This window comes from Deltaproteobacteria bacterium (assembly GCA_016931625.1).
GTDB lineage: Bacteria > Myxococcota > XYA12-FULL-58-9 > XYA12-FULL-58-9 > JAFGEK01 > JAFGEK01.
Genome location: JAFGEK010000094.1, coordinates 1 through 45,003, shown reverse-complemented (window position 1 = coordinate 45,003; position 45,003 = coordinate 1). Strand labels below are relative to the sequence as shown.

36 protein-coding genes are annotated in these 45,003 nt (G+C 40.1%); 27 read left to right on the top strand and 9 right to left on the bottom strand.

Annotated elements, in window-relative coordinates:
- Positions 1–264 precede the first annotated feature (264 nt).
- On the top strand, positions 265–726 hold the full coding sequence (locus JW841_08685) for a hypothetical protein (GenBank protein ID MBN1961010.1): 462 nt from the start codon (positions 265–267) through the stop codon (positions 724–726).
- A gap of 74 nt (positions 727–800) precedes the next feature.
- Entirely contained in the window at positions 801–1,091 is a 291-nt protein-coding gene (locus JW841_08680; GenBank protein ID MBN1961009.1) for a hypothetical protein, read from the top strand.
- 129 nt (positions 1,092–1,220) lie between these two features.
- On the opposite strand, the gene JW841_08675 is transcribed toward JW841_08680, so the two are convergent.
- The 4 genes from JW841_08675 to JW841_08660 form a co-directional block, all read right to left on the bottom strand.
- Complete coding sequence (locus JW841_08675; protein MBN1961008.1) at positions 1,221–1,823, bottom strand: phospholipase; 603 nt, start codon at positions 1,821–1,823, stop codon at positions 1,221–1,223.
- 5 nt (positions 1,824–1,828) lie between these two features.
- Positions 1,829–4,369, bottom strand: coding sequence for a TIGR02266 family protein (locus JW841_08670; GenBank protein MBN1961007.1), 2,541 nt, complete (start codon positions 4,367–4,369; stop codon positions 1,829–1,831).
- 138 nt (positions 4,370–4,507) lie between these two features.
- Entirely contained in the window at positions 4,508–5,179 is a 672-nt protein-coding gene (locus tag JW841_08665; protein MBN1961006.1) for a hypothetical protein, read from the bottom strand.
- A 202-nt stretch (positions 5,180–5,381) separates the two neighbouring features.
- Positions 5,382–7,997, bottom strand: coding sequence for a VWA domain-containing protein (locus tag JW841_08660; GenBank protein MBN1961005.1), 2,616 nt, complete (start codon positions 7,995–7,997; stop codon positions 5,382–5,384).
- Between the two features lie 263 nt (positions 7,998–8,260).
- On the opposite strand from JW841_08660, the gene JW841_08655 reads away from it, so the two are divergent.
- Together JW841_08655 and JW841_08650 are read left to right on the top strand one after the other, a co-directional pair.
- Complete coding sequence (locus tag JW841_08655; protein ID MBN1961004.1) at positions 8,261–8,797, top strand: sigma-70 family RNA polymerase sigma factor; 537 nt, start codon at positions 8,261–8,263, stop codon at positions 8,795–8,797.
- The gene (locus tag JW841_08650) at positions 8,794–10,227 is read left to right on the top strand and encodes a hypothetical protein (protein MBN1961003.1); all 1,434 of its coding nucleotides are present in this window, start codon (positions 8,794–8,796) and stop codon (positions 10,225–10,227) included. Before JW841_08655 ends, JW841_08650 begins: the two co-directional genes overlap by 4 nt.
- 25 nt (positions 10,228–10,252) lie before the next feature.
- On the opposite strand, the gene JW841_08645 is transcribed toward JW841_08650, so the two are convergent.
- On the bottom strand, positions 10,253–15,229 hold the full coding sequence (locus tag JW841_08645; protein ID MBN1961002.1) for a hypothetical protein: 4,977 nt from the start codon (positions 15,227–15,229) through the stop codon (positions 10,253–10,255).
- A gap of 336 nt (positions 15,230–15,565) precedes the next feature.
- Here JW841_08645 and JW841_08640 point away from each other — a divergent pair, with 336 nt between their 5' ends.
- Both JW841_08640 and JW841_08635 read left to right on the top strand, forming a co-directional pair.
- On the top strand, positions 15,566–16,978 hold the full coding sequence (locus tag JW841_08640; protein MBN1961001.1) for a trypsin-like peptidase domain-containing protein: 1,413 nt from the start codon (positions 15,566–15,568) through the stop codon (positions 16,976–16,978).
- 80 nt (positions 16,979–17,058) lie between these two features.
- A complete protein-coding gene (locus tag JW841_08635; protein ID MBN1961000.1) occupies positions 17,059–17,844 on the top strand; it encodes a hypothetical protein in 786 nt (261 codons plus the stop codon).
- 23 nt (positions 17,845–17,867) lie between these two features.
- Here JW841_08635 and JW841_08630 read toward each other — a convergent pair whose 3' ends face one another.
- Together JW841_08630 and JW841_08625 are read right to left on the bottom strand one after the other, a co-directional pair.
- On the bottom strand, positions 17,868–18,236 hold the full coding sequence (locus JW841_08630; protein MBN1960999.1) for a PilZ domain-containing protein: 369 nt from the start codon (positions 18,234–18,236) through the stop codon (positions 17,868–17,870).
- 74 nt (positions 18,237–18,310) lie between these two features.
- A complete protein-coding gene (locus JW841_08625; protein MBN1960998.1) occupies positions 18,311–19,135 on the bottom strand; it encodes a hypothetical protein in 825 nt (274 codons plus the stop codon).
- 210 nt (positions 19,136–19,345) lie between these two features.
- On the opposite strand from JW841_08625, the gene JW841_08620 reads away from it, so the two are divergent.
- The 15 genes from JW841_08620 (at position 19,346) to JW841_08550 (ending at position 34,154) form a co-directional block, all read left to right on the top strand.
- Positions 19,346–20,017, top strand: coding sequence for an ABC transporter ATP-binding protein (locus tag JW841_08620; GenBank protein MBN1960997.1), 672 nt, complete (start codon positions 19,346–19,348; stop codon positions 20,015–20,017).
- Between the two features lie 20 nt (positions 20,018–20,037).
- Positions 20,038–21,270 carry an ABC transporter permease gene (locus JW841_08615; GenBank protein MBN1960996.1) on the top strand — a complete coding sequence of 411 codons (1,233 nt, stop codon included), beginning with the start codon at positions 20,038–20,040 and terminating at the stop codon, positions 21,268–21,270.
- Positions 21,270–22,517 carry an ABC transporter permease gene (locus JW841_08610; GenBank protein MBN1960995.1) on the top strand — a complete coding sequence of 416 codons (1,248 nt, stop codon included), beginning with the start codon at positions 21,270–21,272 and terminating at the stop codon, positions 22,515–22,517. The genes JW841_08615 and JW841_08610 overlap by 1 nt, the downstream gene beginning before the upstream one ends.
- The gene (locus JW841_08605) at positions 22,514–23,620 is read left to right on the top strand and encodes an efflux RND transporter periplasmic adaptor subunit (protein MBN1960994.1); all 1,107 of its coding nucleotides are present in this window, start codon (positions 22,514–22,516) and stop codon (positions 23,618–23,620) included. Before JW841_08610 ends, JW841_08605 begins: the two co-directional genes overlap by 4 nt.
- Positions 23,621–23,765: 145 nt before the next feature.
- Positions 23,766–24,749 (top strand): hypothetical protein, encoded by a 984-nt coding sequence (locus JW841_08600; GenBank protein MBN1960993.1) that lies wholly within the window; start codon positions 23,766–23,768, stop codon positions 24,747–24,749.
- Positions 24,750–25,062: 313 nt separating this feature from the next.
- Positions 25,063–26,403 carry a FliI/YscN family ATPase gene (locus JW841_08595; GenBank protein MBN1960992.1) on the top strand — a complete coding sequence of 447 codons (1,341 nt, stop codon included), beginning with the start codon at positions 25,063–25,065 and terminating at the stop codon, positions 26,401–26,403.
- A gap of 50 nt (positions 26,404–26,453) precedes the next feature.
- On the top strand, positions 26,454–26,951 hold the full coding sequence (gene fliJ / locus JW841_08590) for a flagellar export protein FliJ (protein ID MBN1960991.1): 498 nt from the start codon (positions 26,454–26,456) through the stop codon (positions 26,949–26,951).
- A 53-nt stretch (positions 26,952–27,004) separates the two neighbouring features.
- Complete coding sequence (locus JW841_08585; GenBank protein ID MBN1960990.1) at positions 27,005–27,862, top strand: hypothetical protein; 858 nt, start codon at positions 27,005–27,007, stop codon at positions 27,860–27,862.
- Between the two features lie 35 nt (positions 27,863–27,897).
- Complete coding sequence (locus tag JW841_08580; protein ID MBN1960989.1) at positions 27,898–29,163, top strand: FliM/FliN family flagellar motor switch protein; 1,266 nt, start codon at positions 27,898–27,900, stop codon at positions 29,161–29,163.
- 10 nt (positions 29,164–29,173) lie between these two features.
- Positions 29,174–29,785 (top strand): flagellar biosynthetic protein FliO, encoded by a 612-nt coding sequence (locus JW841_08575; protein ID MBN1960988.1) that lies wholly within the window; start codon positions 29,174–29,176, stop codon positions 29,783–29,785.
- A 2-nt stretch (positions 29,786–29,787) separates the two neighbouring features.
- Entirely contained in the window at positions 29,788–30,594 is an 807-nt protein-coding gene (gene sctR, locus JW841_08570; protein MBN1960987.1) for a type III secretion system export apparatus subunit SctR, read from the top strand.
- A gap of 19 nt (positions 30,595–30,613) precedes the next feature.
- The gene (locus JW841_08565) at positions 30,614–30,892 is read left to right on the top strand and encodes a flagellar biosynthetic protein FliQ (GenBank protein MBN1960986.1); all 279 of its coding nucleotides are present in this window, start codon (positions 30,614–30,616) and stop codon (positions 30,890–30,892) included.
- A 33-nt stretch (positions 30,893–30,925) separates the two neighbouring features.
- Positions 30,926–31,744 carry a flagellar biosynthetic protein FliR gene (locus JW841_08560; GenBank protein MBN1960985.1) on the top strand — a complete coding sequence of 273 codons (819 nt, stop codon included), beginning with the start codon at positions 30,926–30,928 and terminating at the stop codon, positions 31,742–31,744.
- A 274-nt stretch (positions 31,745–32,018) separates the two neighbouring features.
- Entirely contained in the window at positions 32,019–32,501 is a 483-nt protein-coding gene (locus JW841_08555) for an RNA-binding protein (protein ID MBN1960984.1), read from the top strand.
- 30 nt (positions 32,502–32,531) lie between these two features.
- On the top strand, positions 32,532–34,154 hold the full coding sequence (locus JW841_08550; protein ID MBN1960983.1) for a hypothetical protein: 1,623 nt from the start codon (positions 32,532–32,534) through the stop codon (positions 34,152–34,154).
- A 5-nt stretch (positions 34,155–34,159) separates the two neighbouring features.
- Here the strand turns inward: JW841_08550 and JW841_08545 are convergent, their stop codons facing one another.
- Complete coding sequence (locus tag JW841_08545; protein ID MBN1960982.1) at positions 34,160–34,783, bottom strand: lytic transglycosylase domain-containing protein; 624 nt, start codon at positions 34,781–34,783, stop codon at positions 34,160–34,162.
- A 661-nt stretch (positions 34,784–35,444) separates the two neighbouring features.
- On the opposite strand from JW841_08545, the gene tssI reads away from it, so the two are divergent.
- The 5 genes from tssI (at position 35,445) to alaS (ending at position 43,104) form a co-directional block, all read left to right on the top strand.
- A complete protein-coding gene (gene tssI / locus JW841_08540; GenBank protein MBN1960981.1) occupies positions 35,445–37,700 on the top strand; it encodes a type VI secretion system tip protein VgrG in 2,256 nt (751 codons plus the stop codon).
- 10 nt (positions 37,701–37,710) lie between these two features.
- Complete coding sequence (locus JW841_08535; protein ID MBN1960980.1) at positions 37,711–38,574, top strand: PAAR domain-containing protein; 864 nt, start codon at positions 37,711–37,713, stop codon at positions 38,572–38,574.
- Positions 38,575–38,605: 31 nt separating this feature from the next.
- The gene (locus tag JW841_08530; GenBank protein ID MBN1960979.1) at positions 38,606–38,860 is read left to right on the top strand and encodes a hypothetical protein; all 255 of its coding nucleotides are present in this window, start codon (positions 38,606–38,608) and stop codon (positions 38,858–38,860) included.
- Between the two features lie 99 nt (positions 38,861–38,959).
- Positions 38,960–39,913, top strand: coding sequence for a hypothetical protein (locus tag JW841_08525; GenBank protein MBN1960978.1), 954 nt, complete (start codon positions 38,960–38,962; stop codon positions 39,911–39,913).
- A 197-nt stretch (positions 39,914–40,110) separates the two neighbouring features.
- Positions 40,111–43,104 (top strand): alanine--tRNA ligase, encoded by a 2,994-nt coding sequence (gene alaS, locus JW841_08520; GenBank protein ID MBN1960977.1) that lies wholly within the window; start codon positions 40,111–40,113, stop codon positions 43,102–43,104.
- A 59-nt stretch (positions 43,105–43,163) separates the two neighbouring features.
- Here alaS and JW841_08515 read toward each other — a convergent pair whose 3' ends face one another.
- Entirely contained in the window at positions 43,164–43,385 is a 222-nt protein-coding gene (locus JW841_08515) for a hypothetical protein (protein ID MBN1960976.1), read from the bottom strand.
- A gap of 184 nt (positions 43,386–43,569) precedes the next feature.
- Here JW841_08515 and JW841_08510 point away from each other — a divergent pair, with 184 nt between their 5' ends.
- Positions 43,570–44,865, top strand: coding sequence for a hypothetical protein (locus JW841_08510; GenBank protein ID MBN1960975.1), 1,296 nt, complete (start codon positions 43,570–43,572; stop codon positions 44,863–44,865).
- Positions 44,866–45,003 lie beyond the last annotated feature (138 nt).

The following is a 45,003-nucleotide window of genomic DNA, read 5'->3' as shown; positions in this document are numbered from 1 at the left end:
TAGGGAATAGGGAATTTTAAGTGAGAGCTTATTCGAAATCGTCTCTATCATTCTCTCAAGAAAAGCAATTTTTGATCTTGCACCCTTTCGTAAACAATAAAAAAAAGTTGCGTCAATTTTAAACTGTTTTCAGATAAATTGCCTTTTTTAAGGATATAACTTTTTGCTTTAGGATCTTTTTTTACTTACCAATAGAGCAAAATACCGATAAACAATTAAATCATTATTTGAATGCATGAATAGTACTGATTTTAGAGGGTCAAAATGACTGAACCAAAGGTAACGCAATTTAAAGTATGCCAAGACATTGATATAGCGATTGATGGTGATTTTAAGTTCATAGAGGGTAAGGTTAAAGCCAAAGCAGGAACAGAAAAAAAAGAAATAACTAATGATGAAGCGGGATATCTATTGGATTTGGTTGTGGCAAAATGCCCTCATCCTGGCGTAAAAGTCGACAATAAAGGTACCGAAATTCCAGCAAAAGTTGAAAAGGCACAATCATGCTGCGGCGATAATGATACAAACAAAGCTTGCCAACTAATTACCGCCCTGGTTGAACGAGGATATTATAAAGCAGCTTTAAAAATTAGAAATCAATTTTTGCTACAAGGCAACAAGTTACCTCTTAATGCAATAACTGAAAGCATTCTAACAAGTCATTATGAATCTACCATGGCATTGCTTTTTGAAAAAAACCTGAAGAAATTTCTCAGTCGCTGCTAGCAATTTCTGTTTTATGCCAAAATAGTGCCATCACCATAAGAAAAGCTGCAAAAAATCGTCAAGAGCAAATAAAAATGCTCAATCCCCAAGACGAGGCTGCTGCAACTAACTTAATGATATGTATTATGGGCTTAGCAGAAATTGCTCAACAATGCATTGATTATCAAGCACAGCAAAATATTGGCAAAATATACAAAACTCAACAATCTCTAAAACTAGCCAAAGCAAATGTTGAAAAATTTAAGCAAGAGATATCGCAATACCAAGAAGCATTACCTAATCCAGCGGCATTAATTAATGAGGTAGAAGCAACTCTGCAATTAATTGAAACAGCAATTGCATTGTCAATACCTCCTCCAAAATAATACTTCACCAACGCTAACATGTAACTTTAGAGTTTAAGCTTTTATGGCACGCTTTTGGCCATGGTTATTCACCATGGCTTCATTAGCTTTTCATGAAGGATTGTCTGTCTACCAAAAACGACGTTCGTTCTAGCTTTTCCATATCGCCACAACGCTGTGCCGACGTCTTTTTTGCTTTCTTGTTCTTAGTTTTGTGTAAGCTTCTGGTTTACCAATAGGATCTGGACAAACATTGCGCCGCTGGCAATCGGCACACTTTTTACCGGTCCAAATTTCATTAAACATAGCGCAAACGTTATCGATGACGGTAAAATCCTCTGATGTCGTCCCGATTTCAAAATTTCGTCGGTTGTCACTTTTTGCGCCAAGACCTGCACCAGTAAGGTTAGCACTGCCGAGATATAAAAAACCGCCATCAACAATTACACATTTAAAATGAACCCTTGGGCACACTTTAAGCTGTAGTCCTCCTTGCACCAAACCTTGTTGTTTATCAAAAGCAGCTCGAAATGGGCGCGAAGGTAACTCAGCATGCAACAAACGTAACTCAACTTTATTTTGAGCTAACTTAGTAAACACCTCAACAATAGGGACAAATCTATCACTGCCCTTCTCCATTTTTACCATCATTGCTTTTACATTGGCTGTAGCTATCCATACTGACTCGCGAGCATGTAATAATTTATCTTGGATAACTTCAGTATAAAGTTCGTTACCCATTAATAATTTCATGTTAATTACTTTGCTTTCAAGCCTCGCAAACGCAACCAAGGATCAGCATCAAGCACTATTGGTTCATGACCAAATACATCATTAAAAGTATCAGACAGTCCCATCCACAGTGGTTCTTCTGGAGCTACAATTACTGTTAATTCACTACTGTCTACACCGTAGGCGCTTGTGACTAACTCACAGGTTAAAGCTAAGTTCTCACTTAATGTCGCATAAGCTTTATTTGCTAATGATGATGCAATTATTATTGATTGTGCACCAGTGTTTAAACGCCATGGTCCCTGAGGTTTAAAGTGACGCGCTTTACGAGCACTTGTAATTAAAGTGCTTTGCCATGATTCGGCTTTTTCTAGTACTACCGGTGGTAATAATGATGCCCAACTAGAGGCAAGTGCTGCATCGGCACAAACATAGCTAGCCGCTACTGAAGTGGCATTAGCAATGCTTTTAGCATCTGCATCTAACAAAGTTAGACGAGTTTCAAAAGCAAGCACCTCAACCACTAATACCTTGGAAGTTTTAATGGTTGAAACACAATTTAAGATGGTATTAGGCGCAGCAATAACCTCGCAACGACTTAATCCTAAACCGGCTAATCGCCGTAACACTAAACGTTTGGCTGCTGCGCTAGTTGAGCTTGGCATAATTAATCGCGCTTGTTGTGGCATTACTTTAAAAGCACAGGCACTAAGCACTTGCTCGAGTGCGTTATGTATTATTACCCCGCTCGATAAGATAAAATCATGCCAGCGCACCGCCGGAAAGCCACTATCATCGTCTATCAGTTGCAGTCCCAATCGACGAGCTAACACTCGTGCTCGCGAAGCTGGCCACGGTGCCACCAGCCAACTTAGGGGCGATGGCAATTCTATTGCTTTATCACCTGCTCCGGCAAGCACCGCAATACTATCACCATAGTTTGCAAAATCAGCGCCTTTTTGAACCAAAGCGCAACGCCAGCGACTTGAAGCCAAATCACAAATAAGTTCGGCGTCTGCTGCTGATATTGATTCTGTAGCTAGTCGCTCTGCTGTGGTAGGTAGAGTTTGTAGAACTTCACCAACGGGTTGTTCATTTTCATCAACTAAAACAAGCTGCGTGCAGTAATTAATCTGATTTGAAACTGCTTGTAATATAGGCCTATCAATCACTTGGCTTTCAGGTTGTTGTTCTGCATCACCCTCAAAAGATGTTTCTGCTGCTTCTGATCCTATTTCTGATTGTGGTGGTTCTAGTTCCGATTGTGACTCTAGTGCTGGTTCTGGTTGTGATTCGAGTTCTGGTTCTAGTTCTGATTCTGGCTGTGATGCGCTGTCAGTTAATGCACTTGCTGCAGCCTCTGGTTCAAATGAAGTATCATCTATAGCAGTCGATTCTGGTTCTAACTCGGGTTCTTTTTTTAAATCTACTGTTGCTGCATCTTGAGATTCAATAGCTTCTTCATGTTCCGCTGCTGAAGGTAAATTCGATGTGGCTTCAGATTCAGTTATATCTTTTGCTGTGGTTTCTTGTCCTTTTTCTTCTTGTGCGGTTAGTTCAACAACAGATTCTGAGTCAGGTGTTGCTTCGACTACTGATTCGGGTTTTGATTCTAGTTTTAAGTTTGATTCTGGCTCTGGTTTTGGCTCTGGTTCGGACTCTAACTCTAGATTCAAAACTTGCTCTGGCTCTAACTCTGGCTCCGACTCTGATTCGGGTTCTGTTTCTAACTCTGTTTCGGATTCTATTTCTGACCCTGATTCCGGCTCTGTTTCTGGCTCAGGTTTTAAGTCTGGCTCTAGTTCCTGCCCTAATTCTTGATTAAAAACTGTTTCTGCTTTGGTTGCTTCTCTTGTTTCTGTCTCAATATCTTCACCTAATTCTACTTCTATTCCTGGCTCTGATATCTCTTGTTCTTGTTCTACTTCTTCTACTTCTTCTTCTTCTTCTTCTTCTTTAGCTTCTAATTGCGGTGCTTGTGTTTCTGATTCTATATCTAGCTGAGTTTCTGGTTTTGTTTCTAACTCAAATTTAAATTCGGCTGCGCTCTGAATTTCATCTGCTTTTTTGATTTCCTCGCCAAAGCTGCTGCCAAGTAAAGCATCAAGCGCATTAGCTTCATCGTGTTCAAGTTCTGCGGCGCTATGATCAAACGGCGTCGCTGTATAATTGCTGTGCTTTTGAACTGAAGATGATTGACGTTGAGCAGGCTTAGCCCGTTTGGGTGCTAATTTGCCTTCACCATAAATAGTTACTATCAGATTTATTAATTGCTCACTATCAGCATCGAGATCGACAAAATCAACCCCCATACCAGGAGTAGTACCAATCTGCTTAGCTTCTGCTGCTGTACGAACCCAACGAACAATCCCCAAACCACGTAAAATACGCGTACCATTAGCAAGGCGACAATCAAAATGTATACGACTACCAATCGCTGCTGGAACATCTGCGCGAATAAAAATGCCGGTACTAGAAATATTAGGGGCGAAGCGATCAATAAAGGTATCGCGATCAGGGTACTTCATATCGATCTTGATATTTAGATCGACGCGATGTTGTCGCACCGTGGACTTCTGCTCGTCAACCATCGCTATATTTTTTCTTATCGCGTAGTCTGTTTAAATACATCCACTATACACCAAAGTAGTATCATTTAACGTATTGTCCATCTCAAAAAAACTTTAAAACTGAAAATTACCACTTTAATCAACTAAAATATACTGCTGCTGCAATTCTTTTCCTTTACGTTTGATCTTAATCACCACTGGCGATTGAGTTTGTTTTAATGCGTCCATTATTTCTTGTACACTTGAGGTATTCTGCCCGCCAATAGCCATAATAACATCATTATTTTTTGCGCCTAACATAGTAAAAAGGCTTTTTGGCTTAACTCCTCGTAAAGCCACCCCTTGATTTTTGCGGTCAAATGTTAGTTTAGGCACCTGCTTTTTAGCTAAAGCAAAACGCAACTCTTCAATTAGCCACTGACGATTAACGCTATAATTATCACCTTCAACATTTACATTGCCATTGGGTTTTAAACCTAACACTAGAGCAGTTAAAGCCCATGAATTTGTCGTGGGGGCTGGTTTTGCTTTAGCTTTAGGCTCATTTTTCTGGGCTACGACTTTTGCCAATTCACGACTTATTGTTTCAAGTGTTGCTTCGAGATTTTTTTGGCTCTCTTGAACCGAACTAATCTGTTTAGTGACATCTTCGCGCACCTGAGTGCTGCCATCGGCATTTGTTGATTGTTGTTGTTTTAGCGCTGCAAGTTGTTCTTCAAGTGCTGCTACACGCTCTTCTGATACACCACTACAGCTAAGTAACATCCCTGCTAGTAGGCATAATGACCAATGCTGGTTTGCGATCACGATGTCACTCCTTTCTTTAATAGTATTTTACTTGAATCAAAAATCGTAGCAACAAGTTCGTCTATGTTAGATCCACTAGCGGCTAAGAAGCAAAAACTCGGACAAATTCTAGATAAAAAAATCGAGAAGCTGATTATTTAACTCAGCTTCTCGATAAATATATTGTTATTTACGGTTAACCGCTATAACGCATAGCGCTAAATTATTTTGCAGGTTCAACCTCCATCAGCAAATGCCCAATATTTGACCCTTGAGCTTTAGCACCTGTAGCTTTGCCCATAAGAATTTTGCGTAAGCATGCTGCAAACTCTTGGCCGTGTGACTCTTTTATTTGTACCGCAACAATCACGCCATTAGCATCAACCATAATTACGATAGTTAACCGAGTTTTCAGGGTGCACTTACTGTGTTCAAGGGTAATCAGCAGCATACTCTTTAACTCTGCGGCATTCGCTAATGTTTGAACTTTACTACTAACTACTCGCACCGTATGGTTGGCAGATTCTCGTTTATTCTTATCGCGATCAACACTACTACCACTGCCACCTGCTTGTCTTGATTTCACCATATCCATCGTTGAATCATCTGATAAATCAGTGCTTGCTTCCATTTCCATTGGTGCAGATGCAGTTGCTGGTGCCGAAAGTGCCGGTGGTGGAGTGCTCGGCATTGGTGCTTCTGGTCTTTTAGCCGCAAATTTAACTTTTCTGTCTACCCGCTCTTCAGATTTAAGCTTTGTAATATGGCCCCCTCTACCACCGGATAATGCGGCACCCTTGCCTATTGAACCCATACCACCCACTGCTGAATTGCTTACCCCTTCAGGTAATGGCAGTGGTTGGTTAACCTTTTCGGTTATGCCACTTCTATTGACCACTTCTGAATCGATCGCTATAAAAGAAGTAAAACTTGTTAATAAGTTGTAGGATAAGCCCAAATCAGTAATTGCCGCTTCAATTTCGGGGGCGGGATTCATCGCCATTTGATCATCAAGCATTTCTACCCATTTGCGTGCCCAAAGATAACGCAAGGCTGAATTTTCTGGCTTATTTGCTGAACTTGAAACTGCTATATGTTGACGTAAACGTTTACCATTACCGCTAATACCGCGCACTTCAAGCGAGCCACTGCTGCTGCCTGCAAGTTTTCCAAATACAATCAATGGACGGCGGGCAAATAAATCTGGTATTTTCATTGGCGCCATTTCACGCGCATCAATGCCGTTAGCCTGCACCGAAATCGAAGTTAACACCGGAAATTGTATATACTCTTGCAACTTGGCGGCTTGTTCGGCAGCTGCGTCAGGTCGCAGTACAACAAATGGTTCACCCAGACCCGCACGTGCCATTGTTTCGATTAAACCGCGATTAACTGACGAGCCAATCCCAAAAGCAAACAAATTGGCTTCATTAAGACGATCATGCACAATTTTAAAAGCTTTACCTTCAACCCCAACATAGCCATCGGTAACCACCACGACGCTTCGGGCAATATCTGAGCGTCGCTTGGGCACCCCATAGGCAGCTTGCAAACCTGCCAAGAGCTGGGTACCTCCTCCGCCACGCTGACGGTCAATCATAGTCATTGCTTGATTAATATTGTTGCGTGTTGCCGCTAATGAACCTTGTGGATTCATAACCGCTGAGGCACCTGCAAATAATACCACATTGAAATAATCGCTTGGTCGCAAAGCCCCTAATAAATGACGCATTAATTCTTTGGTGGTATTTAGCGGAAAGCCACGCATAGAACCTGAGACATCAAGTAAGAAAATATATTCTCGTGATGGTATCTGCGAATTTGTCGGTCGTACCGGGGGTTCAAGCATCAGCAAGAAAAAACGCTCGTCATCATTTTCGTAAATCAACACCCCGGTTTCAATCTTGTTACCAGCCAAGCGATAGCGCAATACAAAATCTTTATTACCACCGCCAGCCTCAGCTAAGCCAACATCGGCACTAGCTGGTGAGCGATAATCCACGTTAAGCTTATGTGAAGGCGAGTTTATTTCTTTTAATGGGATCCCGGTTTCAAGATGAACTTTTAATGAAAATTTATAAGGCTCTTTTTGGCCTTCAGTTAAGTAGGGGTTTGCAATCCATTTATCTTTTTGGGGGTCTGCACCACCACCAAACCGAGGACCAACCACGGTTGGATAAACAAATTCATAAATAGCATTATCCGGCACTAGCAATTCAGAATAATCAAGTTCAACTTCAATAAGGTCGCGTGGCATAATATTGGCAACATTCATAGTAAACACGTTGGGCCTCTCTTGCTCTAACAGCGAAGCACGTTTGCCTTGACGTTTTGCTTGTTCGTATTCAGCCCTAGCTTTTACTTTTTGCTCAATTTTGGCTTCAATGGTGCGCTCACCAATGCGCATGCGCATGCCGTGTACAGCGGCTCGCGTTGAACCCGGAAATACATAAATTGCTTCAATTGGTCGATCGCCAGCATTCTCAAAAACTTGTCGAACTTTTACCTGGGCAATAACACCAGCAATATTTACTGCAGCGCTTGTTTCTTTTAGGGGCAAACGCTCGGTTTCATCACCATCACTCTTCACCACAAAATATGGCGATAGCGTTTTATCTTCGCCTTTTAGTACACCTTTGGGTTGCGGCAGTGTGATCCGCCGTAGTGTACCTAGTTTTTCTTGGGCATTATTGTAAACCGTAGCTGGGCTAATAGGTTGTTTAACAACTGCTTTTTTTACCTGGGCTTTAGTTGTTACAGGCGCAACACCTCCAACAACCAAAATAAGCAGACTACAAGCAAACAATAAAATGCCAAAAAAATAAGGACGGCGCTGCATGTAACAACCTCCGTTGTTAAAGCTGCCATGTTTAATTCAAAATCATAACAGCACAAATGGTTAACAGCTACTTTGGTCGCATCAGCTGCAAAAAACGGGAACTTTTTAGCTAGAAATCTTCTGTTTATTAAACATAAGAGAAAATCTCAATTTTCTCATTCTGGTTAAGCCAAGTTAAGCCAATATGATTGTTGCTGGCAATTTTGCACTGTTATTGTCTTTTCGCCTAATATAATGATGTATGCTACCATACTAGAACTTACATGCTAGACGAATCTGAAATTGCAGAGCTTTATAAACGTTACGGCCACGCTCTATATCGTCGTGCACTTACACTACTTGGCGATCCCGAAGATGCTCGCGAAATTATGCAAGAAACTTTCTGCCAATTTGTCAATGGGCGCAGCCGTTTTGCTGGTCGCTCAAGCGCGTTCACATATTTATACCGTATTGCGACTAACTTATCGATAGACGCTTTGCGGCGTCGTAAGACCAGAGGTGAACCAGTGCAGGTAGATGAACGCCAAATGCCCAACACCGCGCTAGCATCTCGCTTGGGAGAAAGCACTTTGGCTGCAAGCGAAATAGCCTCGCTAACCCTTGGTCTTGATAGCGAAACTTTGACCATTGCCGTTATGGCCCATGTTGATGGGCTTACCCAAGATGAAATAGCTAGTAGCCTTGATTTATCACGGCGCACTATTGGTAAAAAATTGAAACGATTCTCGTTACATACACAAGATCGTGCTGGCATAACTAAAACTGTTATGGTGCCCGAGCGCCAAGGAGGTCAGCAATGACGGCGCCTAATGAGCACATTCCTGATATACTTTTAGAACGCTATCTGGCTAATGACCTCTCGCCAGCGCGCGCTAAGGTGATCGAACAACAACTAACAGCATCTAAAGTTTTACAAGAGCGTTTAGGCATACTTAAGCAAGAACGCGATGCTTTTCTTATTAATGACCCGCCAGAGTTATTTGCACATCGGGTTGCTGTTAGTGTCGCCACACGCAAACTTAAAAAACAATTATTACTTCGTCTTGGTTATTTTCTTGCACCTGTTGGTGCTGGGGCTTTAGTATTATTTCTTGTTACTTCTCGGCCTGAAACCTTAAAAACACCACAACCAACTACTTTTAATGAAGAAAATGTGCAAATAGCTAAGCCAGTTGTCGAATCAAAAACCCAATCTGATATTATTGAAGTAATCAATGATAAAGTAAAAGAAGGTGATCACAAACTAGCTATTGCTGATGAACAAGAAGCACCGATAACCCAACAAAAACGAAGTCTTGACAAAAGTAAACCCTCGCTCAAACATTCACAACTACAAAAGTCACCCCCAACAGCTACTACGTCTGAAGTATTTAAAGATACGGCTAAGCGCCGAATTTCAGTAGTTGGCAGAAAAACCCAACCATCACGCAATTACGCGCAACCACCAAAAGTATCTATTAAAAATAAAGATAAGGCAGCTGATAGCCGTGTTGTAATAGGTTGGGCCGAGATAGACGATGCTAAGGAGCCAGCACCACTTGCAAAAAATATTGATCGCGAAATGAATAATAAGGCTCTTACAGGAGGGGGCGTGGGCCAAGGCACCTCGACTCATTTAGGTGAATTGCCTTATGAGCGAGCTGATAAGCATAAAAAAGGCGTTTATGCTAAAGCACCTGCAGCAAAACCAGCGCCGCAACCTCAAACTCCGACAGCACCTGTGTCTAAGTGGGCTGAAGAAAAAGCAGACCGTATCGCCTCTAAAAAAGAAGCTCCGCCACTTAAAGAAGCTCAATTAGAAGCTGCACCTGATTTGGATAGTATTAATTCTGAATCGGTAGCAGATATCACTTTAGCGACACCGGCAACCTCTGCCTCTCGTGCTAAAGCACAAGAAAATTTAAAAGAAAACGCAAAAGACAAATACCAAGCAACTATAACTATTGAAGGTGATATCGATAAAGCTAAAGTCAAAAAAATTATTAATACCCATAAAAAAACGCTAATGGAACTTTGGTATGCTGAAATTGCCGAGGAACGACCATTAAACTTTAGCATAACAATTAATACTAATGGGCAAGTTACTGGTGTAAATATTATTAATAAAAATGTATCCAAAAAATTAAAGTCAAAAATTATAGCTAAAATTTTAACCTGGCAGTTCCCATACACTAATGATAACAATCTATCTACTATAAATGTTAAGCTGCAGCCTTCTACAAATTACTAGCTGCCTCTTCTCCTTTTTTTGTATACTATGGCCCTATTTGTATACCGATTTTATTTAACGCCCCCTGCATTGATGTATATTTTTCGTACAATACCATCGACATATGATTGTATTTTTCACGTGCGCCCATAACGCCATAATTTTCCATTGCGTCTTTAATATTTTCGAGTTTCTTTCGACCTTGTTTGAGATATTCGCGCTTGGCGTTTTCTGATTCTACATAATTGGCTTTATCGCATAGTAGTTGACAGTCATGCAGCATATCTTCAATTACTTCCTTAACCATATAAGGAGCACGCCAAACCTCTGACAATCTGCTTACTTTATTAGGCATTAGCTGTTTATCTACAATATACTCATCAAGTGCGCCTAACAATTGCTCATTCTCAATAAATGTTTGATTAGAAGCGTCAATCAATTCTTTATAAGTATCAATATACCTACTATCTAAGTTTTGCAACTCTCGTTTAACTATTAAAACTTGGCTGCTTATTTCAAAGCGTCGTCTCTGTAAATTATACAATACTTCTGTTGGCAGAAGACCTGGCTCTAATAAACTAAAATCTATGTCCTTATTAAAATGACCGTTTGTATTGTGAAAGATTTCTCCAATATCTTCTTGAATATTTAAGAGCTGTTGACGAAGGCCGACAACATTCATCATCGTCATTATGCTTTCTGAATATTTTAAAACAATATTAAATTCTTTATATAGTAGACCATTTTCGTGGCCTTCGGTGATTTCAGGCAATTCATTCTGATAGTATTTTTTAATTTCGCTTAATCTTCCATAATAAGCTAAAACGTTAATTTTGTATCGCTCAAACCCTTCTCTACTTAAAATATCTACCTTTCCGTCGACAACATTCTGTAGATAGTTTCGCATTCGGTCGCGTAAAAATCTGGCTTCTTCTGTACCCTTTTTTACTAACATTAAATGCTCATCAATTGGTTGCGCTAGCGAGACGGAGCGAAGATCATCATTTTGTACCGCGGCAAATAATTGATCGATATCACCGAAGCTATTATCATATTCTTGATCCGGCGCGATACGGTTGCGACTCAATACATTTTGTATATTATCGATCTGTGATTTTGCGGTCTTTATTCTATTTTTTACGATCGGCAGTAAGCTAGAAGCTGCCGGTGATGAATTATCATAGTCTCCGATCCATACTTCTAAGTGTGAAACATCTTCTTCTAACTGTTGCTGAGTCGATTCAAGAATTGAACGCATGCTTTGCCATACAACTTCTTTATCTTGTGGATACTCCCCCCATCTTTCAGTAACTATTTTTAAATATCCACAATAGCGTCTACCAACACGAACATTGAGTGCAACATTAACACTGCGCTGTTGTGCCCGTGCAGTACTAAGAGTATTTTTAAATTTGGCTTCGGCTATATCAAAACCAACTGGTATTTCGACATCTACTGCCTGAGCAGAGCCTGCCATTTTATAAGAATCACTTGATTCTTGATATAATTCTGTAACAATTGCAAAATCTTCTTCAGCTTTATCATACACTTCTTCTTCTAAATATTCAAAATCACTTCGCTGTGCTAATTCAGTAACCTGTTTGTCAAGATAATCGTTAGCGTTATTTGCTTGCTTAATCGCAATTTCAACAGTTTTTCTATATTCTGCTAAACTTTTTTCTGGTATGCTTGCGGTTACCGCATTTTCTTTGGTGGACACTGTATTTTTAATATCTATTACATCTGAGTTTTCTACCGCAATAGTTTGCGATTTTCGTAAACCTTGTGCCATGCCAATAAAATCTAAAATTGGATCATCGACTAATTCACCAAAATCAGACAGGCAGCGCCTAATTAGATTACTGGTTTGTTCAGTACCTGTATTTGCATCAAAAGCATCGATTTGATTCAATATTCTTACACGAGCAGCTATCGTAGAATTATAAATTTTATCTAATTCCATTACGGTATTTTCAGTATTCTCTTCACAGCTTTGTTGCAATTTCTCGACAAGCATATTGCCGATATCTACATCCACGAGTAATTCCATGATCTCATGCTGCAATCGCACCAGACGTTCAGCTCGTGCCATATTTTCTGTCGCTACATCATAATCTAGTAATAAATTCTGCATTTCAGTAATATTTTTTGCGTTGTTATTGGTCCTTAATAATTTGACAGTATCAGCAAGCTCTCTTAATTCTTGCTGGCGCTCTGTTAGTAATGTTAATAAACTATTAATCGATTCTCTTGGCACAAATACATCTTTTTGCCACATTTGTAAGGTTATTTCTAATGTATCATCTAATAGTTCTCGTATGTGCCTATTAACCTCATCAAGATTATAATGTGTCTCTTCTATCCGTTGTTCTATAGGTATTAGCGACACTTCTGGTTCAACAACCGGTGGTGTTTGTGCTTTCTTACTCGCCGCTGTTTTAGTTTCTGGCTGAGTTGGCACTTGCTCCCACTCAAGAGTATTAAAATAAGCACGTAGTCGCGATAGGACTCTCCCAAAACCATCACTAGTTGGATCAACTCGCCAGTTATTAATTGCAATAAATAAATCTTCTAGAGCTGTCACTTCATCTGGTCGTGGTTTATAGCGCTGCACGTTGCGTTTTTGCTGCACTTGCAATCCCGTAACCCGCTGCACTCCATGTGCAAGCCGCATCGCTAACAAAAATTGCATAGTCTGCTCTAAAGCTAAACTAAGACTACTGACATCTTGGTCTTTACCTAGCATCTCAATCGTCTCAACTGCACTTAAACACAGTGCTTCTTCGCTAAAATAGCGCCCCGCTTCTATGGTATTACTTGCCGCATCATCAACGAAATTACCAATTTTAACCCATCTAGATGGCTCGGCTTTAATTAAATGCGCTGGCACTGAGTTTGTTGCTGGTACTAGTATATTTTTATTTTGTTCTGCAGCGCGCATTTGGCGTTTAATCGCATTATTTTGGACACGGCTAAAATGCGCACTAGTTGCAAGCTGTATTGCCCCCATCATTAAGATAGTTTTAATATAACTCCATTCACTATTGTTAATTTGCTCATATTCACCAATAACTTCGTTAAATATATTCATACCTGCATGAAAAGCTATACCGTCTATGCTTACCGTTGCCGCGCACATACCAATGGCTTCAACACTTAATGAGCCGGTACGCGCATAATTAATTAATTCGCCTACCGTTACCGCTCTTGAGCCAAGAACTAAACCACTAGCTACCCCACTGGTTAAAGTGCCAACCCCAACCATGCCCCATAGTTGCGGTGAATCAATAAATGACAATACGCCATCACCAAATTTTTTGATATATGAAGGCTCAGCATCTTTAATATTTGCAAATATTGCATTTATTGTTTGGTTATTTAATATATCATGTAGTTTGGTATGACTTGCACTCTCCTCTATGTCTTTAAGGCGCCCTATTTCTTTGCTATATAACTCTGTATCAAAGGCAACAAATTTTTCTGCTTTACGTTCTGGCTCACCCGTAATTTGGGACTGATATACCGCTTTAATTTCACCCCAATAGTCGATTATTAAACAACGAACTTGCGGCGAGACTAAATCAGTTATTGATAATGCAACCTTATGGCCATTTAAATCATGACGGCGCAAGACGGTATTAATTGCAAGCGTTAATGAACCTTTACCATCTTTAGTATAATTAAAACTTTCTTTATTAGCGCTTGGCAAATTTAAATACGCTTGCGCTAATGATTGATATGCCAATAACGCATCACCCACTCTACCGGCTTTTGCTGTTTGTTGCAGAAAAACTACACGGTTAGCATATATCTTTTCGTTCGCCAGATATTTATCATTGCTTACTGAGAACTCTGCCAGGCTCGCTAAAATTGGATCTGCAGTAATGTCAACATTCTTCGGGGTAATTGATCTGCCACTCAGTATAATTATACAGGCATCCTCAATGGCTTTTATCGCTTGCTCCGTATGGGCAATTACCTCATGCTCGCTAGCTGTTGTATATAATTCAGGATTATCAGCGGTCTCGTTAAATGCAGCCAGAGGATCACCCGCATATTTGTCAAATTCTGCCGCGCTAGCGTCTATTATATTTGCTTGCGTGGGGCTGTAGCCATTTCGCCATGATTGCCATTCATATATATCACGTGCCTGACTAACCCCCGCGCTTAATACCCCTAAACCTGCACGCACCATGCTTTTTTTATCTGCATGCCGCTCACGCCAATCTTTCAATTTACTGCTTGTAGCATTAAGGTCCTCTGATAAAGCTAATTTCTGTTGCATCAATGCTTGGTAAATTATGTATTGCTTTTCACCCAAACTTTCGCGCAGTTGCAGGTCACTAAGCGCAGCAAACGCCCCTATAAACTGCACGTTTGCTTGGTATCCTGGTGTTTTGATTATATCATCAACTAGAAAGTTTGTTTTATTGACAGTAGAATCAGGAGATATTGATGTATCACTACCTGCTTGTTTTACATTAGGTGTATTTTGTAAAAATGTGGCTGTCGGTGAAACCCATGTATTTTCAGCATCAAATATATACGAGTTTTTTATTTCACTAAGACTTCCATTGTTATAAATTTTTTCTTGCACTATATCATTTATATATCGTGCCACACTTTCTTCAATTCTAATTTTCGCAGTATTATTCATGATTGCGCGTAATTCGGTTTTAGCGCGTTGTATACGCAAATATACCGCCGGCGAATTTGCATCTTCATTTTTCTGATAAGCTTCATCAAGAGTTTTGGCTGTAGTGGCTGCTATATCGCCAACACTCATTGGATTTATTGTAACTATTGGACAATCTATGGTTTCGTAATTATCAGATGCGGCCTTTTTTAAAGTGACTTTAATGGTATTATTATTATTATTATTGGTTGTATTCGCAAAAGCAACGGATCGCCTCTTACTCTTGACTGGCTCTTTTTTAGTCAAAGTTGCTTTTGCTTCAGCATCATTATCATGAGAGCCTGCAGCTCTTGATGATGCTTTTTTATTAGTTATCGGCAATATCACCGTTAATTAGCTTTCAAATTTTATATTTTTGCACTTAGTGCCAGTATGATTCTTTTATATTATCGTTATTCACTAAAAAAAATTGTGTATTTTTTTATTTTTTACATTTAAACACACGCGACGGAGTTTAGCGCAATCAATAAAATCAACGCGTTATAGTTATAAAATTTCTCGTTACTCAAGGCGAAAGCGAGCGTCTATAACATATTGTTTTTGCATGGCTTTATTGAGCCTAAGCTTGCTTGCTAGCCAAATCATTCGTTCTCTGGAATAAGTTGCTAATGAAATCAATTCATAGGATTCAATAATTATTTCAAATCGTTTGGAGATCTATGCATGCCTTACCGCATTTGTATTATGAGCCTTTTGCTTATTCCGCAATTATCCTTTGCTGCTCCACAACATCTCTGGTCAGAACGCCCTACCGGTTCGAAATATTTAGGCAGTAAACCACCTCCTGATTTTGCTGCTTTGGCCGACCAACTTGTACCTGCCGTGGTAAGCATTCAAGTCGAACATAAAGTCATGGCACGCACGCAAAAGCTGCCTTATGAATTTTTCTTTGGTCCTGATGTTCCCCGCGAATATCGTAATAAAGGCATCGGCAGCGGTTTTTTCATTTCTCAAGATGGATTAATTCTCACCAACTATCATGTAGTTGAAAATGCTGATCTTATTGAAGTTACCTACGCAAGCAAAGATGGCATTGAAAAAACTTTAACCGGTAAAGTCCTTGGTACGGCCCCTGCGTATGATGTTGCTTTAATACAAGCTGCAAAGATCAAAAATGCACCTGTAGCTTTTTTAGGTAATTCAGATTCTGTGCGTATCGGGCAATGGGTTGTTGCTATTGGTAATCCCTTTGGACTCTCACATTCAGTCTCCGTAGGTATTATTTCAGCCAAAGAACGCCGGGATATTGCTCCATCAGGTCGTGTTGGCCTTTATGACTTTTTACAAACCGATGCTTCGATCAATCCTGGCAATTCTGGTGGTCCGCTTATCAATGCTCAAGGCGAAGTCATTGGCATTAATTCTGCCGTTAATTCAGCAGGTGCGGGCATTGGTTTTGCCATACCAATTAACATGGTAAAAGCCATGCTACCTGATCTAAAAAATAAAGGTAAATTCGTCCGTAGTTGGATGGGTATTCGCATTCAACCGCTCAGCACCGAGTTAGCCGAAAGTTATGGCCTTACTCAAACTATGGGCGCCTTAGTTGCTGATGTAAAACCAAATGGTCCGGCCGGCAACGCTGGCATAAAAGTTGGTGATATCATTTTAGCTTTTGCTGACGAACAAGTAAAAACTGCTAGTGATTTACCACTATTAGCCAGTATGGCCGGAATAGATAAGCCCATTAGCATAAAAATTTGGCGCAATAAACAAGAAATAACATTAACCATGAAATTATCTGAATTTCCTACTAACGAAGAAAGAATTGCCGAAGGTTCATCAGAAGCTGGCGATGGTTTAGGCTTAATAGTGTCAGATATCACCGCAGAACTTAGACGAGAATTTCATCTCGAGCAGGTATCTGGAGTAGTTGTCAAAACAGTAGATGCCGCAAGCCCAGCAGAACGCGCTGGTCTCATGGCTGGCGACATTATTAATGGTATAAATGGACAAAACATTAGCCGAGCCCGTGAGTTAAAAAATTATGTGGATAATACTAAATCTGGGGATTTACTACGCTTTTTAATCCAACGAAAAGAATTGCAACAATTTATTGCGATCCATAAACCTTAAAAGTAGATAACCCAAAGTTAAATTAAGGTGTATGGTTTAACAACACTTATAATTTAGCGATTTTCGAAAGGCAAAGACCCATGGCCGTCAATACCATTAACAAAGTCGACAAAGTTCAGACCACTACCAGCGTTGACGCTTATAAGATAGAAAAACAGCGTCTTGATATCGACAAAATAACTACTTCTTATGATGTCACATCCACTGATTTAAGTGGCTTTACCTCTTCGCTTGATCCTGACACCCAGGCTCAAATCAATGCCTATTACGCTTCGCTACCTGAAGAAATGCAAGAAGCGGCTATTGCTGGCAGCCTTAAATTGGGCGAAGATATATTAAATGGCAACTTCGTAGTTACTAATTTATCGTCACTTACAGCTTCTGAGCAGACTAAATATGTTTTAGGCCCAGTTTCTGATGCTCAAACTGTTGGTACCCAAAACGCTATTTTGTGTGCTTTAGGCGGTATGGAAAGCTGGTTGCGTGGTTTTGCCGAAGACGTCTCCGCTAACACCGAACTCTCTCGCGAATTGCGTAACTGCTACACTGAATTAGCAGACATGATAGCCAATTGGGGCGATGATCCTGAAGCTGAACAAGAATTCACTTGGACTGAAGTCACTTATGATGAAGATGGCAATCGCCAAGTTACTACCCGCACTGAAATGCTCAATAAAGCCGGTGCCGAGGCACTACTGGCCGAGCTTGATACCATGAAACAAAACGTCAGTGATATGACTGAACTCAAAAAATTCGATCTGCAAGCTAAATATCAAGATTATTCGTTAGCAGTTAACACCATCACTAACATGATGAAGCAAGACAACGATGACAAGATGAAGTTGATTTCTAATATTAAAGCTTAATGCTTATTGAATTTTTTTGCTTATTAGTGTAGCTGCGGCTGCTCTTTGGTTTGACCCTTAAGCCGCATATTTACAAAACGTAAAATTTCTAATTGTGCCTTAGGGGCTAACGCCAAAAACTGCAACGACAAACCTATACCTTTTGGCACTTCAACTAAATCTAATACACGACAAGTAGCACGAATCGCACGACCACCGGTTGGCAAATTAAAACGCACTCGTATGTGTTGCCCCGGCCAACGCGGATGCATAGTCGACACTAACATGCCGCCTATGCCAATATCATGAGCCAGCAAATCAGGACCATTATCAAGGGCTTCAATGTTAAGTTCTACGGGTACGCGCGGACGACGGCGACGCTCAGCTTCATTAGGAATTGATACGAGATTCATAAAAAAGATTTGGCCACAAAGCAGCTATTGGCGCAAAAAAATGGCGTAAATTAGCAAAATTAGCAACTTAATATTTAGCGCTTTTTGAATTTAGAGAAAAAATCACCAATTTGCTTTTGCCATGATTTTTTGGGTGGCTTATTGCCTAAACAAATATCGCTAAGGGTCATTGTAAAACCATCTTTAACAACTTCAATATCAAAAAATAGCTTGCCATTTTTTACCGTTTTAATATGTGCGGTGTTTATTGCCAAATTAATAAAACCTTTTTTATCTGTTTTATTAATAAAAACCGGCACAGAAATTTTTTGGTCGGTATAATAATAAAGATTAATTGTAAAATCCGACTGATTCTTTGAGGAAAATTCATCAGTAGAAAATTGCAAATGAAATTCTCGTAGCTTAAAAGATAGTTGATCATATTTTTGCAATTCATCAACTTGGCACATAAATGTGCAACCTTCGCCTTTAGTTGATGAACAAGTAATTTCAATGCTGCCATTTTCTAGACAAGTAGCGCTAGATAATTGCTCTTGATTATTGCCGTAATTAACTACAAATTTCGGGAATAATTTAATGCTGTTGCATATCGACTCTTCTTTATTGCTAGCTTTAGTCGGTTTAACATCAATTGACCCTTGCGTCTTCGCAGTTGTGTCTGCATCTGCATTATTCGAGTCATCCGTTTGAATAATTGGCAAGCTATCACAATTGCCCGTCCATTTTTTAATATTCCGTTCTATATTTTTTAACATTACATCGGTTGAAAAAAGTTCAACTTTTACCTCGTCTAAATTACCCTCAAGGCGATAAATTTTAGGCGAATTATTACCCAGCTCTGGAATAGGCTTAGCTGTTTCTGCAGTTTTAGATTTAATTGGTGGTGCGACTGGAGCCATTTTATACCCTTCCTATTAAAAGTGAGAATATTCTTTGCTTAACACTGCAATTAACCTTAAAAAAATGACAAGATGCAACATAGAATTAATTATCGAAAAAATCATCAAAATGTTCTCTTTTATTTTATAATCCTATGCAACTTATTGAAAAATATCAGTTTATGCCCGTGACAACCGGTATTTGCTTATGGTTTATTCTCTGGATAGGTCATGATTCATTTAAAAAAAATTAATAAATCTTACCAAAGCGGGCCGACAGCGCTGCATGTTTTACGCGATATAAACCTAAATATTAAAGCTGGTGATTTTGTTTCAATAATGGGTCCTTCAGGTTCAGGCAAATCGACTTTACTAAATATTCTTGGTATTCTCGATAATTACGACACTGGTGAATACTATTTAGATACTCAATTAGTTAAAAACTTAAGCGATAGTGAGGCAGCGTGCTATCGCAATCGTTTTATTGGTTTTGTGTTTCAAGCCTTTAACCTTTTATCATTTAAAACTGCTTTAGAAAATGTGGCTCTACCCCTCTACTATCAAGGCATCCCACGGCGACGACGTCATCAACAAGCTTTAGATTATTTAACGCAGGTTGATTTAGCTGACCGTGCTCATCATTACCCCAATGAATTATCTGGCGGTCAATGCCAACGAGTAGCAATTGCTCGCGCTTTAATTACTCAACCAAAACTCTTATTAGCTGATGAACCTACAGGCGCGCTCGATACTACTACCTCACATGAATTACTCGACTTGTTTAATTCACTCAACAAAGCTGGACTAACTATTCTTGTGGTCACTCACGAACACGATATTGCCGAACGCACCCACCGCACTATTCATTTACGCGATGGCCAAGTGGTCGACGATAATCCTTAACCATATAAAATTTTAACTCAATGTTATTTGAACATTTTGCTGAAATAATAAATGTACTGCGACGCAACAAACTTCGCACCCTTCTCACTGCACTTAGTGTAAGTTGGGGCATGCTCATGTTAGCATTACTGCTCGGTGCAGGTAATGGCCTTGAAAATGGGGTACGTTGGGAATTTAGAAGAAATGACCTTGCTACTATTTGGGTATGGACTTCGCGTACAAGTATAGCTTATGCAGGCCGCCAACCTGGACGCGATATAAAATTAACCAACGATGATTATGAAGCGATAAAACGCGAAATCCCCGGGGTTAAAGTCATCTCAGGTAAATATAGTTTTTGGGGAGAATTTCAAGTAAAAGTTGGCACCAAACATTCAGCTTTTACAGTCAATGGAGTGCATCCGGGTTTGCTAACCATTGAACAAATAGAATTGCTACGTGGCCGCTTTATCAATCAAGCAGATATTAACCATCGACGTAAAATTGCCATTATTGGTTCTAAAGTTAGTGAAATCCTCTTTGCAAAAAAAAATCCGCTTGGTGAGCTAATAGAAATTCGTAGTCAAAATTATCATGTTGTCGGCGAGTTTGCAGATGAGGGTAGCGAAGCCGATCAAAGAACAATTTATGTGCCAATAACTACAACACAATTAGCTTACCAAGAACCCAATCGTATACACGCCTTAGCCTTTACTGTTGGTAATGTTAGCGTTACACAAAGCCAACATATTGCTGAGCAAGTGTTAAGTATGTTGCGTATACGTCATCATGTTGCACCCAATGATCTCCGCGCTATTCAGCTTTATAACAATCTCAAAGAGTACAACAAAATTATGCAAATAATCTTATGGGTGCGGGTTTTTATGTGGATAGTTGGCGCTGGTACCCTTTTAGCCGGTGTCGTTGGTATCAGCAATATCATGTTAATTGCCGTTGAAGAGCGTACCCGTGAGTTTGGTATTCGTCGGGCTCTCGGGGCAACCTTTAAATCTATCGTGGGTACCGTGATGGTGGAAGCGGCCTTAATCACCACCCTGTCTGGATATGCTGGTCTAGTTAGTGGTGTATTTTTAATAGAATTAGCTGGAAGCTTTCTTAAAAACACTCCGTATATGCGTTCACCCTCGGTAGATATTGGGGTTACCTTAGTAGCTGCTGGTTTATTAGTGCTTGCCGGTATCTTTGCCGGCCTGTTTCCGGCATTACGCGCCGCTCGCATTAACCCGGTTGAAGCTTTACGTGAGGGGCAATAATGATCGGGTTAGATTCTTGGCAAGAAATTGTTGTTGCTCTTAAACGCAACAAGTTTCGTACGCTACTTACCGCTATGAGTGTTTTTTGGGGCGTATTTATGCTCATTGTTATGCTCGGACTTGGTAAAGGGTTTGAACACGGCACCCGCAAAAATGTTAGTGGTTTAGTCACTCGCAGCTTGTACATATGGAGTGAGCGCACCTCGATACCATATCAAGGTTTACAACCTGGTCGTTATGTTCGTTTTAACAACGATGATATTGATGCTATCGCTCGCATATCTGGTATTGAATACGTCGCCCCACGACTTCGTTTAGGTATCTGGCGTGATGAGCAAGTTACGGCGAGCAAACACACCGGTACTTTTCGGGTCACTGGTGATGTTGTCGATTTCAAGTTTGTTGAACCATTTTTAATAGAACGCGGACGCTATTTTAATGATCGCGACCTTAATGAAGCGCGCAAAATCGCAGTTATAGGTGTCGACGCCAACAAATTACTTTTTCTTGATACTGACCCAATCGGTAAATATATACAAATTAGAGGAGTAAATTTTCAAGTCGTTGGTACAATAGATTCTGATAAAGGCGGGCTCTTGGGTGACCGTGTTCGCTCAGCGGTAATTATTCCTTTTTCTACCTGTCAGCAGGCCTTTAATATGCGCAATAGCGTTCATTGGTTTGCCTTGACTCTGTCGCCCTCGGCCCCTGCAATTGATACTGAAAATATTGTTAAAAGCACACTACGATTACGGCATCAAGTACATCCAGACGATCTACAAGCCATAGGCTCTTTTAATGGAGCCGAAAAGTTTGATCAACTAGCCTCGCTTTTTGATGGCATTGAAAAATTTGTTTGGTTTGTTGGCATGCTTACACTGCTAGCGGGTATCCTCGGCGTCAGCAATATTTTGTTAGTGACGGTAAAAAAACGTACCCGCGAGTTTGGTATTCGTAAAGCTTTGGGGGCAACACCTATAGCTATTATCGCAATGGTTACTAAAGAAGCTATCGCGCTCACCTCAATTGCTGGTTATGCTGGCTTAGTAGCTGGTGTGGGTTTGCTTGATGTCATATCACGTGTTGTAAGCCAAATAAAAGATGCACCACTTAATCAACCTGAAGTTGATTTTAATACTGCTGTGCTTGCTGTTGTAGTGCTCATGATTTCTGGAGCACTAGCTGGTCTACTACCAGCTCGTTACGCAGCTCGCATTAACCCTGTTGAAGCATTGAGGGCCGAATGATGCGTCGTCTATTACCATTGTTTATTACAGTGATTGTTCTTGGTGCCTTTATTTGGACTCTAATTTATCTTTATAAAAAAGCACATGAAAAACCGATTGTATATAAAACCGCTACTCCAGAAATACGTGACATTATTAAAAAGATTGTTGCTCCCGGCTCAATTGTGCCGCGCCAAGAAGTAGCGATGAAAGCCCATATATCAGGAGTAATTAGTAAGCTTTATGTTGAGCCAGGTGACTTTGTTAAACGTAAAACTTTACTTGCTGAAATTCAAATTATTCCTGATGCAGTAAAAGTAAATCAAGCCGAGGCTACTTTAAATGCAGCAAAATTAAATTTAACCAATGCTAAAACTGAATTTAAGCGTTATCAAACATTACGTGCAGATAATGCCATTTCTGATATTGAATTTTCGCGTCACGAAATCAGCTATAAACTGCATGAACAAGAAGTAGAGACCGCCGAAAATAATTTGCAATTACTTAAAGTTGGCGCCGCTAAAAAGGCAGGTAATGTTGCTAATTTGGTTTATTCAACTATACCAGGCATGGTTCTTGAAGTACCAGTTAAAGAAGGCGGCAGCGTTATTGAGGCCAATACTTTTAATGAAGGCACTACTATCGCCAGTGTTGCTGATATGAAAGATATTATTTTTCAGGGTCGTGTTGACGAAGCCGAGGTTGGCCGGCTAAAAGTCGCTATGCCGGTTTCAATAACTGTCGGCGCTCTTGGTGATAAAAAATTTTCCGGCGCTCTTGAATATATTGCACCCAAAGGACAAATACGTGAAGGCACTATTGAATTTGAAGTGCGGGCTGCGGTCAAACTTGATGAAGGTGACTTTATGCGTTCTAACTATAGTGCCAACGCTGATATTATTGTCGCCAAGCGTGATCAAGTATTAAGCCTTAATGAGGCTTGGATAGTTTATGATAAAGATAAAACCTTTGTTGAAATTGAAACCACACCACAACAATTTGAACGTCGTCAGATTGAAATTGGTTTATCAGATGGGATCTGGGTAGAAGTTAAAAGCGGCATCTCTGCCGAAACTCGTCTTAAAAAATTGGTAACTGATTGGCAACAAAGAGAAGCGTTGTAATTGATAATCATGCGGTAATAAATATAATGTTAAGTTTAATAGTGCCCAGCATCATTACTTCACTTCTAAAAATTTTTAAACAGCAACTTTGTACCTTATTTACCGATAATCAAAATCAAGGATTTTTAAAAATACGGAATTCTATATGGCAAATCTTAATTCAATTTCTAATCAAGAATTATGTGAAATCGATCAAATCTCGCAAAGGCCATCTTACGAACGTTTTGTTGGAAAAAATCTCATTGCCAAATTATCAAATAAAAATTCCCGTATTAAAGAGCTTGATTACCTTAGCATTAAAGATATCAACATCAATTGGGATAAAATCATCGCAATTTATCAAGAAACAATAGCTAACCCCAATAACATTTGCAAAGCTGATAATAATATAACGGTTGGGGAATTAGCCTGGGAAATATTATCGCTAATTACGCGATGTCATCCTGTATATGACCTACAAGCTCCAGATCTACCAGTCAATCAAACAAATGCTGATACAAATACTCTACGCACTAAGCTTAAAAATCTACTCACTGCCAGTATAGATATCTTTCCAACAGATAAAAAACCAAGCGCAAACCAGATAGTAGCTACATGCACTGATGAACAATCGAGCCCAACTCCGCATTACCCAAACCAAGTAACATCGTCAAATACCGCAAAAAAATATGGCCTACCTGAAGCTACTACCAATAAAAATTCTCTAATTGACCATATTGGACGAGTATCAAAAGAATTCAGAGATAGTTTGGCTACGCTAAGAGATCAATATAATTCAATTTGTGAAGATAATAAAAGCTTTGATGGCAGTAATCATGATAATGCTGACCATGGCTACAAACAGTTTACTAAGGCACATCTAAAAGAAATTAAGGCACTTGAAACCCTTTTAAAATTTATTAATGAAGAAAAAAAAGTAAATCCTTATTTATATATTAGCGAGGATTTTAAATTGTTTTCCGAATTAACTAAGGAACGAGATCAGCTAAAAGCACAAAAAGCAAAGTTAATACAAGCTCAAAAAATGATACCAGATGATATGAACAAAAAACTAAAAGCTCTGCAAGACGCCATTAATAAAGCATACCAACATGCAAAAAACCTACCAGATTGGACTAACGACCTTTAATCAATAGCCTTCATACTCAACCACAAGTATCAATAAATTTATTTACCTAACTGTCAACCCCTATTACATTTGTGCAAGTGCCACCAAAAATTTCCGCATTAATAACGGTGGGTTATAAGAATGGAGGCAACACTCAAGATGCTAACGGTGTCTGTCACCAATGCTGTTGGCTGAAAAAGAACAGCAAAAACTTATAAAAAAGCAATATTTTTGGCGGAAATTTTTTAAAATAATGTTCATTTACTTATCAGTATGGACCATTATCGATTTTATTAGTTATAATAAATAGTTCAAAATACTAAACGGAGAGTTCATGGCGAGCACAGCGCCAATTATCGATCTTAGTAAATATATCAAGGCTGTCGAACAAGCCGAAACCATTAATGTTCGCGGTCGTGTGACTGAAGTCACTGGTTTAGTAATAAAAGCCACGGTTCCCGGCGTGCGCATTGGTGAAATGTGCTATATCGATACCGGCAGCCAGCACCGCGTGACTTGCGAAGTTGTTGGCTTTCGTGATGAAGCGGTAATGCTAATGCCCTTGGGCGAAGCATATGGTATCGGTCCAGATTGTGAAGTTATCCCCAGCGGTAAACCCTTTTCGATTAAATGCGGTTGGGGTTTACTTGGTCGTATTATTGATGGCTTAGGCCGACCAATTGATGGTGGCCCTCCCCTTGATAACATTCCTGATCTAACTGATTGGGCGGTTGACCGACCTGCTCCTGATGCGATGAAACGAAAACGTGTTACTGAACCCATCGCTATGGGGGTACGAGTTATCGATGGTTTGCTCACTTTTGGTTTGGGCCAACGTATTGGTCTATTTGCGGGTTCTGGTGTCGGCAAATCTACCCTAATGGGCCAAATTGCCCGTAATACAGCGGCTGAAGTAGTCGTTACCTGTCTAATCGGTGAACGTGGTCGCGAAGTTCTTGATTTTATCGAAGAATCGTTGGGCGACGAAGGCCGTAAAAAATCTGTTGTAGTAGTTGCCACTTCAAATGAACCTGCGCTGGTGCGTTTAAAAAGTGCATTTGTATCTACAGCAATTGCAGAATGGTTTCGCGATCAGGGCCAAAAAGTCATGTATATGATGGATAGTTCGACTCGTTTTGCCCGCGCCCAACGCGAAATTGGCCTTGCTATTGGTGAACCACCCGCACGGCAAGGTTATCCTCCGAGTGTTTTTGCACAAATTCCGCGTTTAATGGAGCGCACCGGTAATAACGAAAGTGGCTCGATTAGCGCCCTGTATACTATTTTGGTGCAAGCCGGCGACATGGATGAACCTATCGCTGATGAAGTGCGTGGTATTCTTGACGGTCACATCATTCTTAATCGTGCTTTAGGTGCACGTAATCATTGGCCAGCGGTTGATGTATTGCCTTCATTATCACGTGTTATGACTGGAATTGTCAGTCCCGAACATAAACAAGCCGCCAGCAAATTACGCGAAGTGTTAGCAATTTATGAAAAGCAGCGTGATTTGATTCTGCTTGGCGCTTATCAATATGGCACTGATCCTAAAACTGACTATGCTATCGATAAAATCGAAGAAGTTGAGGCTTTCTTAAGGCAACCCACCGATGAATATGATGATTTTGAAACAACTATACAAAAGCTAGTCGCGCTTTTTGCTGATGCAAGATAAGGCAAGATAAGGGACATTACCCTGTCGGCTCCTATCTGCTGGAGAAATAGATGGCTAATACGCCCGAGTATCGACTGCAAGCGTTACTCGAAATACGCGAACGCAACAAAGAAGAAGCTGAAAAAGCATTTGGCGAGGCTATAGCTGCGCATAAAAGCGAAGAAGAAAAACAAAAACAAATGGAGCTTGAGCTTAAGCGTATGGAAGCTCGCCGTGAACAAAAACGCCGTGAATATGCTGAAAAATCTATGCGGGGCGAAATGTCGGCACAAGATGTAGTTGGTGCCAATACCTACATTCAACGCTTGCAAGAACAAGAAGAAATGCAAAAGCAAGCTATCGAAGCGCAAAAAGCTGTCGTAGAATATAAAAAACAAGAAATGGACAATGCACGTCAGGCATTAATGCTAGCAAATCAAGAGCTCAAAGCCCTTGAAAAACATAAAGAAAAACAAATAGAAGAATGGAAAAAGAAAATTCAACAAAAGGAAGAAGAAAATATGGATGAGTTAGCACAACAAATATTTATGCGAAATGATCGTTTTTAGTTGCTGTATGGCAAAAAACAACCGAAAGAGTATAAACCAAAGTAGGTATAGGTATGACTCGAGTAGAAGAAGAACGACAAGCTCAAAGATATGATGACAAACGTCGCGCTGAAGATTTACAGCGCACTAAAAGCAAACAAGTCGGCGAAAATTTTCAAAAGCTGGTAGCCGAAAAACAGGTAGCTTCACAAAACGCCTTCAAACAGCAAATGCAGGCAAAAAATAAGTCGCAACTGCAACAAAAAGCCACCGCTCGTCATCAAGCAAATAGCGCGCTTTTAGCACGCAGTGGTATTGATGCGCGTAGGTTAAATAAAATGCTAGAAAAACAAGGCGAAAAACAAGTTGAGCAATCCCGCGTTGATAATATTGTTCAACGTGATGATTCTTTAAGCGAAGCTGAACGCAAAGAAGAGCGCAATGAAACATTTAAGGCAGAAGAGCGTGAAGAACAAGCACGTCTCGATTCAGACCGCTTAGCAGCCATTTCTGGTGATGATAATCAGGGTGGTAATGCAAACAATAAAAATAATAGTGGCTCACAAGATAATGATGGCAGTAACAGCTCAGAGCAAGGTCAACAAGATATGGCAATACAAGCTCAAGCTGCTGCACATGCACATGCAGGTCATCAAGCTACTCTGCCCCAACACTTACTTGAAACTATAGTTAACCGCGTTTTTTCGGGAGTAAACGCAGAAGGGCTAAGCCAATTTACCATTGAGCTAAAAAGCGATATATTAAGCGGAGCTAGATTAGATATCGTCAGCAATGGCGGAAAAATTTCATGCAAATTCCACACCGATGATAAAAATGTCGCTCGTTTAGTAAAAGCGAGTGAAGGCGCCTTAGCACGAGCTTTCGGTCACCGAGGTCTTACACTCGAACGACTTGAAGTTATACAAAGGTAGTGCTAGCGTCGATTGCCAAATTGGCAGCTTCACGTATGACATCAATTCGCCCTTTTACATTTACTAATCTTAAGCGGATGAGCCGCACCGAAGTCGCTTTAGAAGCGACAATGATGAATTATTTCGGTAGTCGTCCTCTTGAAGCCGAATTTTATCCAACTTTGGTAGAATTACTGCAGCGATATTTAAAAGAGCCCTGCAACGTATTACCTCCTGATATGAAAATCATCGCTCGTCGCGATATTGCTCCCATGATACCAGCAACTAGCTGTTTGCTAGTAATTGGCGCAGCTCCTAGTGAACATAAAATAATTGTTGATTTAGATCTTAGCCTTGCAGCTTTTGCAGTTGAACGACTGCTAGGTGGCACAGGTGAAAGTCACCGAATAATAAGGCCACTTACTGAAATTGAAGAAGGGGTACTTTCATTTTTGCTGCTTAAGATATTGTCTTTATTTCATGATGGAATGCAAACCGGCCATGAACTTGCTTTAACTTTAGATAAATTTTCACAAAAATTAGATGATGTGCAATTTTTAATTGATAGTGAATCAGAATACGTTGTTTTAGGTTTTCGTGTCGCTGTTGGCAAACGCTTAGGCTATGCTCGTATTCTCATTCCGGGCAGCCTGGTTACCGAGTCTTTTGGTAAAACCATTGCGCAAAGCGGTGCTAATTCTTTAGAACAAATTTATATGCAGACTATTCTGCAAACACTTAGTGATACAGAAGTTTCGGCTCGCTTTGAAATCGCAACTCTGCCTGATTTGCATGCTGCAGATTTTGCTAATCTTGAACATGGCGATATTATTATCATTGAAAATCATAGCCTTTTAAAAACTGCTGATAGCATTCGCGGTGAGCTATTTGTTCGTATCGGCGCGGGCAAAAATGGCGGATTGCGTTGTCGCTTTACCGAAGAAGAACAACCACGCGCTGAAATAATTGAGATTGTTGTTGAAGAACAACCTGTGGAGATGCCGATGACTGAAGAAGTCAACCCGGATAAAGAAATCGATAACACTATGTCTGAAAATCAAGCTCTAAATGAAGCAAACTTAGAAGAGACCGAAGGTCTGCTACGTGATATTGATGCACCGGTGGTCATTGAACTTGGGCGTATTCGCATGAACACTGCTCAAGTCGTACGTTTGCATAAGGGCCAAGTATTACGCTTACCCCGCGGCGCCAATGACCCAGTTGACCTAGTAGTAAATAGTAAACTATTTGCTCGTGGTGAACTTATTGAAGTTGACGGTGAACTCGGCGTTCGTTTAATTCAAATTATTGGGGCACCTTAAAATAAATCTCATGTATCAGATATTATTTTCAATATTATTCGTTCTCGCTGCTAGCGATAAACAACCCATACCGGAAAACTCGCTTAAAACTAATATTAATATAGCTACATCAGAAAATACAAAAGCTAATAGTACTCAAACACTATTTGACAAAAATACTCCTAATATTGACCTAAATGCCAAAGAACCACCGCCATCCTCATACGATATTAGCCTTAGTAATACCAAATCTAAAGAAGATAAAAGCCATGAAGACGAAAGCCATAGTTTGATGAGTCAAATTTGGCGAACGTTATTATCGTTAGCTTTTGTGGTAGCCTTAATTTACGGCCTTGGCAAAATCGTGCTTTGGCGTCTTGGGCGAGGTAAAATCCGCACTCAAGGTATATTAAAAATAATCGAACGTTGCCCTCTTGATACTCGTCATACATTATTCATCATTGAGGTTTTTGGTAAATATAAGTATTTGATAGGCGCGGGAAATGACAAAGGGATAACACTACTAGCTGATATCAATCAAAAGGCAACAGAAAATCAGGGTTCGTTCGCTAAAGTATTTTCACAAACAGAACGCGTTGAGCCAGACTTCGCAAAACCAAACGATAACAACGAGAGGCCTTAATAATGCAAACGCAAAAACGGCAATGGCATCAGCGTAGTCTGGCATTTTTAATCGGTATTGCAATTACTTTAAGTAGCAATGTTGTATCTGCTCAAAGCATAAGTAAAATTCTAGGTGGCAGCGATCTTACCGATGCTGGTGTTGCCAATCGTCCTATGGTGTTGCTGGCGGCTCTCGCAGTTTTTGCGATGGTGCCATTCATCCTCATCATGGTGACAAGTTTTGTAAAAATTGCAGTTGTGCTTTCAATTGTGCGCCAGGCCATAGGTACCCAGCAAATTCCGCCAACTCAAGTAATTACCGGACTTGCTACTATTCTTACTGTATATATCATGATGCCAGTGGGTTTAGAGATTTATCACCAATCTCAAGAAAGAATGGCACGGTACAGCAAAGATAAAGCAAAAATTATGAGTTTTACTGTCGATCAGGTGATTGATTTAGTTCGTGAAGGCCAACATCCATTACGCCGGTTTTTAATTAAACACGCTCATTTAAAAGATCGTGATATGTTTTATAAACTCGCCTGGAAAATGCGAGCACCTCAAGATCGCGCAACTCTCACTGATGAAGATTGGGCAATAATTGTTCCATCTTTTGTTATTAGTGAATTGAAAGAGGCTTTTCAGATAGGTTTTATATTATTTGTGCCATTTTTAGTAATCGATATGGTGGTAGCAAATTTACTTATGGCTCTTGGTATGCAGATGCTTTCACCTACTACAATATCTTTGCCATTTAAGATCCTACTCTTCGTACTTGTTGATGGTTGGTATCTAATTAGCCGTGGCCTCGTCTTGGGATATTAATAGTCCTAGAGGTTAATTCATGGATCAAAAAGTCATCGATTTTATACTTCAGGTAACTAATCAAGGTCTACTTGTAACCATTATTGTATGCGGCCCCCCGATCGTTTTAAGCATGATCGTCGGTTTAATGATCTCCATCTTTCAGGCTGTTACCCAAATACAAGAGCAATCGTTGACGTTTGTACCTAAAATGATTGTTATTTTCGGAGCCTTGGCTGCTCTTATGCCAATTTTGGGCGCTCTGTTAATGCGTTTTGCCCAAATGTGCTTTGAAGGCTTTCCAACCGCAATATATTAGGGGATGTCCCTGATTTAACTTACGAAATTACCAATGCCTTCATTACTACAAAAAATTGCTGAAATGATGAACTACACCCAAGAAATTATGATCCTTGGGCTAGTTTTGGCTCGTACCATGCCAATGGTGATCCAAACTCCATGGTTAGGCGGTAAGCTCGCCCCTATGGAAGTAAAAATGGGGTTAGGCTTACTATTCACTATAATAATATGGCCGATTGCGCGTAGATCTCTATCTGGTCCTTTGCCGACTACGGCAATTCCTTTTTTACTGTTAATGGGCAAAGAAGTACTAATTGGTTTTATAATCGGTTTTATTAATAATCTTGTATTTATGGTTATGGAAATGGCAGGAAGGCTAATCGACACTAGTCGTGGTACTTCTATGTCCGAAGTATTAGAACCTCATTCGGGGCAGCGTGCTACCCCATTTGGGGATCTATATTATCAGTTATTTTTAATCGTTTTCGTAGTAATAGGTGCCCATGGTATCTTTTTTGATGCTTTCTTTATGTCATTTTCCACATTGCCATTAAACGTTGGTTTAGCTCCCCCTGAAAATATGGGCCAACTTGCTGATTTTGTTATCAGAACAACCGCTGATGTATTCATGGCTGCGGTTTTGTTAGCTTCACCTATTATTGCTGCAGTTTTAGTAACAGATGTAGTTTTTGGTATACTTAATCGTGTCGCCCCTCAATTAAATGCCTATTTTATGGCTATGCCGGTCAAGGCAATGGCCGGTGTAATGATTGCAGTAGTAGTTCTTGAGGCATTTACAAGCCGTTTGAGTGATTTTGCTGTTTGGTCGTTAAGTTCGATTGAAAAAACTTTGGATTTTTTGGTGCACTAGGGGGTGTCCCTAAAAAGAAAAAAAATTACCTAGTTAAAGTATTGCTCTTGCCTCAAATAGGCGCGAGACTATAATTAAAGTCAAACGCCCATACCAAGGATGCCTTGCGAGAACAAATTAAGAGAATATCTAGGTTGCGCGTTATTGCTCGATTTGCGAGGCGCCTTCGGTCGTAATTGCCCATGAGGGGTGAATCCACCGACGAAGCCTTCGAGCAAGACTTATTAAAGACGGACCGTAAGCATCTTGCTTATTCTGGTCCCAGGAGCGAGTGATGGGTAACAAAGTCTTCGTCGGTGGTTTAAGTTTTGATATTCAAGATGATGGTTTACGTGAGGGTTTTGCCAGATTTGGTGAAATCACCGAGGCCAAAGTCATTACTGATCGTACCACCGGTCAATCACGCGGTTTTGGTTTTATTACATTTGCAAACGAAGATTCGGTTAGTTCTGCAATTGCCGAAATGAATGGTACAGAAATGGGAGGTCGTACCATTAGAGTTAGTGAAGCCCAAGAAAACAGCGGACGTGGTGGTGGACGCGGTGGACGTGGCGGACGTGGCGGTTTTGGTGGTGGCGGACGCGGCGGTTATGGTGGCGGCGGACGCAGTGGTTATGGTGGCGGCGGACGTGGCGGACCCGGTGGTGGTGGCGGACGTGGTGGTTATGGTGGTGGCGGACGTGGGCGTGGTGGCCGTAGTGGTGGTGGGCCTAGTGGACCAAGCGGTGCTGGTGGACCTGGTGGTGGTCGCTGGTAACAGTTTTTACTTATTAAATAATGGGGGCCAATGACCTTGCGCTGTTGTCGCTTATTAGTGTTGGTTTCTTTAACCACATCCAAATTACTCTTTGCTACGCCCCCATTAACCTCAAATCTTCCTCAAGAAAACTGCGCAGATTTTAATGCGTCAATAATTGATACACCACTTATTCAATCTAATAAGGACAACCTAAAAAACAACACTTTGCGTATACAGGATGCACAAAAATACCTTAATTCATGTGCACAATTTGAAATAGCGGCTTTAACTGAAAAACTAATTAGCTTTGCTAAAATTGCTGATTATAAAAAAATTAATAATTCCTCTCTAACTGCTCAAGCCGCATTTCTACAGAAATGGGCTCTAACTCACGGGTTACTTTTTAAAATTGTTGGTGACAATTATGCATGGGAGATAAGTTATGGCACCGGGGAAAAATTATTAGGGCTAGTTACTCATATTGATGGCAGTATCAATAAAAATAGTAATAGCTATAACAAGATAAACCTTGCTACAGCATTAATAGTACTAGCTGCTATACGCCGCAAATTGGTTAAAATGCGCGGTGAAGTAGTTTTAATTATTGGACTAGATACTAACCTGCAACTTGAAAAAATTCATCAATACATAAGTAGCCAAACCCTACCACAGCAAATTATTACCCTTGATGGAACTCTACCGGTTACTATAGCAAATAACGGTCAAGTATACTGGCATTTAGCTGCAACTACTGAACTATCTACAAAAACATATCATACATTTGTTGCTAATGCTCAAGCTGGTCAAAAAACTAATGGTGTAGCGGTAATACCTGATCAAGCACATATGCAATTGATGCCTGGAGTCAATGAAACATTAGCACAACTACAACTTAAAGTTGCTGCGGCGATAGACCAAGAAAAACGACATCGCGGAAGTAATAATGGTTTTAAAATATCTATGGATGTTGATAATTCTTTACAATGTATTAATGTACATGTCTTTGGCAAATCTGCTCCTGCCTTTGCACCAGAACATGGTTATAATGCCTTGTGGCCCCTTGCCAGTATTGCCCAACTCGTTAGAGTTGAAAACCAAGGGTTTGGACTAGTCTTAAAACTTATAGCAAAAAAATTTGATGATGATTTTTATGGTTATAAACTTGGCTTAGCTTATAAGCATCCTTTTATGGGGAGATTAGTAGTTGCTCCTACTCATCTTAGCGGCCAAAATGGTCAAGCTTATCTTGATATAGCAATGTCCCGCCCAATGGGAATGACGACTAATGAATTCTCAAATAAACTAGATATAATTCTCAAACGGCTTAAGCACTCGATCGGGCCAGAATTATACGAATATAAACCATATTATATTAGTGAGGCACGATACGTAGATGAAGAGACGCCGCTAGTACAAACTCTGCTGGATATATATCGCAAAGAGACAGACAGTGATAGCGCAAAACCATCATCGATACGTAGCGATAACTATATGCATATATTTGCTGGAGCTATAGCAATCGGAGCATCTCTACCACAAAATGTTGCAAAAAAAACACCTGATACTAGTGATTTTATTGCAGCAAACGACTCAGCGAGTATTAGCACCATCACTTTATTGTCACACATTCTTTTCTCAGTAACTACACAATTAACGGCAAGCTCTAAGTAACCAACTCAGGTTATCGGCAGAGAGCCATAAAGTACCCGTAATGCACGATATCGCAAAAGCACCTTACTAGCATAAGCATCACGAATATTTTTTGGTAGTCGGCCATTGTGATGACGAAGAATATACTTAGTAGCACTAGGACCACGATTATATGCAGTTAATGCAAAGGCGGTATTGCCTTTAAATTGATTTTCTAAACGAACCAAATAACGAATACCTAAACGAACATTGCGAGTTGGATCGAATGTATGCGCTAAAGTATAACCGAGGCCCATTTGTTCTGCTAACCATTGGCCAGTGGCTGGCATAATCTGCATAAGACCTTCGGCTCCTACAGGTGAAATTGCATAATTATCAAAATAACTTTCAACGTAAATAACTGCTAACACGAGCAAGGGGTCATACCCAAGTTCAAGTGATTCATGGACAATTACAGTAGCAGTGCGTAAAGCATCAGTTTCATTGAGTGTGCGCGAGCGACGTATCAACTCATAAGCCACTGCATCAGCTATGGTTAACACTGTTACTGGTTTTGGCATCACTGGCTCTAAATCTGCTATAAAGGCTAATGGATCTGGAGATGGTGTTTGTAAAGTATGCGAATAGCTAAGACGAAAAGCCTCATCCATGTATTTTGCTGGTGATGCAGGGCTTGTCCATAACAAAGCCAGCAGTAATAAAACCAGCGCCACTAAAATAAACTTATTATGTTTACCGCGCTGTTCTTTATTTGACAACGCTGGCTCCTGCGCTTGTGCAGTATCACACGCAGAAAGAGCCGTGCGGTACTCTCTCATATTAAATAACCTTTCTAAAAACGACCGAACTAAACCAAGCTTGCTAAATACGCCCAGCTAACGGACCCTCAACTGCCCCATACGGGTTATACGTTACTTCAAAGCAACACATTCATTCCGGGTAATTTTGAAACTTGTTATCGGTATGAATTTTGCTCAGTTTAAGCCCAGCTACATGTGTTGGCGGGCGAGACCATTATTATGTACACTATAAACCTACATCTCGGCTAGCGCCAAATGAGATTTTGTTACGATTTACTAAAAATAATTAAAATAATTCTCTTAATAACATGAATTTTAGTTCATAACCATAGTAACTGCGATCGATGAACCTATACATGTCGTAAATTTTAACCCATTTAAATTTGTTTTTGTATGAATTAATAGCGATCAAGATATTCGAGGCTGTTTGAATATTTCGTGTTAGTAATTACTTAGTATCACGCAATACCCTTGTAAGTACGTTCTGTTGTTTACAAAAATGGAGTTTGTCGTGGCCCTCGATCCTGTCAGCTATACATTTGAAATTAATAATCAATCAAGTACTTGGCAAATTAGACGTTTCAAACTCACTGAGCGTTTATTTGAACTATATATTGGTAACTTTGAGATCATTCACCCTACGCAAACTGCTGATATTGATAGTCTTTTAGGGGTGTCTTGCACGGTTACGCTGACGAGAGCAACTGCAGTGTCACGACGTATAAACGGCATTATTCATCGTGTAAAAAGAGTCGGCACCGATCATAATAATATTATAGTTAGTATAGAAGTAGTACCCGCATTGTGGTCATTAACCCAACGAATAACTTCGAGAATATTTCAAAATATTTCAGTCCTCGATATTATTACTAAGGTTCTAAATGAAGCCTTAGCTCCATTGCAGAGAACAATACGAAACGATACCCATCGTTCGTTGCCTGAACGAGAATACTGCGTGCAATACCAAGAAACTGATTTTGATTTTGTCCGCCGTTTAATGCAAGAAGAAGGCCTTAGCTTTTATTTTGATCAAAGTGGTAGTACCGAACAAGTTGTATTAGTCGATGATAACGCTACCTATCCTACGGCTGCTGGCCAAAATGCTGAAGTTTATTCTCTTGTTGATCCTGGTAGCAGCGCTGGTGATTTTGAAAGTGTGCATCGTATTCAGAGTGAACAAGCACTTATGCCAACAAGTATGATCTTAAATGAGTACGATTGGCGGCAACCAAATATGATGGTTCATATTGAACAACATGAAACTGATGTTGTGAATCAAGAACGCGTTATTTATGACTGCGAGCCAGCATTAAATATTACTGATAATGGCAACGACCGCAAAGAACGCCTTGGCATTCGCCATGAACAAGAACAAGTAAACGGGCATCCGAGCGCTGGTGATAGTAATGCGATTAATTTTACCTCTGGATGCATTTTTGAATTACGTGACCTTAATAGTAGCGACTTAGAGGCACGTTACTTAATTACCGAAGTAGTTCATGAAGGCACCGCACCGGGTGCATTCTCCCAAGATGCTAATGCTGACGTAGAGTATTATAATCATTTTGTCTGCATATCCGAGAACGTTGTTTATCGCCCACCGCTGCATTTGCGACGGCCATTTTTAGGTACCCTAACGGCAACTGTCGTGGGTCCTAAAAATGAAGAGATCCAAACCGATAAGCATGGTCGAATTAAAGTGAGATTTCATTGGGATCTACTCAGCCCCAAAAATGGCGAAAGCTCTTGTTGGATAAGAGTAATGCAATCTTGGGCTGGCCCTGGCTATGGTACAGTATTTATCCCACGCATAGGTATGGAAGTTATTGTGCAATTTGTGCAAGGTAATGCTGATTTGCCTCTAGTCACCGGTTGTTTATATAACGGCTTGAATCGTCCACCGCTAACCCTCCCGCAAGACAAAACAAAAAGTACGATTACTTCACGAAGCTCACGTAATAATTTAGGTTTTAATGAACTAACCTTTGAAGATGCAACCGGCAGCGAAGAAATAATTCTTCATGCTCAAAAAGATTTAAACGCACATATTCTTCACAACCAAACCTATAATATTGACAGCAATGATCGAATTACGGTTGGTGGTAGCCAAACTATAAATATAGGTGGTAATCAAAGTATTACCGTTGGCGCTGATCGTAGTTTGCAAGTTAATCGTGACGAATCTACTACTATTGCTCGCAATCGCACCGTAACCGTCAACAATGATCAGACTACGTTAGTTGCTAATAATCGCTCAACCACTATAGTCAATAACGACGATCAAAAAGTTGTCGGTGACCGCTCTATTGATATAGCAAAAAATTATACTAACAATATCGGAATCAATCGCAACGTGAACATAGGGGTAAACGACGATTTGCAAATCGGTAGTAGTCAAAATATTAAAATCGCTGCAATAAAAACTGAATCAATCGGCGGCGCCAGCCTTGAAACCATTGGTGGCGCTAAAACTCTTACCGTCGGTGGTGCCTATGCAGTATCCGTTGGCGGTGCCATTAATACGATGGTGGCTGGTGCCCATTTAGAAGAAACGGGTTTGTTACGTGCTATTAAGGCAGGCAAGAAAATTTCGATTTCTTGTGGCGGCAGCTCAATTAGCCTTAATAGCAGTGGTATTGAGTTATCATGTGGCGCAAGTAAAATTAGCTTGAGTAGCGGCGGCAAGGTAACTATTACTGGTACTGAATTTGAGTTTACGGCTTCGGGTCAAATCAAACTCAAAGGCGGTATGGTTTATATAAATTAAGGGGATACAAATGCCTCGTCCTGCCGCTCGTTTAGCTGACCCACATACGTGCCCTTTAGTCGCACCTAGTGGCGCGCCGCATGTTGGTGGTCCAATTATGCCGCCATGTGCTCCCACCGTATTTATTGAAGGTAAGCCGGTAGCCCGGGTCACTGATCATGCATTTTGTGTAGGGGTGCCCCCTGATACAATTCGTGGTGGTTTAATTTCGGTCTTTGTTGAAGGCAACCCACCGTCACGCATGGGTGATATGACTGACGTCGGCAGTATCACCGCAGGTAGTGCCACGGTATTTTTAGGCGAATGGGCTGGTGGTGCACTTACTGCTGAGCAAGCTCAATGGTTGTATAATTATATGGCTAGTCAGCAAGATATCCCGTTTGAATATGCAAATAATGGCTGTTTTACTCGTGCTGATCGTATGGCAGAACATATTAATAGTTTGGGTATACCGGTAGAAAAATTTTGGGTACGCGCAACTACTGCTAGTGGGGCATTGGATGTACCTATTGCAAATTATCCTGGCGGCGGGGTGATGTGGGATTGGCATGTTGCACCCATCGTCCAGGTAGCAAGCCCAAGTGGTCCGGTTGGTATGGTTATTGACCCATCGCTTAGTCTTGGCAGACCGGTCACAACTACTGAATGGATTAGCGCACAAAACCCCAATCCCGCTAGCACGGTATCTGGCACCACTAGTCGTGATGTCTATACTCGCGGCTGGGATTACAGCAGCGAAACCTGGGATGCCTCTGGTGACCATATGAGAGATCCCGCAACCACCAGTGCACACTTAGACCATTTTCGTGATTTACGCGCTGCTTTACCCGCATCTTCTGGCAGAAATATTGCTAATGCTCCAGTTCATTTTTAATTTTACACTATATAGAAAGGCAAAAAAATACATGGAACATATTGAAGATACGATTGAATCCAATCTTGAAGTTGAGCATATAAGACTAGATAGCCAATACCAGAAGGGTAAAAGATATATAGTGACATTTTTTTTTCGTCAGGCGCTGTATTTCTTGCATATGGATTTACCCAACGCTCCTCAATGGCTAACTATTTTACATAAAAGCCTAGAAACCAAAAAACCAGTAAATGTTCACTTCAATTTAGTCGGACAAAAAATAACTCATGTTGAATGGGCTAAATAAGCCTTAAAAAATAGCTTGGGGGACATTAGTAGACAAAATAAGTAACTTTATGGTAGATAAAAGAAGGTTAGCATTTAAATTTGATAGATGAGGATAAAAATGGCACCAACTATTACATTTGAAAATGGTGGATCCCAGCAAGCATTAAACAATTCTTTTTTTCCAACTAACGCTTCTGGACCAAAGGCATCAGCGGATAAGATTGATAAGTTGCATCAATTAACCGCCAGTCTCCAAGATATAGACACAAACGTCACCGAAAAAGAAAAACAGCAAGCAATTGCATGGCGTAAGATGTACATGGCCAACAACCCATATGCTGATCCTAGTAATGTACTAAAGCATTTTAAGAATTATGTTAAAGCAATCGATAAAGTAGATAATGAATATCGTGGTTTATATGGCCAACTGCTTATTTCAGCGCATGGAGATAATAAAATCGCCAAAAATATGTTAGATAAAATTAACTCGGTTTCAAAACAATATAAAGATATTAACCGCTCGGACATCGAGAAACTCGGAATTAAACTGCTTTCCATCGCCAATAAGAACACCATTGACGATAACAAAATAAAAGATGCTCATGAGATCTTTAATACCCTGCTACCGCAATATAATAAGCTTTGCCAATTTCAAGATTCATATAATATTGAGAAGATTTCTTTTGCTGATTTTATTGATTGGGTGACTAAGCTTTTCGCAGCTGCTTTATGTCACGTATCTGCAACTAATGATTTAATTATCCAAACTATTAGTACTTACATTAAATGCCCAGATATCACTTTTAAGCTGTTGGCAGATTTAACCACCGAAATTGTTCGTCTTGAAAGCATATATGCCAATAAGTCTGGGCAGTATTCTTACGGTAATGCAACAAATAATTTAATTTTTAAATTGGGCGATATATATAATCAACACTCCGAACATCTGAATTTTAATGACATCAAAGAATTTCTTATTTCTAGCTGTCGTGCCAACCAAGCTAAAGAAGTAATTGGGCTATTTAATGACTGGGGAAAGGCCCATTTATATAATTCAGATAATGCGCAATAAAAATTGCCAGATCAAATTAACTATCCACGATAATTGAGCGGCGTATCCGGTTTGTACTAAGCCCGTTAGCCGTTAAACTGTTTACCGTTAAACTGTTAGTGTTTATATCATGCAATTCGCAACTTATTATTTTATTTACTACTTTTGTACATCAAAGCTTACAGCTTTGTTATTAATGTGCTAAACACTGCCCCCTCATGAAAAGATTTGCTAAAACCATTCGCCAAGAATTTCTCGATTATTTTGCCAAAAATGGACACACCATAGTCAAATCGAGTTCATTAATCCCCGCCAATGATCCAACCCTTATGTTTGCTAATGCAGGTATGGTGCAATTTAAAGACGTTTTTGTAGGCGCTGAACAACGACCCTATACGCGTGCCGCATCATGTCAAAAATGCTTGCGAGTTAGTGGCAAGCATAATGACCTTGAAGAAGTCGGGCGCACTGCGCGTCATCATACTTTCTTTGAAATGCTTGGTAATTTTTCATTTGGCGATTACTTTAAACCCGAAGCAATCGAACTTGCATGGAGTCTTATCACTAAAGAATGGGGTTTAAATCCTGAACGTTTATGGGTAACCGTCTTCGGCGGAGCTGATGGTATTGCTGCTGACACCCAAGCGCGCACTTACTGGAAAAAAATAAGCACTCTGCCCGAAGCGCGCATCTTAGATATGGGTATGAAAGATAATTTTTGGGCTATGGGTGATACCGGCCCATGCGGACCATGCACTGAAATTCACTACGATCTTATCGGTAATAGCGACGTAAGTGCTGAAGACTTTGAAAATGGACGTATTGTTGAAATTTGGAACAATGTCTTTATGCAATTTGAGCGTTTTGGCGATGGACGTATGCAACCCTTACAAAAAACTGGGGTTGATACCGGTATGGGCCTTGAACGGATCACTGCCATTATTAATCAAGAAAATTCAAATTATCACAGTGATCTCTTTATGCCGTTAATTGAAGCGGTAGCTAACATCTGTGGCAAAAACTATACTCATAGTAATAGTGAAGATGATGTCTCAATGCGAGTTATTGCAGATCATGCTCGCACCACTGCTTTTCTTACTGCCGATGGGGTACAACCCACTAATGAAGGCCGCGGTTATGTCATGCGCCGAATCATGCGTCGTGCAATTCGCCATGGTAAACGTCTTGGGTTAGATAATTTATTCTTTGCCCGTATATGTGATGATGTTGTTGAAAACATGGGCGAAACTTATCCTGAACTTAATGAAACACGGGCCTTAATTAGCAAAGTAGCTGATCTTGAAGAACGCTCGTTCCGCCGTACCCTCGATACTGGTCTGCGTATTCTTGCTGATGAAGTGAACCAAGCCGAACTACATCAACAGAGTAAATTATCTGGTGAAGTAGTTTTCAAACTTTATGATACTTATGGTTTTCCAAAAGATTTAACTGACGTTATTTTAGCTGAACGCGGACTTATCAGTGATGATGAAGGTTTTGCTAAAGAAATGGCCGCGCAAAAAGAACGCAGTCGCGGCAGCGACGTTGGTGAAGCGGCCATTTCTGATATCTATAAAGAGTTAAAGAAAAAACTAGGTGAAATCGAATTTATCGGCTATCTCCATGAAACTGAACCTTTAGATAAACGTGATGGTGTTTGGCGTTGGCATCATGACAGCAATACTGAATATCTCGAAACTGAATGTAAAGTTATTGCTTTGGTTAAAGATGGTATTGAGATTAAAAAAATAGAACACCAAGCTAATGCTGAGCAACAAGTATTTGATTTACTAATATCACCAACACCGTTTTATGCTGAATCTGGTGGTCAGGTTGGTGATACCGGTATCGCTAACAACGATGCCGGTTTTACAGCTTTAGTGTTGGATACGGTTAAACCAATTGATGGTTTGCCAATATGTAAGGTCCGCTTGCTGCAAGGGGCTATTGCAGTTGGTGATAAAATATGGGCTGGTTATAATGCTAATAACCGAAAAAATACTCGCGCTCATCACTCGGCCACTCACTTATTGCATGGCGCGTTACGTAAAGTTTTAGGTGAACACGTTAAACAATCAGGTTCTTTAGTTGATGCACAGCATTTACGTTTTGATTATTCGCATTTCGAAGCACCAACCCGCGAACAGCTGGCTTTAATAGAAGATGATGCCAACGCTTGGGTAACACTTAATAACGATATCGTTACCGAAGTTTTACCTTTTGATAAAGCTAAGCAAAAAGGCGCCATTGCTTTTTTTGGTGATAAATATGGCGATATTGTACGAGTTATTAGTATTGGCGCTTCGGTTGAATTTTGTGGGGGAACTCACGCCCGCAATACTAGCGATATTGGCTTAATTATAATCACTCGTGAAGAATCTGTTGCTAGCGGTGTTCGTCGTATCGAAGCTCAAGTAGGTTTTGCAGCACGTGCTACTATACGTGAAATGTCGCAACGACTTAATACCGCCTACGATATCCTTACTCAGAAGATGAATAAGCCAAATGATATCCAAAATCCGATTTTAACCTCAATAATAAAAACCGTACGACATGCTCAAGAATTGTCTGCTACCATAAGCGACAGTGGTGGTTCACCAACAAAAGCTAATACCAGTATAGCTAATCCAATAAGCTTGCCTGATGAATTTACTCTAGTGCAAGCACGTCAGGTACGTGATTTATGGCATGGCCTGCAGTTATTAGTTAACGCGCGTGCTAGTGAAGTTGATGATGTGCTCTCACACTACCGCGCTCAAGATACCGGATTGCTAGCTGCCTTTGCCGCGCTACTTACAAGCAATAAAGAAAATGAGCGTCTTATTGAAGAAAATAAACGCGCTGCTCTCTCTAGTTCTACAGCCGATTTAGTGCAGCAAGCACGGGTAATTAATGAGATCACAGTTCTTACTGCCCGGATTGATGATACTGAAGCTAAGTCTTTACGTGAATTGGCTGATCGCTTGCGCCAACAACTTGGCTCTGCAATTTTAGCGCTAGGTGGAAGTAGTGAAGGCAAAACAACATTACTAGTAGCAATTACCCCTGATCTCACCAAACGTTTTCATGCCGGTAAATTAATTGGACAACTTTCTCAAATCATCGGTGGCAAAGGTGGTGGCAAACCTGATTTTGCCCAGGCTGGTGGTAATAAACCAGAAGCTCTAACTGAGGCATTTGCAACATTAGAAAAGCTGATTGGCGAGGCCTAATTTTAAATTTACTTTTGTTTTTTTATCGATAGCAGAAAAAGCAATTATTAGGTAATTAGTTATTGGCTCTTACGTAAAAGGGTTTCTAGTTCTTGACGATCAGAATCACTGATCTCAGTTTCACCTGAACCGTTATGGTGTTTATTGGCAAGCGCACGATTTAATTTTTGTGCCAATTGACTTTCAACGCCAGCTCGCATTTGTTGCATTTTTTTCTGAATTACTGTTGAATTCCATACCTCGGCAATATGACCGGCAAGCGTCATTTGACCTAATTGCACAAAAAAAACACCATATGTCGCACAACCAATGAAACAGAAGAATAATATAGTTTTGATAAGATTCCACATGACCCTGCCAGCCTAACTCATTATTGTGGCCTATGGCAAAAAAGTGGCAAAAATAAATAAGCACTCGACCTAAAAACACCTATCAATTCGGCTACATTCACGATAAGAAGGCAACATGTATATTACACGTAAAATTCATCGAACATTTACAACGACGGATTTAAACATCATTTGTATGGCAACTTTTATAGTGTTAGTTTTTTTATTTAATTTTAACGCCTGCTTTGCAAACGCAAATGAAATAAAACTACCAAAATCTATTATCGAAACGATTTATCAAGGTCGCAATCTCGAACCCCTAACATTACTCAGCTCGCAAAGCCAAAAAAAAGGTGAAACTGTATCAATTTATCAATTACCTCTACCTGAGAGTAAAGATAACATGTGCAAGCCATTTGAATACTGGCTGGTAATTTCTAAAGCAATCAATGAATTTCAAACGCAATTACTATTTGTCGTATGTAACGATGGTTACGGTGCCGCTAATCTTGGTGAAGATTCTATTAAAGTTAATGATGGCACTATAACTTACAGTAAAAGTGGGGGCTCTGCATGGCGCTGGGATAACGAGGTTACTTTTAATATATCTTCATTAGAAATTACTCACGAAGTTTCATCAAGCTTTCACACTCTCTCCCCAAATTCTAGTAAAACCATTAGCGATTGGAATAACTTTATCTTTTCTGAACAACGTCAAACTCCGTTATGCGAATCATTAGATGAAAAACAAGATACCTATACAAAACTATATGACACTGAGGCATTATTAATTCCTATTTTTCAACCCTCAATTACTTGGGATATGCAAACCACTAGCTTAGGTAGCTGTGGAGTTTATATTGATAGTACTGGTAATAATGGTTTTATAATTCATGGACAACCAGGTGAGACTAGTGATGCATACTTTTTTGCCATGCTTACCCAAAAAAAGGAACTATGGCTTGAGGTAGTTGATGACCATTTTATAAATAACGCTAGCAGTTGGCTTTATGATGATCATTTTGAAATTTGGCTTGCTAATAAGCAAGATGATCTATTCTGTGTAAATAGCAAAGAATCACCAGACCAATGGGGAATAAGAGCTAAAGACGGCAAAGTATTCCCTGGCTATGGATCACCATCGCCTCTTGTCGTTAAAGAAATATATTCAACAAACGATTCTGTAAGAATGAGAATAGCACTGCCAAATTCTTTTGATCTTATAACAGTCGTTTATAGTGACAGTGATGATGGTAAAAAACAAAAACGCTTAATAGCAACTTCAAAATTAAGTTTTGCAAAATTGGCAACTTTAGGCGCTTATAAAAATATCCCTGAAACGTTTGGCAAATGCGAAGTTTATAAAGGACAATTTATGCTTAATTTAGAACATAAATATAAAATAGATTTCCCAAAGACATTAGAACACTGAGTATCAAGATAAATTTTTTACACCTTATTTAAAACCAAACACCTACACTACCAGACGCTCCGCCAATTTCTTCATCGCCAATATAAAGCAGTTCGTAACCAACCCCCAAATCAAAACGATTTATTAATAAACCAAAAC

Bases quoted from the DNA above. Each gene is read 5' to 3' on its own strand.
- JW841_08680 (MBN1961009.1), top strand. From the start codon at position 801: ATGCTCAATCCCCAAGACGAGGCTGCTGCAACTAACTTAATGATATGT.
- JW841_08525 (MBN1960978.1), top strand. From the start codon at position 38,960: ATGGCACCAACTATTACATTTGAAAATGGTGGATCCCAGCAAGCATTA.
- JW841_08545 (MBN1960982.1), bottom strand. From the start codon at position 34,783: ATGGATGAGGCTTTTCGTCTTAGCTATTCGCATACTTTACAAACACCA.
- JW841_08650 (MBN1961003.1), top strand. From the start codon at position 8,794: ATGACGGCGCCTAATGAGCACATTCCTGATATACTTTTAGAACGCTAT.
- JW841_08575 (MBN1960988.1), top strand. From the start codon at position 29,174: ATGTATCAGATATTATTTTCAATATTATTCGTTCTCGCTGCTAGCGAT.
- JW841_08605 (MBN1960994.1), top strand. From the start codon at position 22,514: ATGATGCGTCGTCTATTACCATTGTTTATTACAGTGATTGTTCTTGGT.
- JW841_08640 (MBN1961001.1), top strand. From the start codon at position 15,566: ATGCCTTACCGCATTTGTATTATGAGCCTTTTGCTTATTCCGCAATTA.
- JW841_08550 (MBN1960983.1), top strand. From the start codon at position 32,532: ATGACCTTGCGCTGTTGTCGCTTATTAGTGTTGGTTTCTTTAACCACA.
- JW841_08655 (MBN1961004.1), top strand. From the start codon at position 8,261: ATGCTAGACGAATCTGAAATTGCAGAGCTTTATAAACGTTACGGCCAC.
- JW841_08620 (MBN1960997.1), top strand. From the start codon at position 19,346: ATGATTCATTTAAAAAAAATTAATAAATCTTACCAAAGCGGGCCGACA.
- JW841_08585 (MBN1960990.1), top strand. From the start codon at position 27,005: ATGACTCGAGTAGAAGAAGAACGACAAGCTCAAAGATATGATGACAAA.
- JW841_08555 (MBN1960984.1), top strand. From the start codon at position 32,019: ATGGGTAACAAAGTCTTCGTCGGTGGTTTAAGTTTTGATATTCAAGAT.
- JW841_08580 (MBN1960989.1), top strand. From the start codon at position 27,898: ATGACATCAATTCGCCCTTTTACATTTACTAATCTTAAGCGGATGAGC.
- JW841_08610 (MBN1960995.1), top strand. From the start codon at position 21,270: ATGATCGGGTTAGATTCTTGGCAAGAAATTGTTGTTGCTCTTAAACGC.
- JW841_08560 (MBN1960985.1), top strand. From the start codon at position 30,926: ATGCCTTCATTACTACAAAAAATTGCTGAAATGATGAACTACACCCAA.
- JW841_08530 (MBN1960979.1), top strand. From the start codon at position 38,606: ATGGAACATATTGAAGATACGATTGAATCCAATCTTGAAGTTGAGCAT.
- JW841_08625 (MBN1960998.1), bottom strand. From the start codon at position 19,135: ATGGCTCCAGTCGCACCACCAATTAAATCTAAAACTGCAGAAACAGCT.
- JW841_08685 (MBN1961010.1), top strand. From the start codon at position 265: ATGACTGAACCAAAGGTAACGCAATTTAAAGTATGCCAAGACATTGAT.
- sctR (MBN1960987.1), top strand. From the start codon at position 29,788: ATGCAAACGCAAAAACGGCAATGGCATCAGCGTAGTCTGGCATTTTTA.
- JW841_08510 (MBN1960975.1), top strand. From the start codon at position 43,570: ATGTATATTACACGTAAAATTCATCGAACATTTACAACGACGGATTTA.
- JW841_08635 (MBN1961000.1), top strand. From the start codon at position 17,059: ATGGCCGTCAATACCATTAACAAAGTCGACAAAGTTCAGACCACTACC.
- JW841_08660 (MBN1961005.1), bottom strand. From the start codon at position 7,997: ATGCAGCGCCGTCCTTATTTTTTTGGCATTTTATTGTTTGCTTGTAGT.
- alaS (MBN1960977.1), top strand. From the start codon at position 40,111: ATGAAAAGATTTGCTAAAACCATTCGCCAAGAATTTCTCGATTATTTT.
- JW841_08565 (MBN1960986.1), top strand. From the start codon at position 30,614: ATGGATCAAAAAGTCATCGATTTTATACTTCAGGTAACTAATCAAGGT.
- JW841_08600 (MBN1960993.1), top strand. From the start codon at position 23,766: ATGGCAAATCTTAATTCAATTTCTAATCAAGAATTATGTGAAATCGAT.
- JW841_08535 (MBN1960980.1), top strand. From the start codon at position 37,711: ATGCCTCGTCCTGCCGCTCGTTTAGCTGACCCACATACGTGCCCTTTA.
- fliJ (MBN1960991.1), top strand. From the start codon at position 26,454: ATGGCTAATACGCCCGAGTATCGACTGCAAGCGTTACTCGAAATACGC.
- JW841_08630 (MBN1960999.1), bottom strand. From the start codon at position 18,236: ATGAATCTCGTATCAATTCCTAATGAAGCTGAGCGTCGCCGTCGTCCG.
- JW841_08615 (MBN1960996.1), top strand. From the start codon at position 20,038: ATGTTATTTGAACATTTTGCTGAAATAATAAATGTACTGCGACGCAAC.
- JW841_08675 (MBN1961008.1), bottom strand. From the start codon at position 1,823: ATGAAATTATTAATGGGTAACGAACTTTATACTGAAGTTATCCAAGAT.
- JW841_08595 (MBN1960992.1), top strand. From the start codon at position 25,063: ATGGCGAGCACAGCGCCAATTATCGATCTTAGTAAATATATCAAGGCT.